At 65.3% G+C, this 56,173-nt stretch carries 56 protein-coding genes (1 of these 56 running past the window's edge); 27 read left to right on the top strand and 29 right to left on the bottom strand.

Features of this window, described 5'->3' with window-relative positions:
• Positions 1–113: 113 nt before the first annotated feature.
• On the top strand, positions 114–719 hold the full coding sequence (locus AB4Y73_RS01395; protein WP_441867610.1) for a hypothetical protein: 606 nt from the start codon (positions 114–116) through the stop codon (positions 717–719).
• A 7-nt stretch (positions 720–726) separates the two neighbouring features.
• Here the strand turns inward: AB4Y73_RS01395 and AB4Y73_RS01390 are convergent, their stop codons facing one another.
• The 4 genes from AB4Y73_RS01390 to AB4Y73_RS01375 form a co-directional block, all read right to left on the bottom strand.
• Entirely contained in the window at positions 727–930 is a 204-nt protein-coding gene (locus AB4Y73_RS01390; protein ID WP_441867608.1) for a hypothetical protein, read from the bottom strand.
• Between the two features lie 253 nt (positions 931–1,183).
• Positions 1,184–2,695 carry an MFS transporter gene (locus AB4Y73_RS01385; protein WP_441867606.1) on the bottom strand — a complete coding sequence of 504 codons (1,512 nt, stop codon included), beginning with the start codon at positions 2,693–2,695 and terminating at the stop codon, positions 1,184–1,186.
• A 3-nt stretch (positions 2,696–2,698) separates the two neighbouring features.
• Positions 2,699–3,931 (bottom strand): amidohydrolase, encoded by a 1,233-nt coding sequence (locus AB4Y73_RS01380; protein ID WP_441867604.1) that lies wholly within the window; start codon positions 3,929–3,931, stop codon positions 2,699–2,701.
• Between the two features lie 113 nt (positions 3,932–4,044).
• Entirely contained in the window at positions 4,045–4,479 is a 435-nt protein-coding gene (locus tag AB4Y73_RS01375) for a DUF1003 domain-containing protein (RefSeq protein ID WP_441867602.1), read from the bottom strand.
• Between the two features lie 26 nt (positions 4,480–4,505).
• Between AB4Y73_RS01375 and AB4Y73_RS01370 the strand changes: the two genes are divergently transcribed.
• Positions 4,506–5,399 carry an SGNH/GDSL hydrolase family protein gene (locus AB4Y73_RS01370; protein WP_441867600.1) on the top strand — a complete coding sequence of 298 codons (894 nt, stop codon included), beginning with the start codon at positions 4,506–4,508 and terminating at the stop codon, positions 5,397–5,399.
• A 51-nt stretch (positions 5,400–5,450) separates the two neighbouring features.
• Here the strand turns inward: AB4Y73_RS01370 and AB4Y73_RS01365 are convergent, their stop codons facing one another.
• Both AB4Y73_RS01365 and AB4Y73_RS01360 read right to left on the bottom strand, forming a co-directional pair.
• A complete protein-coding gene (locus tag AB4Y73_RS01365; RefSeq protein WP_441867598.1) occupies positions 5,451–5,795 on the bottom strand; it encodes a hypothetical protein in 345 nt (114 codons plus the stop codon).
• Positions 5,767–6,315 carry a hypothetical protein gene (locus AB4Y73_RS01360; RefSeq protein WP_441867596.1) on the bottom strand — a complete coding sequence of 183 codons (549 nt, stop codon included), beginning with the start codon at positions 6,313–6,315 and terminating at the stop codon, positions 5,767–5,769. Before AB4Y73_RS01360 ends, AB4Y73_RS01365 begins: the two co-directional genes overlap by 29 nt.
• A gap of 252 nt (positions 6,316–6,567) precedes the next feature.
• Between AB4Y73_RS01360 and AB4Y73_RS01355 the strand changes: the two genes are divergently transcribed.
• Entirely contained in the window at positions 6,568–7,383 is an 816-nt protein-coding gene (locus AB4Y73_RS01355) for an MBL fold metallo-hydrolase (RefSeq protein WP_441867594.1), read from the top strand.
• 31 nt (positions 7,384–7,414) lie between these two features.
• On the opposite strand, the gene AB4Y73_RS01350 is transcribed toward AB4Y73_RS01355, so the two are convergent.
• The 7 genes from AB4Y73_RS01350 to AB4Y73_RS01320 form a co-directional block, all read right to left on the bottom strand.
• On the bottom strand, positions 7,415–8,836 hold the full coding sequence (locus tag AB4Y73_RS01350) for an MFS transporter (protein ID WP_441867592.1): 1,422 nt from the start codon (positions 8,834–8,836) through the stop codon (positions 7,415–7,417).
• Positions 8,829–9,269 (bottom strand): MarR family winged helix-turn-helix transcriptional regulator, encoded by a 441-nt coding sequence (locus AB4Y73_RS01345; RefSeq protein WP_441867590.1) that lies wholly within the window; start codon positions 9,267–9,269, stop codon positions 8,829–8,831. The genes AB4Y73_RS01350 and AB4Y73_RS01345 overlap by 8 nt, the downstream gene beginning before the upstream one ends.
• A gap of 90 nt (positions 9,270–9,359) precedes the next feature.
• The gene (locus AB4Y73_RS01340) at positions 9,360–10,271 is read right to left on the bottom strand and encodes a hypothetical protein (RefSeq protein WP_441867588.1); all 912 of its coding nucleotides are present in this window, start codon (positions 10,269–10,271) and stop codon (positions 9,360–9,362) included.
• Positions 10,272–10,467: 196 nt separating this feature from the next.
• Positions 10,468–11,547, bottom strand: a complete 1,080-nt coding sequence (locus tag AB4Y73_RS01335) for a tartrate dehydrogenase (protein WP_441867586.1) — start codon at positions 11,545–11,547, stop codon at positions 10,468–10,470.
• A 36-nt stretch (positions 11,548–11,583) separates the two neighbouring features.
• Complete coding sequence (locus AB4Y73_RS01330) at positions 11,584–12,531, bottom strand: phosphoglycerate dehydrogenase (RefSeq protein ID WP_441867584.1); 948 nt, start codon at positions 12,529–12,531, stop codon at positions 11,584–11,586.
• 114 nt (positions 12,532–12,645) lie between these two features.
• Entirely contained in the window at positions 12,646–14,022 is a 1,377-nt protein-coding gene (locus AB4Y73_RS01325; protein ID WP_441867582.1) for a cation:dicarboxylate symporter family transporter, read from the bottom strand.
• Positions 14,023–14,112: 90 nt separating this feature from the next.
• Positions 14,113–15,279, bottom strand: a complete 1,167-nt coding sequence (locus AB4Y73_RS01320) for a mandelate racemase/muconate lactonizing enzyme family protein (RefSeq protein WP_441867580.1) — start codon at positions 15,277–15,279, stop codon at positions 14,113–14,115.
• Positions 15,280–15,515: 236 nt separating this feature from the next.
• Between AB4Y73_RS01320 and AB4Y73_RS01315 the strand changes: the two genes are divergently transcribed.
• The 3 genes from AB4Y73_RS01315 (at position 15,516) to AB4Y73_RS01305 (ending at position 19,374) form a co-directional block, all read left to right on the top strand.
• Entirely contained in the window at positions 15,516–16,217 is a 702-nt protein-coding gene (locus AB4Y73_RS01315) for a GntR family transcriptional regulator (protein WP_441867578.1), read from the top strand.
• Positions 16,218–16,729: 512 nt separating this feature from the next.
• Complete coding sequence (locus AB4Y73_RS01310) at positions 16,730–17,473, top strand: polysaccharide deacetylase family protein (protein ID WP_441867576.1); 744 nt, start codon at positions 16,730–16,732, stop codon at positions 17,471–17,473.
• A 635-nt stretch (positions 17,474–18,108) separates the two neighbouring features.
• On the top strand, positions 18,109–19,374 hold the full coding sequence (locus AB4Y73_RS01305; protein ID WP_441867574.1) for a MinD/ParA family ATP-binding protein: 1,266 nt from the start codon (positions 18,109–18,111) through the stop codon (positions 19,372–19,374).
• Positions 19,375–19,588: 214 nt separating this feature from the next.
• Here the strand turns inward: AB4Y73_RS01305 and AB4Y73_RS01300 are convergent, their stop codons facing one another.
• Positions 19,589–19,915 (bottom strand): hypothetical protein, encoded by a 327-nt coding sequence (locus AB4Y73_RS01300; protein WP_441867572.1) that lies wholly within the window; start codon positions 19,913–19,915, stop codon positions 19,589–19,591.
• Positions 19,916–20,313: 398 nt separating this feature from the next.
• Positions 20,314–20,490 carry a CsbD family protein gene (locus AB4Y73_RS01295; RefSeq protein ID WP_275213448.1) on the bottom strand — a complete coding sequence of 59 codons (177 nt, stop codon included), beginning with the start codon at positions 20,488–20,490 and terminating at the stop codon, positions 20,314–20,316.
• 182 nt (positions 20,491–20,672) lie between these two features.
• On the opposite strand from AB4Y73_RS01295, the gene AB4Y73_RS01290 reads away from it, so the two are divergent.
• On the top strand, positions 20,673–21,947 hold the full coding sequence (locus AB4Y73_RS01290; protein WP_441867570.1) for a glycoside hydrolase family 26 protein: 1,275 nt from the start codon (positions 20,673–20,675) through the stop codon (positions 21,945–21,947).
• Positions 21,948–22,043: 96 nt separating this feature from the next.
• Entirely contained in the window at positions 22,044–22,454 is a 411-nt protein-coding gene (locus tag AB4Y73_RS01285; protein ID WP_441867568.1) for a DUF6855 family protein, read from the top strand.
• Positions 22,455–22,502: 48 nt separating this feature from the next.
• On the opposite strand, the gene AB4Y73_RS01280 is transcribed toward AB4Y73_RS01285, so the two are convergent.
• Positions 22,503–23,243, bottom strand: a complete 741-nt coding sequence (locus AB4Y73_RS01280; RefSeq protein ID WP_441867566.1) for an SDR family oxidoreductase — start codon at positions 23,241–23,243, stop codon at positions 22,503–22,505.
• 68 nt (positions 23,244–23,311) lie between these two features.
• Positions 23,312–23,653 (bottom strand): hypothetical protein, encoded by a 342-nt coding sequence (locus AB4Y73_RS01275; RefSeq protein ID WP_441867564.1) that lies wholly within the window; start codon positions 23,651–23,653, stop codon positions 23,312–23,314.
• A 118-nt stretch (positions 23,654–23,771) separates the two neighbouring features.
• Here AB4Y73_RS01275 and AB4Y73_RS01270 point away from each other — a divergent pair, with 118 nt between their 5' ends.
• Positions 23,772–24,989, top strand: a complete 1,218-nt coding sequence (locus AB4Y73_RS01270; protein ID WP_441867562.1) for an MFS transporter — start codon at positions 23,772–23,774, stop codon at positions 24,987–24,989.
• Positions 24,990–25,006: 17 nt separating this feature from the next.
• Here AB4Y73_RS01270 and AB4Y73_RS01265 read toward each other — a convergent pair whose 3' ends face one another.
• A complete protein-coding gene (locus AB4Y73_RS01265) occupies positions 25,007–26,431 on the bottom strand; it encodes a carboxypeptidase-like regulatory domain-containing protein (RefSeq protein WP_441867560.1) in 1,425 nt (474 codons plus the stop codon).
• 104 nt (positions 26,432–26,535) lie between these two features.
• A complete protein-coding gene (locus AB4Y73_RS01260; RefSeq protein WP_441867558.1) occupies positions 26,536–27,036 on the bottom strand; it encodes a hypothetical protein in 501 nt (166 codons plus the stop codon).
• 215 nt (positions 27,037–27,251) lie between these two features.
• Here AB4Y73_RS01260 and AB4Y73_RS01255 point away from each other — a divergent pair, with 215 nt between their 5' ends.
• From AB4Y73_RS01255 to AB4Y73_RS01235, 5 genes are all read left to right on the top strand, one after another.
• Entirely contained in the window at positions 27,252–28,778 is a 1,527-nt protein-coding gene (locus AB4Y73_RS01255) for an efflux RND transporter periplasmic adaptor subunit (RefSeq protein WP_441867556.1), read from the top strand.
• Between the two features lie 6 nt (positions 28,779–28,784).
• Complete coding sequence (locus AB4Y73_RS01250) at positions 28,785–29,513, top strand: ABC transporter ATP-binding protein (RefSeq protein WP_441867554.1); 729 nt, start codon at positions 28,785–28,787, stop codon at positions 29,511–29,513.
• Positions 29,510–30,757: an ABC transporter permease gene (locus AB4Y73_RS01245; protein WP_441867552.1), complete on the top strand. Its 1,248-nt coding sequence runs from the start codon at positions 29,510–29,512 to the stop codon at positions 30,755–30,757. Before AB4Y73_RS01250 ends, AB4Y73_RS01245 begins: the two co-directional genes overlap by 4 nt.
• Positions 30,758–30,817: 60 nt before the next feature.
• Positions 30,818–31,144 (top strand): hypothetical protein, encoded by a 327-nt coding sequence (locus AB4Y73_RS01240; protein WP_441867550.1) that lies wholly within the window; start codon positions 30,818–30,820, stop codon positions 31,142–31,144.
• 204 nt (positions 31,145–31,348) lie between these two features.
• Positions 31,349–32,110: a hypothetical protein gene (locus tag AB4Y73_RS01235; protein ID WP_441867548.1), complete on the top strand. Its 762-nt coding sequence runs from the start codon at positions 31,349–31,351 to the stop codon at positions 32,108–32,110.
• Between the two features lie 8 nt (positions 32,111–32,118).
• Here AB4Y73_RS01235 and AB4Y73_RS01230 read toward each other — a convergent pair whose 3' ends face one another.
• The 4 genes from AB4Y73_RS01230 to AB4Y73_RS01215 all read right to left on the bottom strand — a co-directional run bounded on the left by AB4Y73_RS01230 (position 32,119) and on the right by AB4Y73_RS01215 (position 35,033).
• A complete protein-coding gene (locus AB4Y73_RS01230; protein ID WP_441867546.1) occupies positions 32,119–33,111 on the bottom strand; it encodes a serine hydrolase in 993 nt (330 codons plus the stop codon).
• Between the two features lie 74 nt (positions 33,112–33,185).
• Positions 33,186–34,094: a phosphatase PAP2 family protein gene (locus tag AB4Y73_RS01225; RefSeq protein WP_441867544.1), complete on the bottom strand. Its 909-nt coding sequence runs from the start codon at positions 34,092–34,094 to the stop codon at positions 33,186–33,188.
• Positions 34,095–34,143: 49 nt separating this feature from the next.
• Positions 34,144–34,653: an SRPBCC family protein gene (locus AB4Y73_RS01220; RefSeq protein ID WP_441867542.1), complete on the bottom strand. Its 510-nt coding sequence runs from the start codon at positions 34,651–34,653 to the stop codon at positions 34,144–34,146.
• Positions 34,654–34,667: 14 nt separating this feature from the next.
• Positions 34,668–35,033, bottom strand: coding sequence for an ArsR/SmtB family transcription factor (locus AB4Y73_RS01215; protein WP_441867540.1), 366 nt, complete (start codon positions 35,031–35,033; stop codon positions 34,668–34,670).
• A 106-nt stretch (positions 35,034–35,139) separates the two neighbouring features.
• Here AB4Y73_RS01215 and AB4Y73_RS01210 point away from each other — a divergent pair, with 106 nt between their 5' ends.
• The 6 genes from AB4Y73_RS01210 (at position 35,140) to menD (ending at position 42,969) form a co-directional block, all read left to right on the top strand.
• Complete coding sequence (locus AB4Y73_RS01210; protein ID WP_441867538.1) at positions 35,140–36,156, top strand: magnesium and cobalt transport protein CorA; 1,017 nt, start codon at positions 35,140–35,142, stop codon at positions 36,154–36,156.
• A gap of 356 nt (positions 36,157–36,512) precedes the next feature.
• Positions 36,513–37,199 (top strand): ANTAR domain-containing protein, encoded by a 687-nt coding sequence (locus AB4Y73_RS01205; RefSeq protein ID WP_441867536.1) that lies wholly within the window; start codon positions 36,513–36,515, stop codon positions 37,197–37,199.
• On the top strand, positions 37,196–37,609 hold the full coding sequence (locus AB4Y73_RS01200) for an Hpt domain-containing protein (protein ID WP_441867534.1): 414 nt from the start codon (positions 37,196–37,198) through the stop codon (positions 37,607–37,609). The genes AB4Y73_RS01205 and AB4Y73_RS01200 overlap by 4 nt, the downstream gene beginning before the upstream one ends.
• A 58-nt stretch (positions 37,610–37,667) precedes the next feature.
• The gene (locus AB4Y73_RS01195) at positions 37,668–38,702 is read left to right on the top strand and encodes an o-succinylbenzoate synthase (protein WP_441867532.1); all 1,035 of its coding nucleotides are present in this window, start codon (positions 37,668–37,670) and stop codon (positions 38,700–38,702) included.
• 230 nt (positions 38,703–38,932) lie between these two features.
• On the top strand, positions 38,933–40,999 hold the full coding sequence (locus tag AB4Y73_RS01190; RefSeq protein WP_441867530.1) for a PhoX family protein: 2,067 nt from the start codon (positions 38,933–38,935) through the stop codon (positions 40,997–40,999).
• Positions 41,000–41,277: 278 nt separating this feature from the next.
• Positions 41,278–42,969, top strand: coding sequence for a 2-succinyl-5-enolpyruvyl-6-hydroxy-3-cyclohexene-1-carboxylic-acid synthase (menD, locus tag AB4Y73_RS01185; RefSeq protein ID WP_441867942.1), 1,692 nt, complete (start codon positions 41,278–41,280; stop codon positions 42,967–42,969).
• Positions 42,970–43,092: 123 nt separating this feature from the next.
• Here menD and AB4Y73_RS01180 read toward each other — a convergent pair whose 3' ends face one another.
• From AB4Y73_RS01180 to AB4Y73_RS01165, 4 genes are all read right to left on the bottom strand, one after another.
• On the bottom strand, positions 43,093–43,872 hold the full coding sequence (locus tag AB4Y73_RS01180) for an amino acid ABC transporter ATP-binding protein (RefSeq protein WP_441867528.1): 780 nt from the start codon (positions 43,870–43,872) through the stop codon (positions 43,093–43,095).
• Positions 43,869–44,813 carry an amino acid ABC transporter permease gene (locus AB4Y73_RS01175; protein ID WP_441867526.1) on the bottom strand — a complete coding sequence of 315 codons (945 nt, stop codon included), beginning with the start codon at positions 44,811–44,813 and terminating at the stop codon, positions 43,869–43,871. The genes AB4Y73_RS01180 and AB4Y73_RS01175 overlap by 4 nt, the downstream gene beginning before the upstream one ends.
• 35 nt (positions 44,814–44,848) lie before the next feature.
• A complete protein-coding gene (locus AB4Y73_RS01170; protein WP_441867524.1) occupies positions 44,849–45,802 on the bottom strand; it encodes an ABC transporter substrate-binding protein in 954 nt (317 codons plus the stop codon).
• 176 nt (positions 45,803–45,978) lie between these two features.
• Entirely contained in the window at positions 45,979–47,352 is a 1,374-nt protein-coding gene (locus tag AB4Y73_RS01165) for an isochorismate synthase (RefSeq protein ID WP_441867522.1), read from the bottom strand.
• A gap of 105 nt (positions 47,353–47,457) precedes the next feature.
• Between AB4Y73_RS01165 and AB4Y73_RS01160 the strand changes: the two genes are divergently transcribed.
• The 4 genes from AB4Y73_RS01160 (at position 47,458) to AB4Y73_RS01145 (ending at position 51,974) form a co-directional block, all read left to right on the top strand.
• Positions 47,458–48,234, top strand: a complete 777-nt coding sequence (locus tag AB4Y73_RS01160) for a demethylmenaquinone methyltransferase (RefSeq protein WP_441867520.1) — start codon at positions 47,458–47,460, stop codon at positions 48,232–48,234.
• 5 nt (positions 48,235–48,239) lie between these two features.
• Positions 48,240–49,571, top strand: a complete 1,332-nt coding sequence (locus AB4Y73_RS01155) for a geranylgeranyl reductase family protein (RefSeq protein WP_441867518.1) — start codon at positions 48,240–48,242, stop codon at positions 49,569–49,571.
• Entirely contained in the window at positions 49,568–50,668 is a 1,101-nt protein-coding gene (locus AB4Y73_RS01150) for a polyprenyl synthetase family protein (protein ID WP_441867516.1), read from the top strand. Before AB4Y73_RS01155 ends, AB4Y73_RS01150 begins: the two co-directional genes overlap by 4 nt.
• A gap of 484 nt (positions 50,669–51,152) precedes the next feature.
• Positions 51,153–51,974 carry a DUF559 domain-containing protein gene (locus AB4Y73_RS01145; protein ID WP_441867514.1) on the top strand — a complete coding sequence of 274 codons (822 nt, stop codon included), beginning with the start codon at positions 51,153–51,155 and terminating at the stop codon, positions 51,972–51,974.
• 96 nt (positions 51,975–52,070) lie between these two features.
• On the opposite strand, the gene AB4Y73_RS01140 is transcribed toward AB4Y73_RS01145, so the two are convergent.
• Together AB4Y73_RS01140 and AB4Y73_RS01135 are read right to left on the bottom strand one after the other, a co-directional pair.
• Positions 52,071–52,496, bottom strand: coding sequence for a hypothetical protein (locus tag AB4Y73_RS01140; protein ID WP_441867512.1), 426 nt, complete (start codon positions 52,494–52,496; stop codon positions 52,071–52,073).
• 14 nt (positions 52,497–52,510) lie between these two features.
• Complete coding sequence (locus AB4Y73_RS01135; RefSeq protein WP_441867510.1) at positions 52,511–53,248, bottom strand: trimeric intracellular cation channel family protein; 738 nt, start codon at positions 53,246–53,248, stop codon at positions 52,511–52,513.
• A 59-nt stretch (positions 53,249–53,307) separates the two neighbouring features.
• On the opposite strand from AB4Y73_RS01135, the gene AB4Y73_RS01130 reads away from it, so the two are divergent.
• The 3 genes from AB4Y73_RS01130 to AB4Y73_RS01120 form a co-directional block, all read left to right on the top strand.
• Positions 53,308–54,042, top strand: a complete 735-nt coding sequence (locus AB4Y73_RS01130) for a sirohydrochlorin chelatase (RefSeq protein WP_441867508.1) — start codon at positions 53,308–53,310, stop codon at positions 54,040–54,042.
• A 152-nt stretch (positions 54,043–54,194) separates the two neighbouring features.
• Positions 54,195–55,943, top strand: a complete 1,749-nt coding sequence (locus tag AB4Y73_RS01125; protein ID WP_441867506.1) for a nitrite/sulfite reductase — start codon at positions 54,195–54,197, stop codon at positions 55,941–55,943.
• Positions 55,940–56,173 carry the start of a phosphoadenylyl-sulfate reductase gene (locus tag AB4Y73_RS01120; protein ID WP_441867504.1) on the top strand. It continues 495 nt past the right edge of the window, so only the first 234 of its 729 coding nucleotides appear in the window; the start codon lies at positions 55,940–55,942; its stop codon lies beyond the right edge, outside the window. The genes AB4Y73_RS01125 and AB4Y73_RS01120 overlap by 4 nt, the downstream gene beginning before the upstream one ends.

Here is a 56,173-nt window from a genome sequence, read left to right as displayed (position 1 = left end):
ACCGCAGCACCCCAGGATTCTTACGCGGAGCCGCCAAGATGACGGGCCGCCCCCTGCGGCCGGCCCCAGCACCCCAGCACCCGTCGCCGCAGGAGGCCAATGTGACCCGCCGCGTGAGTAACAGAGCTTTCCTCGTCCCGGGCCTGCTCGCGCTGGTCCTGGCGGCCGGTGCTTGCAGCAGCCCGCCGCCTCCGACGCCCACTCCGTCACCGGACCAGACGGTGGGAACTCAGGTATACGTCACGGCCTACACCTGGCAGGACAACACCCCTGCGGGCTCGCCGATTATCAGCCACCCGGTGCTACACAAGACGGCCGGCGGAACCGGTACCTATGAGGATCCGGTGACCGTCGCCGTCGGACATTCCCTGGCGACGGGACAAGACGTCCTTGACTTTGCGCCGGGAACCCGGATTTACCTGCCGCACGTGCGGCGGTACTTCATCGTGGAGGACACCTGCGGGGACGGGCCCACGCCCCAGGACGGCGCCTGCCACACCGGAGCGGAAGAATTCGGCGATGCGTCGATTTGGCTTGACATGTGGATTGGCGGCGAAGGAGAAAGCGGCAGGTCTGCCCGCCAGTGCACGTTCAAAGTGACGGGCGTGCACCGGGCCGTGTTCGATCCTCCTGACAACTACGTGGTGGCGACCGGGAACGGCGTGATCCACGATGGCAAGTGTGATTCGGGCTACGGCAACGAGCTGGTCACCAAGTGACGTGTCGCTACTTGTCCGCGTCTCCGGGGCGGCGTGACTGCGCCCGGATTTCCGCTTCCTCCTCGTAGGCGCGCAGGTCGTTGGCCTGGTCGGCGGCATCACCGTGCCAGTCCTCGCCGCTGACCTGGTGCTCGAACTCCTGGGTGGGCTGCTCGTCCTCCAGCGCCTCCACCGTCTCGTCGACCTTCTTCTGCCCTGACTCATCGCCCATGATGTCGCCTTGCCTCTCGTCGGTGTTCCTGCTGCGGGCACCGGAACGGTGCTTGAGCCTTCAGCTTAGATCCGGCGGCCGGGTTCTGGGTGACTTGCGTCGGGCGCTAACTGAACTCCTGACAAGTACGACGCCGGCACTCGAGGTGAGTGCCGGCGTCGTACTTGAGTGCGAGAGGGTTCCCCGGAAAGCCACATTAAGTGCGAGAGGGTTCCCCGAAAAGCCACATTAGGTGAGAGAGCGTTGCTGTACTTTAGCTGCCGATCGACGGCGTCGCCGGCACCTCAGTGCGCTTCTCGGACCGCTCGTTGGGGACGGTGAGCATGATGGCGATGATGGCCACCACCACCATCAGCAGGTTGAACAGGATGCCCACGGCACCGCCGAACCGAAGCGCCACGTTCTCCTGGTTGCCGATGAACAGGCCCCAGGACTGGATGGTGGCGGGGTCCATGGCCTGGGCCGCGACGTAGAGTGCCGCCGAGATCGCCACGCCGATCGCGTTGCCCAGTGACGAGGCCATCTTGTAGATGCCCGCGGCTGCCCCGGCTTCGTCGTCGGGCACGTTGGACAGCGCAGCGTCCGTGGACGGCGTCGCGTAGAAGCCCAGGCCGATGCCGAACAGGGTGAAGCCGATGACGGCCAGCACAATGTACTGCCCGATCAGCGTGAACGTCATGGACGTCATGAGGATCCCGACGCCGGCGATCGCGCTGCCCCAGATCATGGGCCGCTTCGGTCCGAAACGCTGCAGCAGCTTCTCACCCACGCGGATGGTGGCCAGGATCGCCACCAGGTAGCCGAGGGTCAGCAGGCCCGACTGCAGGGAGGTCATTCCCGCGGCCACCTGCACCAGTCCCAGGGACACGATCAGGGTCCCGGCCGCGCCGTTCAGCAGGAAGTTGGACAGGGTGGCGCCGGCGAACGTGGCGTTGCCGAACAGCTTCAGGTTCAGGACCGGGTTGCTCCTGCTGGTCTCGATCCCGAAGAACACCAGGGCGCCCACCACGGCCACCACGACCAGCCCGATGCCGGTCAGGCTGAGCCAGCCGATCCGCGGGCCCTGGGAGATGTACACGTTCAGTGCCACCAGCGCGATGATGAGGGTGATCATGCCGCCCCAGTCGAACCGGCCGCCGGCCTTGGCCGCGGACTTGGACTCCGGGGTGCCGCGCAGCAGGACGAGCGCCACGACGGACAGAACGATCGAGATCCAGAAGATGGAGCGCCAGCCCAGGAACGACGTCGCCATCAGGCCGCCGAACAGGGCGCAGAAGCCCGATCCGCCCCAGGAGCCGATGGACCAGAAGGACAGCGCCCGCTGGCGGTCCTTCCCTTCGTAGTAGAACTTCACCAGCGCCATGGTGGAGGGCATGATGCACGCCGCGGACAGCCCCTGGACCACGCGGCCGCCGAGCAGCGCGGCAGCGGTGAGGCCGCCGGCGTTCTCCGGGGTCAGGGCGATCAGGAGCGAGCCGAGGATGCTCAGGTAGATGCCGGCGTACATGATCTTCACACGGCCCAGCCGGTCCGCGAGGCCGCCGGCCACCACAATGAAAATTCCGGAGAACAGGGACGTGATGGACACGGCCAGGTTCCCCAGGGTCCGCTCGATCCCCAGCGACCCCTGGATGCCGGGGATAACGTTCAACAGGGTCTGCGCGAACAGCCAGAAGTTGATGACCGCCAGGACAATGCCGATCAGCCACGCATCGTTCGGCTTCCACTGGGTTTGGGTTTTTGTTGAGGACTGGACAGTACTCATGGCTTACGGCTTTCGGGAGAGGTACGAAAGTGCTGCAACTACCTGGGCCTGCACGCCCAGGGACAGCGTCGGATCCAGCACCGGCGCGAAGAAGGGGGAGTGGTTCCCCGGGACGTCCTGGGAAACAGTCCCGCGTTCGACGGCGGCGCGGTACTTTTCCGGATCATGGCCGCCCAGGAGCCAGAACGTGTATGGAACGCCGAAGGCGTCCGGGATGCGGCTGAAGTCCTCCGACGCGGTCTGCGGGGTGGCCTGGAGCACGGTGCCGGCATCGAAGTGTTGGGTGAAGGCCGCCGTGACCTTGTCGGTTACGGCGGCGTCGTTGCTGGTCAGCGGGAACTGGTCGTAGTACTCAAAGTCCGGCTCCTGCGGCGATCCCGCAGTGACACACTCGCCCCGGACGATCCGCTCGATCGCGGCGAGCACCGCGGACCGGACCTGGTTGTCGTAGGTGCGGATGTTCAGCAGCAGCGTGGCGCGGTCCGGGATGATGTTCGATTTCGTCCCCGCGTTCAGCGCCCCCACGGTGACCACGGCGAAGTCCCCGGGCTTCGTCTCGCGGGCCACAATGGTCTGCAGCCGGAGCACGATCGAGGACGCCAGCACCACCGGATCCACGGCCATGTGCGGCATGGACCCGTGCGCGCCCTTGCCGTAGACCGTGATCTTCAGCGAATCCCCGGCGGACAGGACGGGACCGGCTGTGGTGGCCAGCGTCCCCGCCGCGATGGGCATCACGTGCTGGGCGAGCGCGACGTCGGGGCGCGGCACCTTGGTGACCAGGCCGTCGTCGACCATTGCCTGCGACCCGGCACCGATCTCCTCCGCAGGCTGGAACAGCGCTACGTAGGTTCCGGACCACCCTTCGCGGCCGTCCGCCATCAGCTTGGCGGCGCCGAGCAGGGTGCTGACGTGTACGTCATGCCCGCAGGCGTGCATCACGCCCTCCACCTCCGAGGAGTAGGGGAGCCCCGTGGCCTCGGTGACGGGGAGCGCATCCATGTCGGCGCGGGCCAGGACGGTGGGGCCCTCGCCATTGGTGAGGACGCCCACGACGCCGGTGCCTCCTATGCGCGTGACGTCGTATCCGAAACTGGTGAGTTTCTCCTCGACGAGCCGGGAAGTCTGCTGCTCCTCGAGGCTCAGTTCCGGATGTCGATGGAGGGTGGTGTAGAGGTCCCGGACCAAGCCGAGTTCCGCCTCAAGTCCTGCCAAAACTGTCTCGTAGCCACTCATGCGAATCACTCTCTGAGGAGTCGGGGCGCCCGGGCCGGCCAGGCGCAACTGGCATATTTAGCTTAAACCCGCACGGAACAGCCGGAGGGTGATTTGTTCTGAACAGCGTTCTCTCAGGAGGCTGGCCGGCCCACGACGTTGGCGCTCGTCAGAGCGGTTTTCTTCAACTCCTGCAGTATTTCCAGCTGTTCCCGGTTGATGCTTATGAGAAGTTCGATCTCTTCCTTTGCCCTGATGTTGGTGTCGAAGTCGTGTTGGGCCATGGCCGCGGCGATGGCGTCCTGCCGCTTGGCGGCGATGAGGAGGATGGCACCTTGGAGTCCTGCCAGCATGGAGAGCAGCAGGTTCAGGAGGATGTAAGGATATGGGTCCCATGCCCTGGTAGCCAGGGCCCAGCTGTTGATGGCGGCCCAGATGATCATGAAGCCTATGAAACTTCCGACGAACGGCCAGCTTCCCATCCCGTTCCGCATGACGTCGGCGGCGCGTTGACCTTTGGTCAGGGAAGCTTTGTGTTTCTCGTGCCAGGTGTTCTGTTGATCGGTCATCACTCAGACTAAGCCCGGCCAGTAAGATGTGCCGGGTGAGGCGAAACGGTGGGGGACTTAGGGTAACCAAGCAGGAGTGGATCAAATACGGTGCACTTTTTGTGCTGGCAGTGGTTGCGTTCGGCGTGGCGGCTCTTGCCCTGACGAATCCGCGGGGGCCGAGTGAGTCCGCCCCTGTGCAGGCCAGGCCAGTGGCGGCCCCCACCGCTCCTGCCTCGCCGGCTCCCGCCTTGGCTGCTCCCGCCTTGGCTGCTCCCGCAGCAACCTCTTCGGCTGCTGCTACGGCTACTCCTACTGCCTCTGCAGCTGCCAACCGGCTGCGAATTGAGCTTCCCGCGAAGCCTGTCCTTCTGATTCTTGGCGATTCGTACACCGCAGGGGTGGGTGCAGCCCGGAAGGACCAGGGATGGGCGTATGTTGTTGCCCGCTCTCTCGGGTACCCCACCAACATCGACGGCGAGGGCGGAACCGGTTTCGCGTGGGGCGGCGGTGCGCAGGACGATGGCGGGCGTGAGTTCGAAGTCCGGCTGCGCGAAATCTCCCGGGACCTGCGCTTCGTCCCCAACCTCCTTATTCTTCAGGGCGGCCAGAACGACGCCCAGCTCAACAATCCCGACGAGCTGAAGACCGCCACGGCCCAGACCATCGAAGCCGCCCGCAGGTTCTGGCCGGGCGTCCAGGTGGTGGTCCTTGGACCCTCCGCCCCGCAGCCCCTCGCCGAGGAACTGCGCGGCGCAAACACCGCCGTCCGGGCCGGGGCCGCGGCAGCCAAGGCCCCCTTCATAGACGCCTACGAGGCCGGCTGGTTCACAGGTGCCAACAGCCCGGGGTTCAACGCTGACGGAGCACACCCGAACACCGCCGGCCACGCTTACCTCGCGGAGAAGTTCCTGGCGGCCTGGGCCACCCTGACAAAATGAGCCGCACAGTCCGTGAAGACTGGACGGCGCATCTGTCATGAGTAGGAATGGCTAGGCCGCGTCCACCATGCTCACGCGGCCGGTCAACTCCAGCCAGAGCTCGTACTCGCTGGCCAGGCCGCCGGGGCACGCCAGGGCCAGTTCCATCAGACCGTTGCCGCTGGTTGCGCGCGCGGCCATCCGGTAGACGACGTCGGCATTGTTGTTGTTCTTGAAGCGGAGTTCTGCCTGCTGCAGTTCGATGTCCTTGCTGCCGTCGCGCAGGTTCACGTAGGTTGACCGGGTGTCGTCGACGACGTCCACCGGCGTGCCCACCGACTTCCGCACACCCTCGATTTCAGACGCCATGACCTGCGCCGTTGCGGCCTCATCGCCGATACCGCCGATGGGGTTCATGGTGGCCTGATACGTGGTGAACGTGCACTGCAGGTTGGAGTTCCGGTAGTTGACCATGCCCTCCTTTGACTAGTTCGGTGGTCCAGCCCTGGGGCTCCCGGACGGACCATACCGGCGCGCTGCTGAAATCGGACGCGTCAAAGAGGTAGACGGCGCCGCCCTCAGCGCCGCCCTCGGTGGCGCCCGTGTCAGCCAGCTCCCCGGCGCCGGCAGACTCTGCCGGCGCCGCAGATTCGGTGGCTTTGAGGTCCGGGAGCGCATCCGGCCGGTTGTTGCTCGGCAGGCCGTTGAACGCCATCACGCCGGCCACAACGATCACGGCAACCACCCCCACGCCGCCCGCAACCCAGCCCCACACGGGCATGCCCTTCTTCGGCGGGGCCTGCAAGAAAATGGTGCCGGGGTTGTGCTGCCGGCCGGCCGCCGGCGGGATGGGCGGGTACGGACTGCCGTCCGGCTGCGGCCACTGCGGCTCTTTGTGCGGCTGCTCCGGCCATCCGGGCTGCTGGTTGTTGGTCACGTGGTCCCCCAATATTCGGCGCGAGAAGTGCAGCTACCAGCATGCCGGTCGTCCTCCGCAGGCCGCGATGGGGAGCGCTGCCCATCGCGGCCGGAAGGGCGCAGGCGCGTGCTCGATAAGTGGACGCCCGCACCCGGCTGAGCGCCGCCGTCGGGCCTTCCGCGCCTGCCGAGCCTCCCTGAAACTCAATGGCTCGTGGGTAGAATCGAGGCCAGAAGAACGCAACGTGCATTCCGGAGGTACGGAGTAACAATGTCAGAATGGCTCGAAGTCGGCGCGGATACGTACGTGCTGGTCACCGAAGGTTCACTGCTGAATACCGGCCTGGTGGTCGGTTCGGAACGGGCCATGGTGGTGGATACCGGCTGCGGGCCGCGGCAGGGACGCGAGATCCTGGATGCGGTGCGCGAGAAGACGGACCTGCCGCTCGTCGTCGTCAATACCCACGCGCACTATGACCATTTCTTCGGTAACGCCGTGTTCGCCTCCGACGGCGTCACCGAGTTCTGGGCGCACGAAAACTGTGCCCACGAGATCGACAGCCACGGGGACCTGCAGCGCCGCTTCGTGGGAACGCTGGAGCCGGAGATGTCCACCGGTGAAGGCGAAAACGTGGAGCTGGTGGTGCCCAACGCGATCGTCCGGGACCAGCCGGTGCTGGTGGACCTCGGCGGGGTCACCGTCACCCTCTTCCACCTGGGCCGCGGCCATACCGACGGCGACCTCCTCGTCGGCACGCCCACCACCCTGTTCGCGGGCGACCTCGTGGAACAGGGCGCGCACCCCTCCTTTGAGGACTCCTACCCGGAGGAATGGGCTGACTCCCTGCGGCACATCTCAGCCCTGCGCCACCGTTACGAATTCCTCATCCCCGGCCACGGCGAACCCTGCACCGACCAGTTCGTCAAGACCATGGCCAACACCATGACCACCGCTGTGCGCCAGGCCCAGCTGTCCATCCGCGAGGCGCCTTCCGATGCCACGAAGGCCATCCCCGTGCTGCCTTACGGCCCGGAACAGTCGCGCTGGTTCATCAAGAGGCTGCAGGAGACCCGGCCGCTGCACTAACAGCAACACGGGGTCAGTTTCCGCCCGATAATTAGGGATTATTGGGCACGGAGTGACCCCGCGTTGGAAGCTTGGGCCGGGCGCGGGTGATCAGCGCATGGATGAGCAGGGCCACGAACACCGCCGCGCAAAGTAGCGCGCCGATCTCGAGTGTGGCGCTGATGCCGCGTCCACTGGGGTGAAGATCCGGGGCCATGTTGGCCGCGAGCACCGCGCCGGAGACGGCCGTGCCGAAGGAGCTGCCCACGGTCCGCAGGACCTGATTGAAGCTCACGGAACTGCCCAGCTCCTCGCTGGCCACGCTGCGTGCGATCAACGCCGGCATGGCGGCATAGCTCGCACCCATGCCCAGGCCCAGGGCCAGCATCCCGGCCAGGAGTTCCCACAGCTGGGTGTGTGCAATCCAGAGCAGCATTCCGGCGGCGGCCATGATGCCGGCGCCGATGGGCAGCAGGGTGGCGAGCTTGACCCGGTGCGCCAGCCGTCGCACCAGCCGGTTGGCGCTGAAGCTTCCCACCGACAGCGGGAACATCACGAAGCCGGCCCACAGTACGGGCAGCGCCACGCCGTAACCGGTGGCGGCGGGAGCCTGGGCGATGAGGCTGGAAATGGAAAGGCCGATGTACATGGCGGCGCCCAGTCCAATGGCGGTGCTGTTGGCCAGCAGCACGTCCCCGTTCCGGAGGACCCGCAGGTTGATCAGCGGGTTCGGGCTGCGCAGTTCGGCCCGGACCCAGGCCGCGAGAAGGGCGGCGGCCACGGTGAAGGCGGCGACGGTCAGCGGTGAAGCCCATCCCCAGTTGGGCCCTTCGCTGATGCCCAGGAGCAGGAGACCCAGGCCGAGGCCCAGCAGGACCGCGCCCGTGTAATCGAACGGCACCCGCGGGGCGTTTTCATCAGGTCCAGCCGGCACTACGCGGAAGACGACGATGATGGCCGTGACCACAAACAGGGCGGCAAACCAGAACGCGAACCGGAAGTCGAACGTTCCGGCGATGATGCCCGTCAACGGGTAGCCGATCCCCAGGCCTGTTGCCACGGTCACCGACAGGCTCGATATGGCGAACCGGACTTTGTCGGTGCCGACGTAGCGGCGGGCCAAGGCGATGGTCACCGGCACGATCCCGTACGTCAGGCCTTGAAGGGAACGGCCCACGAGGAACACCGTGAAGTTTGGCGCCAGCGCGGCGATGATCGACCCGAGGAGGATGATCAGGAGGGCCCACAGCAGCAGCTTCTTCTTGTGCGGCCCGTCGCTGAGCCGGCCCATCACCGGAGTGGCCACCGCGCCCACCAGCAGGTTGATGGTGAGCATCCACTGTGCCGTGCCCACGGACACGTCCATCTCGCGGGAGATGGTGGGCACCAGCAGCATGCCCAGGGAGCTCACAATGGCGGTGGAGAGCGCGGCGTAGACCAGTGCGGGGACCAGTGCCGATTCCTTGTTAGTCATTGGACGGCTCCGCTCCGAGCTTCCGAATAGCGGGAATGGCCGCCGCCAGGGCTTTCCGCTCGTCGGGACTCAGCCGATCCGAAACCGCCCTGCCAAGCCAGCCTTGCCCGGCCGAAGATTCCCCGGCCAGCTTCTGCCTGCCCTCGGGCGTGATCTCAATCCAGGCCCGGCGCCTGTCCTCGGCATCGGTCGCGCGCCCCACAAAGCCCAGCCCTTCCAGCTCACGCACGGCGAGCGAAATGGCCTGGGGGCTGACATGGACGATGCCGGCGAGTTCCGTCGTCGTCGCCTTTCCGTGCTCCGCAAGGTGACGAAGCACCCCGATCTTGCCGGGGGAGATGGTGCGTTCGGCGTTGAGCTGCCGGAGGAGGGGGTGCAGGGCTTCGAAGAGGGAGTGCGTGAGCACCTGGTCCATCGCTACGGCGTCGGTCATCCGTCAATTCTACAAGCAGATTGATCAAGTTGCTTGAGCATTTTCGGGTGGGCTTGCTCACTCCGGTGATTGCGGGAGGCCGCGGGCTGGCTAAACGGTGCCCTCCCGGAAGGAGGCGATCATCGCCTCGATCTTTTTGTGCTCGTCGGACGTAGCATAGGCCTGCGCTTCGGCGAGCGTGGTGAAGCTGCGGTTGGCGACGAAGAGAACGGTGCGGTAGGTGACGCCGTTGGTGGCCACCACCCCCGTTTCCACCAGGCCCAGCCCGTACATCAGCCGCGGCACCAGGGCGGCAGGCGGCGGCCCCGAATCCATGCTGAGGGACGTGACCACCTGGACGTTGTCCGCCCATTGGTTCTCCACCCGGTCCTCCGGGAACTCCGTCAGGTCCACCGCCATGGACCGCACCACGAACTCACCGGACTTCGAGAGCGGCACCACCCCGGGCACATCACCGAGGTGAACGGCGGGACGTTCCACGCACGGGCACTCCGCACCCCACGCCACCAGGATGGTCAGGGAAGCCAGAACCGTCCCGTCCGGGGCCAGCACCGACACCGGGCCGGAACCGGGCGGGCCTCCCGTCGCGGAGTCCTGCACCGTCCAGTCAGGCGGGTGGTCAAAGGTGTACTTCGCGTCCTCGGAAGTCCCCGAAAAGCTGGAAAGCGCGACGGCGGTGCTGCCGCCGTCGGGCGTTGCCCCGGGCGTTGCCCCGGGCGTTGGGCCCGGCGTTGACCCGGATGTTGGACCGGATGTTGGGTCCGGCGGGGAGGTGGGGACGGCCGTTGGAGCGGGCACAGAATCCGGGGAGGACGACGGACCGGCAGGGGTGGAATCGGAAGGAATCACGGGCGCCGGGGCCGGCGCCGCGGAGGCCGAACCGGAGTCCTGTGTCGCGCCCGTGGGTGCCGGCGCGGGAAGGCCGCTGCACGAGGTGAGGGCGAACACCACGGACAGCGCGGCGGGGAGGAGCATCAGACGCGACGGATGGTGCCTGTTCAAGGGGGCCTCCTTGGAGCGCACACAGCGCTATTCCTGATGGTAAGGGCGCCGGCCCGGCTCCGGGGGATCGAGCAGGTTGCAATTGCGGGACGTTTTGCGGTCGCTCTGATAAGCCGGCACCAATGGACTTGCTGGCGGAGCATCATCCGGGGTGCGTGGGCGGGTGCGTACCGGCTGCCGGGGCGGCTTGATGGCGTCATGGTGCGGCCAGGGCCGATGCCACTGCTGTGCCGAGTTCTTCGGTGGTGGCGTTACCGCCCATGTCCGGTGTGAGGGCTCCTTGCCCGCGGGCGAGCACGGTTTCCATGGCGGTGGTGATGGCGGTCGCGGCCTCGGGTTCTCCCAGGTGGTCGAGCATCATGGCCGCGCACCAGATCTGCCCGATGGGGTTCGCGATGCCTTTGCCGGCAATGTCCGGGGCGGAACCGTGGACGGGCTCGAAGAGGCTGGGGAATTTGCGTTCGGGGTTGATGTTGCCGCTGGGGGCGATGCCGATAGTGCCGGTGCAAGCGGGGCCCAGGTCGGAGAGAATGTCGCCGAAGAGGTTGCTGGCGACCACGACGTCGAACCAGTCCGGGTGCATGACAAAGTTAGCGGCCAGTATGTCGATGTGGTATTTGTCCACGGTGACGTCACTGAAGTGCTCGGCCATTTCCTGGACGCGTTCGTGCCAGTAGGGCATGGTGATGGAGATGCCGTTGCTCTTCGTGGCAGAGGTCAGGTGTCTCTTGGGCCGGCTTTGCGCCAGGTCGAAGGCGTACTTGAGGATCCGGTCCACGCCGGTGCGGGTCATGACGGTTTCCTGGACCACGGTTTCGCGGTCGGTGCCTTCAAAGATTTTCCCGCCGATGCTGGAGTATTCGCCTTCGGTGTTTTCGCGCACGACGTAGAAGTCGACATCGCCCGGGACCCTGCCGGTCAGGGGGCTGGGCACACCGGGCAGAAGTTTGACCGGACGGAGGCTGACGTACTGGTCGAAGTGGCGGCGGAACTGCAGGAGACTGCCCCACAGCGAAACGTGGTCGGGAACGACGTCGGGCCACCCGACAGCGCCGAAGAAGATGGAATCGAACTGCCTAAGTTCCTCGAACCATCCGTCCGGCAGCATTTTCCCGTGCCGGGTGTAGTAGTCAGCCGAGGCGTAGTCGAAGTGTTCGTATATGAGGTTAAGGCCGAAGGCTGCGGCTGCGGCGTCCAAAACACGCAGCCCCTCCGGCACAACCTCGGTGCCGATTCCGTCGCCGGGAATGACTGCGATGCGGTGGGCTTTCGACATCAGGATCCTTCTTCGTCGTAGTTGGTTGTTCGTTGGTCAGCGGTCCACGGGGTGAGCCGGTTCGCGGTTTTCGAGGACGTCAATGACGGCGCGTGCGGCTGCCAGGCCGGCCCGTATCCGGGCTTCGGCCGTCTGACCGGCGAGGTGGGAGGTGATGAGCAGGTTGTCCAGGCCCCGAAGGGGGCTGTCGACTGGCAGGGGTTCGTTCTCGAGCACGTCCAGCGCGGCGCCGGCGATGGTGCCGTCGGAAAGTGCCTTTGCCAGGGCCTGTTCGTCCACGAGTGAGCCGCGGGCGGTGTTGATGAGGACGGCGCTGGGTTTCATCGCTTGCAGCCGGAGCGCGTCGATGAGTTTGCCGGGACTCTTCCCTGCGCGGGTGTGCAGGGAGAGGTAGTCGGCGCGTCGGATGACGGTGTCGAGATCGGTGAACTGGACCGCGGTGTCAGCGGGGTCGGGGTGGGCGGTGCTGACCAGGACGGTCATGCCGAGGGCAACACCCAGGGATGCGGTGGCGCGTCCGCTGGGGCCGTGGCCGATGATGCCCAGGATGGAGCCGCGGAGTTCGTGGCCGGCCTCCCGGGGCCAGTGGCCTTGACGGACGGCGGTGGTGACTTCCAAGAGGCGGCGTGAGGCCATGATGATCAGTCCGATGGTCAGTTCGGCGACCGAATGGTGGTTTGTCCCGGGTGCGTTGCAGACCCTGATTCCTTGTGCGGCCGCGGCCTGTAGGTCGATGGAGTCGTACCCCACGCCGCTGCGCGCGATGACCTGCAGGGAGCCTGCGCTGGCGAGCATGTTTGCCGTGACCGGTTCGCTGGCGAGGATCACTCCGGAGACGCCGTCGAACAACCTGCGGCGTTCCTCAAGGGTCCGCGGCCCCCGGGAGGGCGAGTAGACCGGTTCGAGGCCGTGTTCCCGCAGGAGCTGGTCAACGGTATCTCCCGGATGGAGGTAGTCGGTGGTGATCAGGATGCGGGCGGCCATGTGCGGGTACGTTCCCCTTATCTGGTGCGGATGCGCTGCCGTCAGCGGCTTATGAGTTTTGCAGTTCACGGGGGAGGGGCCGCCGCGGTGTGCGGCGGCCCCTCCGGTGCGGTGTTAGTGGACGTCGACCTTGTCCGCTTCCACAACGGTCGGTGCTTTTGCTTCGATTTCGTTCTTCTTCTGGCTGTGGGCGTGCAGGGCCTGGCGGGCTTGTTCCGGGTCGTAATCCTTTTCCCATTTGCCGACGACGACGGCGGCCATCACGTTGCCCAGGACGTTGATGAACACCCGGCCTTCGTTCAGGAGCCGGTCGATGCCGACAATGAGGGCGAGAGCCGCCAGGGGGATTCCACCGACCGAGCTCAGGGTGCTGGCCAGGACGATGAACGCGCCGCCTGCGATTCCCGCGGTGCCCTTGCTGGTGAGCATCATGACGCCGACCATAACGAGCTGCTGTTCCCATGAGAGGTCCATGCCGACGGCCTGGGCCAGGAACACTGAGGCCATGGTCAGGTAGACGGCGGATCCGTCGAGGTTAAAGGAGAACCCGGACGGGATCACGATGCCCACGGTGGACTTGCCGACTCCCATGGCTTCGAGCTTCTTGATCAGCTGAGGGAGGACCGCTTCGCTCGAGCAGGTGCTCAGGGCGATCAGCAGCTCGGCCTTGAAGTACCGCATCACCGTGAAGATGTTCAGTCCGCAGGTACGGGCGATGATGCCCAGGACCACGAGGACGTAGAGGATACAGGTCGCGGTGAACAGCAGGACGAGGTAGCCCAGTTGCTGCAGGCTTTGGGTGCCGTAGTTGGCCACCACAGCCGCCAGTGCACCGAACGTGCCGATCGGAGCAAGACGCATGACCCACGTGACGATCTTGAAGATCACCGTGGACAGGGCCTGGATGCCCTTGGTGAGGAACGCGCCGGCTTCGCCGGAAACGTTCATGGCGGCACCGAACACGATGGAGACCATGAGCGCGGCGATGATGGTGTGGCCGGTCAGGGCCCCGAACAGCGATTCCGGGATGATGTTGCTGACGAATTCGAGACCGTCGAAGCCCTTGTTGGCAGCTGCGGGAACTTTACTGGAGTCCAGCTGTGATGGATCGATGTTCATGCCCTCGCCGGGGCGGAAAACGTTGGCGACGACCAGGCCGATCAGCATGGATACCAGCGACAGGGCCAGGAAGTAGCCCAGAGCCTTAACCCCGATGCGGCCTGCCTTACGCAGGCTGTCCATCGAAGCGATGCCAAGGGACACGACGCAGAACACCACTGGAATGACGATCATCTTCACCAGGGCGATGAACCAATCGCTGAGGGGGGTGAGTTGTTTGCCGACGGAGGGCAGGAGCAGGCCGACGGCGATGCCCAGGACGGCGCCCAGGACGACTTGGAACCAGAGTTCGCGAATAAGCCGGCCGAACCGGGATCGCTGCTTGGGCGGGTGGGCGGAACGTTGCGGGTTCTGCATGGTGTGGGACGACATCTTGGGTGCTCCTTTGCACGTCAGACAGGTAATGGGGAGGTGCAGCCCCGGGCCGTGATGCTGCCCGGGGCCAGGGCACTACCGGATCAGTTAGTTGTGCAGTGCGCGCAGGACCTTGTAGAACTCGGCCTTTCCTTCGAGTCCGATGCCTGGCAGATCGCCGGGGGCCACGCGGCTGTTGACGATGACGGCGTCGTCGGTGAAGCCGCCGGTGGGCTGGAATTCGCCCGGATAGGATTCGTTGCCGCCGAGCTTGAGTGCTGCTGCGATGTGCAGGGAGAACTGGTGTCCGCCGTGGGGGATGCAGCGGCGTGAGGACCAGCCGTGCTGGGCCAGCATGTCCTGGATTCGGCGGTATTCGGTCAGGCCGTAACTCAGGGCCGGGTCGACCTGGATGAAGTCGCGGTCCGGGCGCATCCCGCCGTAGCGGATCAGGTTACGGGCGTCCTGGAGGGAGAAGAGGTTCTCTCCGGTGGCGATCGGGTTTTTGTAGTGCTCGGAGAGGGTGGCGTTGAGCGCGTAGTCCAGCGGGTCCCCGACTTCCTCGTACCAGAACAGCCCGTACTGGTCGATGGCTTTGCCGTACGCCAGCGCGGTCTCCAGGTCGAACTTGCCGTTGACGTCCACCATTAGGCGGGAAGCGTCGCCGTCGAGGACCTCGATCACGGCTTCGATGCGGCGAAGGTCTTCAGCGAGGTCGGCGCCGCCGATCTTCATTTTGACCACGTTGTAGCCCTTGGCGAGGAAGCCGCGCATTTCGTTCTGCAGGTCCTCGAGGCTCTTGCCGGGTGCGTAGTAGCCGCCGGCGGCATAAACGAAGACGTCCTTGTCCGGGTTGCCGTCACCGTAATGGTCCGAGATCCACCGGTAGAGCGGCACGCCGGCGATCTTGGCGGCGAGGTCGTGCAGGGCCATATCGGCCACGCCGACGGCGACCGAGCGTTCACCGTGGCCACCTGGCTTTTCGTTGGACATCATCAGGTCCCAAGCCTTCTCCGGCGACAGCTGGCCGTCCTCGTCAAGGAGGTCTTCGGAGGGGGCATCCATGATGCGCGGAAGGACGCGATCCTTCAGGATGCCGGTCGCGTTGTAGCGGCCGTTGGAGTTGAATCCGTAGCCGACCAGGGGCTTGCCGTCGACGAATACGTCGCTGACAAGGGCGATGATCGTGCAGTCCATCTTAGTGAAGTCAATGAAGGCATTCCGGATCGAGGAACTGATGGGAATGGTGCCGACGTGGGCGGAAACGATTTTCATCCTGATGTATCTCCTGCTTGGGTATCTTATTTCTTATAAGACTGAATCAAAGGCAGACCCTAGAGCTGGCTATGGGAGCTTGGCTTCGTGAGCAAATATCTTATAAGACCGTGATTAGAGGCTAGCCCAGGCGTGATGCGAAGCACAAGCGGTAGATCGAATTTCTTATAAGATGTTTGGAGATCTATGCTGTAAACGACGGGGCCACAAGCCCGACGAGGGATCCGGAGCAGCAGATGAGCACCACGAACGTCTTTTCCAGCAAGGGCAGCCTGGCGTACAACGAGCTCCGCCAACTGATCCTGTCCGGGGGCCTTGCCCCGGGCTCGCGCATCTCCCAGTACGAGCTGGCCGACAACATGCAGATGAGCATCACACCCCTGCGCGAAGCGATCCGCCGGCTCTCAAGCGAGGGCCTGATCATTATGGACACTCATAGGGATTCAAGGGTGGCCACCATGAGCGCCTCCGAAGCACGCGAACTCCTTGAAGTCCGCCTCTCACTGGAACCATCGGCAACAGAACTGGCAGCCTCCCGCCGGACTGACGCTGATATTGCAGCAATGCGCTCAGCTGCGGAGAAGCTGCTGCCTGTCACGCGGGTCTGGGGCGAGGACGCTATCACGGTGCACCGGGAATTCCACCGGGCCGTCTACGCCGCCTCGCACAATAACGTCATGATCAAGCTCCTGGATGACCTGTGGGACAAGTCTGACCGCTACCGCCGCATCGGCCTCGAACTCCCCTCCGGGGATGAGCCCCGAACTATCGATCTGAACCAGCATCACCAGATACTCGAGCTCATCGTTGCCGGCGACGGCGCCGCAGCGGCAGAGCTCGCCCGGACACACATCGCCAACAGCCTCACAGCCTCGGTGACCGGAGCTCTGGAAGAACGTGAGAACGTCCAGCCAGTATCCCTGGACCAAACCGCTTAGTACCCTCAACTTCCCATCTGGCAGACAGGAACCGGCCGCTGCGAATCACCGTGCCAGCCTCCCGCTGGCCATCACCGCCAACACCGCGATGCACCATGTAGCTGGTCAGCGTGAGCTGGACGACGGATGCGGGGCGTTGCGAAGAACTCGCCCTTCCGCGGCATCGACGCCAGATACATGTCCGTGGCCATAGAGAGGTTCAGTCGGGACCGGAAGCTGTCGTGGGGGAGATGGGAGTCCATGGAAATCCTTCGGCGGCGGGTTGCTGCAGTTACTAATCGGCGCAGCGTGCCTGCCGATTCTATTTACAGCCGCCCGCAGGGTATCGACAAACCCTTCCATCGGGAGGAAGCTGGGCCTACCCCCGGAGCGCTGCCTATAGCGCTATTTAACGGGTTCTTAGAAAAAGCGCCGCCACGATAAGAAGCCCTGAATTGGAGGCGGGGCGGGAGTCCGGACGGCCGGCAATGAGGGACACACTCATGAGAAAACTGCTTGTTTTACTGACTGGAATGGTTCTGATCCTCACACTCGGCGGCTTCGCCCGGGCTGACGGATTCGATCGCGGACTGGTGACCGTCACCTTCGATGACGGCTGGACCAGCCAACACACAAACGCCCTGCCGATCCTGGACAAATACGGGATTCCGGCCACCATGTACATCATCTCCGGATCCATCAACGATCAGCCCGCGTATATGACGCAGGCGCAAATTCAGGACTTTGCGAACCGGGGGCATGACATCGAATCCCACTCGGTGACGCATCCGCACCTCCGGGACCTTTCGCCTGCGCAGCTCAAGACCGAGCTGACTCAAAGTCAGGCCACGCTGCGGCAGCTGTTCGGTCCAAACGCTGCTACTGATTTCGCCTCGCCCTACGCCGAATACAATGACGCCGTGGTGGCTGCGATCAAACAGGTCTACAAAACTCACCGCGCCTACGACGACGACGGCACCGATAACTCCGGCTACAACACACGCGCGAACTACAACCCCTACAACCTGAGGGTGAAGTTCGTGGAATCCACTACCAGCACGGCCACCGTCCAGGGCTGGATCAATACCGCTAAGGCAGACAACGCCTGGTTGATCCTTGCCTACCATGAGGTCGGCGAGAACATCGGCGGCGGCACCTACACCACAGACACTGCCGTCCTCGACGCCGAGATGCAGGCCGTCAAGAATAGCGGCCTGGGCATTGTCACGGTCGCCCAAGGCGCCGCGGAGGTTGCTGCGCAGGCGGCCGGAAACTAGGAACCTGCAGGGTTCCGATTCAGAACACAAGAGTGAGAGTCAAAGCGGCCTCCAAAGCTCAGTACCCTTTGTATGACTTGTCAACGGCTGTGACTTACGGCTAGCCTGACCTCTGATCGCATGGGGGATCACTGCTAACCGACGGAGGCCGCATTGGCTCTCACTGACTATGCCCTGGCGCTCTGCGCCCTCTTGGGAACTTTGCTGATTCCTTTCTGTGCGATGTACCAAGTGCTCCGCCTCAAGCGGCGTGCTTTACGGGTGACCGCCACCGCCACGAGGAGTGACCGCAGCTAGCCATGCCCTATGTTGATATCAACCCGCACAAAGGCCGTCCCAAGTGGCAGGGCTACGCCGTTCTCGCCGTGCTTCTGGTCCTGACTACCGGAGTGGTGCTCGCCGCCCTGGACATGGCCTGAGCCTGCCTTAGTGCCCCAGCGCCTAGACTGGTTGACTGAACAGTCCGTATAGTGCCGCAGAACCTTGAGCCGAAGTCCTGGGGGACAGACATGCCCGATCCGGCGGATCACAACGCACGTGCCATTGCAGAGGATGCAGGGCAGCCACAACCGCCCCGACGACGCCGCGACCTCCGCCGCGCCGACGGAGCGCTTTCGGATGCCCAGACAGGAACCATGCCAGCCGTAACTCCCGAGCCTTCCACCACGCCCGACGGCGCCACTCCGGTACCGCGCCGCAGCTCCTGGGCGGAGGCCGCAGCCGCCGCCGACCAGGCAAAACCGGCGGCGCACGTTCCGGCACCAACCCGCCGGCCCGCCAAGCCGCCGATCACCGCGCTGCCGCAGACTGCGCAGCCGGCCGAGCAGGACTCCCTCACCACCGCGGTGGCGTACGACGGCGACACTGCCGCGCCGCCGTCGTCGTACGGTTCCGAGTCAGACGTGCCGGACGAAACGCCCGCGTTCCGCCGCGTCCGCCCCACGGCGGCCGATGTGATCGCGGACACCCCCATGCCTGACTTCATCAGCTCCCCGGGCCTGTTCGTGAAAGAGCAGAAACCCCGGCCGGTGGGCGGTTTCCGCGGTGCCGTCTACGCGATGACGGGCGGGGCCTGGAACCTAGGGCCCAGTGCCAAGCAGCGCGACGAGGACGAGCTGGCCCGGCGCATTTCCCGGCAGCTGCAGGGCAGCTACAACACGGCCGTGCTGAGCCTGAAGGGCGGCATCGGCAAGACCTCCACCACGGTGGGTGTGGGCCTGACCCTGGCCGAGTTCCGCGGCGATGCGCCCTGCGCCATCGACGCCAACCCGGACTCCGGCGACCTGGTGGAGCGTGCCCTGGGCGAGGGGATTTACCAGCAGGCCAGCCCGCGCACCATCACGGACCTGCTGAACAATATTGACTCCATTGACTCCCTCACCGCCCTGGCCCGGTACATGCACCACGCCGGGCGGCTGCACCTGATCGCGGGGGAGCAGGACCCGGAGGTTTCCGATTCGCTGACGGCCGCCGAGTACCTGCGGATCCGCAAGCTGATCTCCAACTACTACTCCGTGGCCCTGACCGACTGCGGCACCGGCGTGACCCACAACGCGATGAGCGGGATCCTGCAGTCGGCGGACAACCTGGTGATCGCGGCCGGGTACGCGGTTTCTGGCGCGAAGCGGGCCCGCAGTACCCTGCACTGGCTGGCGAGCCACGGGTACGAGGACCTGGCACGGAACGCAATTGTGATCATCACGGACAAGGACGAGGTCTCCTCCCGTGTGGACAAGGACGCCATCGAAGAACACCTCGCCGGGATCTGCCGCCAGCTGATCGCCGTCCCGCACGACCGCGGCGTGGCCGACGGCGACCTGGTCACCCTGGACGTGCTGAAGCCGGAGACCCGGCGGGCGTACAAGGAGATCGCGGCGGCCATCGTGGACGGGTACCGCTAGGCTCCGTCCCCTCCCAACTAGGTAGCAGTAGATGTCGTTATGAGCCCTCATAACGACATCTACTGCTACTTACATGTGGGGGCGTGAGAGCGCAGCTACCCGTCTATTCGGATACAGCTGCACTCTCAGGTTCGTGGAAAATTAGAAAGCGAAAAGTCTGCGGCTGGCATTCTGGCCCGATTGCTGGGCGCTGCGAATGCCTTGCCTGGATGCTTTAGGCGGCGACCAGATCGCGCCGTGCAGGTGTCTGCGTCCGGCGCGGGGCCAGGACACTGATGGTGCAAGGTGCCTGCTGCGGATCAATCCTGGCCGGCAGATGCTGGGTGTCGGAAGCCGTATGAAGCATTTCCAGTGCTTCGTCATCGACCCACGCATGGGTGACGTCCAGCTTCAGGTCCAGACCATCCCTTAAGGAATTGGCCCGCTTAACTACTACGTAAAGTGCGTTCACGCTGTGGACGGTGATATGCCCCTTTGCAATCACCAGAGCCGTTTTGTGGTCGAGATCTATTCGTACAACGATGTTGAGCTTGGAGTTCAAGTTGGAAAGCCTTTCCCCGGCATTGGCTGCGACGCTGCAGCTTTTTGCTATGGCCCGTTTGCTTGAGCCTTGTCCAGAGTAAGGGGCGTATGTGACCCACGCAACAGTTACGGATTTATTACACCGATTAGGGTAGGGATGCGTCTGAATCGTGATGCGACACGCCGGATATCTTGCGCGGATCCTGAGCGTCGGACGTTAGCGTCAGCGGACCAGCCAGATGAAAGGTGCGTCAACGATGACCATTTTTGAATACGTCTCAGGTCTCAGCATTATCCTCGGCTCCCTGGTGGGCACCATGGGGCTCGTGGCAGGTGTCATGCACTTCAGGCGGAGCCACTAGGCACGCGGAAGGGCGCCGCCCCCTGATGGAGCGGCGCCCTTCCTGTCCAGCAAAATCAGTCTTTTTTGAAAGCGTCTTTGACTTTCTCGCCGGCCTGCTTCAGGTCCGACTTGCTCTGGTCGACCTTCCCTTCAGCTTCCAGGCTTTCGTCGCCAGTAGCCTTACCTGCGGCTTCCTTGCCCTTGCCGCCCAGCTTCTCGGCGGCGTTTCCGATCTTGTCATCCAAACCCATGGTGTCTCTCCCTACGGTCGGCTTCTGCCCGCTGTCTGCTGGCAGGTCACATTTTCATCCTAGCCACAGCGGGGATCCGGTCCTAGACCTGAAATGGCCCAGCGCAAGAGGCGACCGCCCGCGGCCAAGACCACTCGCCGTATGATGGGAACCAAAGCCGCAGGTCAGGAAGGTCTCCACGCATGCCAGAAGAGTCTCCCGGGCGTGCCCGCTCTGATTCCCGTCGACGCTTCAAGGCCCTGGCCGGGCCTGTCCTGATCTGTCTGGCTGCTGCCGGAATCGGGGCGGCGGGGATCGTGAACGGGCTCGCCGCGAAGGATCAGCAAGCCCAAAGCGCCACCAACCAGCAGGCCCAAAGCACGCCCCCTTCGCCGCCCGCCTGCGAGGTGCTGAACCGGACCGCTCTTGTTCCGGCGTCGGGCGCTTTGTTTGGCGTCAATCTGGACTTGAATGCCAAACCATTGGGCAACTACGCCGCCGACCTGGGGCATAAGCCCGCGGTCAGTGTGTCGTTCGCCGGCTTCCCGTACTCCTCCCAGGAACGCGACCACCTCCAACAGGCGGTGGAGCAGATCCGTGCGGACGGGCAGATGATGCTGCTCACCCTGGAACCGATGAACGGGCTGGGCGCCGTCACCAGCGAGGCCGCTTCTGCGCTGGCGGACGATCTGGCTGCCTATAACCGGGATGGCGTGCCGGTGATAGTTCGATTCGCCCACGAAATGAACGGCTCCTGGTACCCGTGGTCGCAGCAGCCCTCGGCGTACGTGGACGCGTTCACCCGCGTGGCGGACGCTGTGCACACCCGGGCTCCTGGGTCTGCCATGATGTGGGCACCCAATTACGGCGGCGGATATCCCTTCGCGGGCGGCCAGTTCGAGGCCAAGCCCGGCACGGCCGATTTCGTCCTGTTGGACACGGACCACGACGGCGCCCTCACCATGGCCGACGATTCTTACGCCCCGTACTACCCAGGGGACGCGGCGGCGGACTGGGTGGGAATGTCGCTGTACCACTGGGGTGACCGCTACCCCTGGGGCGAGAACGAACTCCCGGAACCGGGGAAGTTCGCCAATCAGCTCACGGGCAACTACATGGGTGCCAACGGCGATGACAGCCTCCTCCCCGATTTCTACCAGGTTTACGGTGAAGGCCACGGAAAGCCGGTGGCCATTCCGGAAACCGCCGCCCTGTTCGCGCCCGGGGCAGGCGGCCCCGATGAACTAGCCATCAAGCGCGCTTGGTGGGAGCAGCTGTTTGCTGCAGACGTTCCGGCCAAATTCCCGCATCTGAAGATGATCAACTGGTTCGAATGGGACAAGCAGGAGGTGGAAGTGAAGGGCCGGGTGGACTGGACCGTCACCAACACGCCCGCGGTCCGGGACGCCTTCACCGCCGCCCTGCCCGCGTGGTTCGCTTACGGTCCGGAGAGCTCTTGTACTCCCGGCCCCTCGTAATGCGCACCAGATCCCGGCTGCCTGTTGCGGCACCGCCGTTTGCCATATTCTGAAAGTCTCAGCCCGCCGTCGGGCACTTCCGGAAAAGGGGACATCGTGGCCGAAGGAACAAAGTCAGACCCCTGGTCGCTGGTGACAGCCCCGGGATCCTCCGAATACACCATGTACCGGGACCTCGACGCCGACCCGCCCGCATTGGTCTGCCAGGTGGGTTCAACCACCCTGAAGTACCTTGCGCAGGCCGTTGAGGATCTCCACACGTGGCTCCTGGAGCAGGGGGACTGGGTGCCGCTCGGAGCCGCCGACGAGAATAAGCCGGCCCCCGAGGGAACCGTTGAAGCTTGGGGCCGGGACCCGTCCAATCCCGTGGCCGGCTGGTATGGCCTGCGCAAAGGCTACCGCGGGCGCTTTGGCATGTACCTGCCGCCGCTTCTGGAAGCCCTTGGCCTCGCCGAACTCACCCACGAGAAGCGGAACAACCAGGTGCGGGCCATCCCGAAAGACTAGGACGAAGCGCCGCCGGCCGCAGCCGGCGTTCGCGCGGGCGGCCGGTTCCTAGCGCGCGTTTAACCACTCGCTGAACGTTTGGCGCCCGACGGCGGAACCCGCCACCGGGAGGAGGTCGCCGTTCCGCATCGCGCGCCAGAGCGGCCCCGGCGCGGTGAACTCAATGACGAGCTTCTTCTGCCCCTGCTTCCGCGCACAGGCACGGACCAGGTCCGCCAGGTATTTCCGTTCAGGGCCCCCAAGGTCTGCGACCCGTCCCTGCGGCCCCGCCTCCGCGGCGTTAACAAGCGCTTCCGCCACCTCACGTGCTGCCACAGGCTGTGTGGCCATCCGCGGCACCAGCGCCACCGGGCCCACCGAACTGCGCTGGAGCATTTGCGCTGCGAACTCATGAAACTGGGTGGCACGCAGGATGGTCCAGGGAAGCTCGCTGTGGCTGACCAAATTCTCCTGGGCCAGCTTCCCGGCGTAGTAGCCTGCGGAGGCCTTGTCCGCGCCCACGATGGAGAGCGCCACGTGGTGCCGAACCCCGGCTGCCGTGCCCGTCCTCAACATGTTGCCGGTAACGGCCGTGAAAAAGTCCACGGACTTCTTCCCGTTCAGGGTCTGAGTGTTGGCCACGTCAATCACGGTATCCACACCCCCAAGCGCTTCGGCCAGGCCGCTGCCGCTCACCAGGTCCACGCCTTCGGCGCGGGAGAGGCTGACTACGCGGTGGCCGCGGCCCCGGGCGATGGTGACCACATGGCGTCCAACTGTTCCGGTTCCGCCGGCAACTGCGATGTTCATGCTCCGAATCCTAGGGCACCGGGCACAGCGAAGAGTCCGACATGAACGGGGGCGCTGTTTCGCAGGCCTTAACTGCCCGCGGAAATCCGGCCTGCCAGGTCCGCCGCCGGCGAGAGGGCCCAGCCCTCGGTTTCAGGTTCGAAGCTGACCACTACCGAGGCGTCAGCCTGCTGTGCCTCGTCGAGCGCGAAGAGCAGTGCGTCTTCCAGGTGCCGAGCGTAATCCTGCCGTTCGGTGGACGAGCCGGGCAGCCCGCCGTCGTCAATGATTACGTGGGCCTTACCGTCCACAATGACTTTCAGTGCGTAACCCTGGTCGTCGTGGAGGGACCCCCGGGTGGAGGCGATTTCCGTAACCTTATCGGCCCGGACCAGGCTGTTGCTGATGGTGCGGATCCACACCTCACCCATGGGACCTCCTTGGCTGTGAGGGGCGCGCAACAGCACCCCACAAGGCAAACGTTAGTCCTCATGGGGCCGCTTGTGACCCCCTGAAGTGCGCGGATTTTTCTCGCCTAAGATAAATCTGATGACTTCACCCGGAACCCCGCAGCCCTTCAACTTCCGAAGCATCGCCATCCCCGCGTTTGGGCCTGCGCTACTGTTCTGCATCGGCGAAGGTGCGGTGCTTCCGGTGGTAGTCCTCTCCGCGCGGGACCTCGGTGCATCCGTGGCGGTTTCCGCACTGATCGTCACGCTGATCGGGCTGGGTTCGTGGTTCTTCAACCTGCCTGCATCCCTTATTACGCTCAAGTTCGGCGAACGCTGGTCGATCGTCGGCGCCGCCGCGGCGGGTGCCCTCGCGCTCGCGGCCGCCGCGGTATCCTCCGTGATCCCCAACGGACTCCTCCTGCTCGCGGTGGCGATGACCGTCGTCGGGATGGCCGCGAGTGTCTTCAGCCTGGCGCGGCAGAAATACCTCACCGAGGCCGTGCCCATTCAGTTCCGGGCGCGGGCACTGTCGACGCTGGGCGGGGTCAGCCGGATCGGCGTCTTCGCGGGGCCGTTCATTGGTGCCGGGGTGATGCAGTTCGCGGGGATCGCCGGGGCCTACTGGGTGGGTGTGGTGGGAATGGCTGCGGCCGCCGTTCTCGCGGTCACCATTCCGGATTTGGTGGTGCCGCCAGCGCCCGACGGCGGCCACAGGACTCCGGAGCCGACGCTGCGGAATGTGGCCGTCTCGCATCGGGGAGTGTTCCTGACACTGGGGGTGGGGATCCTGCTGCTCAGCGCGCTGCGCGCTTCGCGCCAGGTGGTGATCCCGCTGTGGGCAGAGCATCTGGGGATGGACCCGGCGCAGGCATCGGTGATCTACGGGCTGTCCGGGGCGATCGACATGCTGGTGTTCTACCCCGCCGGCAAGGTGATGGACGGGCGCGGCCGGCTGTTTGTGGCCATCCCGTCCACCATCATCATGGGGATTGCCATGCTGCTGATTCCTTTGACTGCCTCGTTTACCGGGCTGCTGTTGGCCTCCCTGCTAATCGGCTTTGGGAACGGCATCAGCTCCGGGCTCATCATGACGCTCGGCGCCGACTTTTCGCCCGACCGCGGCCGGGGCCAGTTCCTGGGCCTGTGGCGGTTCATCGCCGACGCCGGGTCAACCGGCGGCCCTGTTTTGCTGTCCGGAGTGACTGCTGTGGCCACGTTGGGGGCGGGGGTTTCAGCCACCGGGCTTTTGGGTTTTGCGGCGGCTGGTGTGTTCGCGGTGGTGCTACCGCGGCTGAGGCACCGGCGGAATTACTGAGGCGCGGCCAACCTTACTTATACGCTGAACGAGTTGCTGCTGATTTGGAAACCAGTGCTGGTGGCCGTGAGTATGCAGCCGGTCCTCTTGCCATTGATCCTAAGCCCGGTGAACGCAGCCGAACCTCCCACTGCGTCGTGTCCCGGATTCGGGATGTCGATGGGGCACGATGAACCACCCGTGGACGTCAGTATGACGTTTGCCGTGCTGGCGGTTTGGTTGTCGAATTCGTCAAGAATGAGGACGCTGGCGTCGAACGGGGTACTCCTGGGTACGGGGTCCGGCAGGTTGAGCTTGAGTTTCTTGGCCGGCGCTGCAGAGGTCACTACTGAAATGGCTTGCGACTCCGTCACCCCATTCGCGCTGAAGTGGAGCGATGTAGATCCCGTTTTCCGGTCACCGTAGTAGAACGACACCGATGCGGATCCGGCCGGAATGCTTAGCACAGCGGGTCCCGAACCGCCCGCCGCGGCGGCGAAATAGCCGGTGCCGACGGGGGTGGTTTGAAGGGCTAGAGCGGGCTGACCTGCGGACGCCGGGTTTCCGAAGGCGTCGCGGCGTTCCACGGTGATGGGCCCTATGTTGGCAGTGGCCGAGGCGATGCCGGTGACTGAGACGGGAGATGTGACGACGAGCTGCGTAGCCGAGGCCGCAGTGACGGTGAAGCTGATGCTGACGGCGCCTTCGTACCCGGGGCTGGAAGCCGCCAACGTGTATCCAGTGCCTGCCTTCTTGATGTTCAGGTCGGTGAAGGTGGCAGTACCCGTCCCGTCGGTGTTGACGGTCAGTGTTCCGCCGAGCGTGCCTCCGGCAGGGTTGGTGCCGATGCTGATGGTTACGGGCACACCCGCCGTCGGAAGGGGAGTTCCCAGGTCTTTGGTCTGGAGCTGGACGCGGAGCGCAGTCATCGCCGCGCCGGCTGTGACACTGCCAGGAGGACCGGAAGTAAACGCGACCTTATTGCTGAGGTTGGATACGACGGTCACGGCAGCGCTCGCAGCGCTGACAGCGGTCCATGAGCGGTAGACCGCTGTGACCACATACGTATATGAGCCTGCAGCGACGCTGGTGTCGGAGCAGGATGAAGCCGCGATGAGGGCTGCGGGTCCCGAGCCGCAAGCCGGCATGGGCGCGCCATTCGACATACGCGTGACGTAGTAGCCTGTGGGTGCCAGTGCGCCAGCGGAGGCAGTCCAGCCCACGGAAACAGTGGAAAGGGCCGCGGAAGCGGCAGCATTCGTGGGCGGGGCCAGTGTGCCGACGGACGTCGTCGTGCTTCCCTTGCCCGTGGCGCCCCAATATCCAAAGGCGGGCGCTGACCCGAAAACAGTTCCCAGCATCAGGACGATGCCTACGATTGCGGCAAATACACTACGACGAAACAACACCAGCTCCCGTCGAGGCCCGTTAGGACCTTCGAGGGAGCTGGTGTTGCGGAACATGGGAACCTTCCAGGCATCTGCCTCAGAGCGGGCGAACTGACGTCAGGTCACCAGCGGGCGATGAAACTGACCGTTTGGGCGAGGATTTCCAGGCCTGACCCTCTTCAGCTGGCGGCGAAATGCAGCGGCACTGTGGCGTTTTTGCAAGCATCCTGGTTGACGCCGGTGCGGTTGTTCATCTGGAGTGTCACCGTGCCGGTCACGGACCCGCTGGCAGCGATGTCGGTGGCGGCAAAAGCAGTGTTGTTTACGGTGAATCCACCAACAGTGAAGTCCGCGGCGGTGCACGTGAGCGGGGCGGTCCCTGCGGTCCACGCCGAGCCGTCGGCATTGGCGACCGTGACTACGACGCTCTTGAGATTCTGAACGCCGGTGCCCGGATTGGTAACCGTCAGTTCAATAGTCTGGGCGGGGGCACCAGGCGAGAGTGGGGTTCCGGTGGCTGCCTGATTAGTGATGGTGAATGCTGTCGAGGTGCCGGCAGCAGTGGTCGCGTCATGTGTTCCGGCGGCCGACCAGTAGGCGAAAGCGGCGCCGCCGCCGATTGCCAGCATCGCGGTAGTGGTGATGATGATGCGCCTTTTACGTCCGGTTGTCTTGCCCATGTGAGACCCCTAAGAATGTGTGCGATATCCGCAAAACTTGCGAGCCCCAGCGGCTCCGTTAGGAATACTCTCGCGGAGCAGGCTCAACTTACAGCGGGGTAATTCGTCAAGAATTTCGCAAGGTTGGCTTGACATTTCCGCAGGCGAGCGTCACGTGGGGTAAATCGTCAGGTAGCACCCGGGATGCTTGCAGCAAGTGACCATAGTGTTCGGGCATGCTCACAAAGCCTCAACTCCTCAACACCGGCATCGGAGTGGCCGTGGCCGGCATTGCCGCCGGTGCTTTCTTCGTGCTGAACGGCGTTCCGCAAACGCCCTCTGACACCACAGCCCGCACCGTCGCGGTCAGCACGGCGGACCTCACTGCTGTTTCCACCGCGAGCGGTAACGTTTCGCCGGCAAGCACCACCGTCATCAACGCGCAGAACTGCACTGGGCCAATTGCCACGGTCTCCGCAGTGACGGGTCAGCAAGTCACAGCAGGGCAGGTGTTGGTCACCATTGATCCCACCAACGCCCAGAACGCCCTGGCTGTTGCCCAGGCCCAACTGGATTCCGCCGTGGCGCAGGCCAACCAACAGCAGGCTGCAGCCAGCAACCAGGTTGCTGCGGCAAACCAAAGCCTGGCCAATGCCCAACAGACGGCCAACCTGGATGCAAGCCAGCAGGCGAGTGCGGTGGCCGCGGCGCAAACCGCCGTGAACAATGACAATGCAACGGTCGCGTCTGCTCAGACTGCGGCCAGCGCCCAGCCAGCCAGCCAACAGGCCCAGGCCGCCCTCAACGCGGCGCAGGCCCAACTGGCGAAGGACAACCAGGCACTCACGCAGGCAGTCAACCAGCAAGCCAGCTCAGCCCTCAAGGACAAAGAACAGCTCGCCTCCGCCGCGACTGCCCTCAACTCCGCGCAGAGCGGCGGTGGCCCGACATCGAATACCACCTCCGCCCAGATCGCCGTCGACACGGCAACCAAGAACTTGGCGTCCTGCTCCCTCGCGGCCCCGGTTACAGGCACGGTCACCGCCGTCAACGCGGTAGTCGGTGGCAATGCCGGCAGCAGCGCCGCCTCTTCCGGCTCCAGCTCGGGCTCCGCAGGAGCATCCGGAGCGTCCGGCACCTCGGGCAGCGCGTCCAAGGACACCGCGAGCACATCGTCCTCCGGACTCATCACCATCAGCGACACCGCGCATCTGCAGGTCATCGCCAACTTCGCCGAATCGGACATTGCCGCCATGAAGACCGGTGAGGCCGCGACCTTCACGTTCCCGGCACTAAAGGCCGACCCCTCTGCGGCACCCGTAACCGGCACCATCACGGCGATCGCCCAGAATGCCACCACCACCAACAACGTGGTCAGCTACCCAGTGACTATCTCGATCAGTAATCCCCCGGCTGACCTCCGGCTCGGCCAGAGCGCAAACATCTCCGTGACCACCGCGACAGCCAAGAACGCCCTGACGGTGCCCACGCTGGCAATTACCACCACCGGAACCAAGCAAATTGTCAACGTCCTCAAGGACGGCACGGCGACGCCGGTGGCCATCACCACCGGGATCGCGGACAACGGACGCACCCAGGTGCTTACCGGCCTCAGCACAGGCGATCAGATTGAACTCCCGGCCATCTCCTCCACCTTGGACACCACCGGCACAACGGGACGAACCGGGGCAGGGGGCTTCGGCGGTACGGGCGGGCTCGGCGGAGCCGGAGGCACCAGTGGCGCGCGCGGAAATGGCGGGTAGGCAGCCGTGAATGACACCGTCATCGAACTGGACTCCGTAAGCAAGATCTATGGCAAAGGGGAAGCCGAAGTACGGGCCCTGGATTCCGTCAGCATCGCCATTGACCGCGGCGACTTCGTGGCCATCATCGGGGCGTCGGGCTCCGGAAAGTCCACCATGATGAACATCATCGGCTGCCTCGATGGTGCCACCGCGGGCACTTATCACCTGGACGGCATTGATACCGGGACCCTGGACGAATTCCAGCTGGCGCAGATCCGCAACCGGAAAATCGGCTTCGTCTTCCAGAACTTCAACCTGATTCCGCGCACCCGTGCCGTGGACAACGTTTCCATGCCGCTCGCGTACGCAAAAGTGCACCGCAAGGAACGTCGAGAGCGGGCCTTGGAGGTGCTCGGTTCAGTGGGCCTGGCGGAACGGGCCGACCATAAGCCTTCCCAGCTCTCCGGTGGGCAGCAGCAGCGTGTCGCCATCGCCCGTGCCCTCGTGACCAACCCGGTGCTGTTGCTGGCGGACGAACCAACGGGAGCCTTGGACACCAAGTCCTCGCACGAGATTCTTGACCTGTTCGAGTCTTTGCACGCCAACGGACGGACCATCGTGATGATCACTCACGAAGCCGACGTCGCGGCGCGGGCAAACCGCGTAGTGCGGTTCCAGGACGGGCACATCATTGAGGACCGCCGGATCCGCGATGTCCATGCCCACCCGGCAGCGACGGCGGTACCGGCATGATGATCGCCGAATCCGTACGCTTCGCCCTGACGGGGGTGATGGCCAACAAGATGCGCTCCATACTGACAACACTGGGCATCCTGATCGGCATCGCATCGGTCATCATCCTGCTGGCCGTGGGCGCCGGAACCTCAAACGCCATCAAGGCCCAGATCGGCAAACTGGGAACCAACGTGCTCACCGTGAGCCGCCAGACGACGGCGGGCGCGCGCGCCGCAGGCGGCGGACAGGCCGTCACCGGTCCTCGTTCCCGCGGCACCAACCTGACCCTCCCGGACATGGACGCGCTGACTGATCCCGTCATGGCCACCGACGTCGCAGCGACGGCTCCCGTGGTCACGGCACAGAACGTCACGGGCACGTACCAGGACGCAACCCACGCCGTCGCGACGTTCGTGGGGACCACGCCGTCGTACTTTGCCATTGCGAACGACACATTGGCGGCGGGCTCCTACTTCAGCGACGGTGACGCCAGCAGCGGCAGCGCAGTGGCCGTGATCGGCAATACCGTCGCACAGGATCTGGTGGGCAGCACAGTGACCTCTGCCGTGGGGCGGACAATAGCCCTCAACGGCCAGAACTTCGTGGTCTCCGGGGTCTTGGCCCAGAAGGGGTCCTCGGGCCTCAACGACCCGGATGACATTGTGGTGATCCCCTACGGTGCCGCCCAGGACAAGTTCACCGGATACTCGCCCTCCCTCGCCTCCATCAGCGTCCAGGCAAAGTCAGCGGACGTGATGAACCAGGCCCAGAACGAGGTCCAAATGATCCTCGACGCCAGGCACAACGTCACCTCTGCCAACCGTGACTATCAGGTGCGGAACCAGGCCCAGATCCTCACGACGGCCACCACAACCACGGCCACACTGACCGTCCTCTTGGGCGCCGTGGCCGGCATTTCGCTCCTGGTAGGCGGGATCGGCGTCATGAACATCATGCTCGTCACTGTCACCGAACGTACCCGCGAAATCGGCATCCGCAAGGCGATCGGAGCCTCGCGGGGCAGCATCGTGAGCCAGTTCCTGATCGAATCGCTGATCATTTCGCTGATCGGCGGAGTGCTCGGCATTGCCGCGGGCTACATCGGCAGCGCCTTCCCCGTGCTGGGAACCCAGCCCGAGGTCCAGTGGTGGACCGTATGGCTCTCGTTCCTGGTTTCCGCAGCCATCGGCCTTATTTTCGGCATCTACCCGGCCAACAAGGCGGCGAAACTACGGCCCATCGACGCCCTGCGGTACGAATAGCCAAAACAGTTCTACTTCCCAGCAATCAAACGAAAATACATCCAAACAGGAGATCCACACATGTCTTATTCAGTCCCCGAGACCAGTCCGATGAACCAGCCCGAGCCCCCACAGCCCTACGCTCAGGCGCCGGAGCCGTTCGTGCCCAAGAAGCGCTTCCAGATGGGACGCCTCACACAGATCCTCCTTGCCGTGCTGCTGGTTGCGGTGGGTTTCTTCGGAGGCGTGGGCGTCACCAAACTCATGGACGCCGGGCAGACCCGTCCGGCCCGGGGCCAGTTCCAGAATTCAAACGGCGGCCAGGGCCGGAACCGCCCGAACGGGGCCCCCACCAACGGGGCATCGCCGAGCGCTATTCCCTCGGCGCCCACCACAGCGGCGCCGTAATCACCCGCCTAGTACCGGCCCCGTTATAGTTCGCAGGGAAGCGGAGGCGCAGTCATGAGATACGTACGAATTTTTGTCGTAGCCTGCCTTTTGTTCGGGTGGCAGGCCGGTCCGGCGCGTGCAGACGATAACTCTCCGGGCGTTCCACCGCCGGTTGCCTCGGCCACTGGAATTGACATCTCCTGGCCGCAGTGCGGGACGGAAATGCCCGAACCTCCGGGCTTCGCTGTCGTCGGGGTGAACGGCGGCGTTCCGGACACGACCAATCCCTGCCTGGCCGCACAGCTGGCCTGGGCTGCCGGCACCGGCGGTGCGTCGGGCGGTAGCCCTGTCCCGGTATACGTCAACACCGCAAACCCGGGCGCCGCTGGATCCTGGTGGTGGCCCGCATCAAACGCCTACGGCGGAAACCAGGTCACCAACCCCTACGGGATGTGCACCGGCACTGCCACTGCGGCCTGCGCCTACATCTACGGCTATGCCCTGGCCTTTGAGGACGCAAATCATCGCGGCGTCCCGGACCCGGCACACCGTCTGTGGTGGCTGGACGTGGAAACCTTAAACAGTTGGTCATCCGACACCAAGGCCAACACCGCCGTTCTGGAGGGAATGACGGCCTATTTGGAAAGCATCGGCGGACAGGTGGGGATCTACTCCACCGGCTACCAGTTCGGTGAAATTGCCGGCGTCATTGATTCGGGCAGCAACCTGAACAAACTCAATGAGTGGATAGCCGGAGCAGACTCCGCTGCCTCCGCGCAGGCTAACTGCGCGGCTGATCCGCTCACACCCGGCGGGACCGTCATGCAGACCCAGTTCACCACAGAATCCTTCGACTACAACGTCACCTGCCTTCCGCCCACGCAGCCCACGCCTGCGCAGACCACCTCCGGCGCCGACCACAGGGCAGGTTCTGGTCCTGCGTCCCGTGCCCCCTTGAATCCCATGGACCTGGGCGACGAATAGGCAGCGGGTCATGAGCCCTGGAAAAGGGCGTCCGCCACGGCCCCTGTCACCTGGCGGATGATGTCGGTGCGTTCGGGGACGCTGCCCATGTCGTCGCCCTTGGTGTAGACGACAAGGGCGTAGGCGTGTCCGTCCTTGTCAAGGATGCCGGCATCGTGCAGTTCCCCGCCCAGCTCCCCGTACTTGTGGTACACGGTGACGCCGGCGGGAACGGCGGCCGGGATGAGCGTCTCATCGTTGGTGTCCTGCATGGTGGACAACAGGTGCGCGGTGTCCGCGGCATTGAGCAGGCTCCCGGAGTAGAGTCCCGCGAGGATGCGGGCCATGTCCGCCGGGGCGAGTGTGTTGATTTCGGGGTTGTACTGCACGCCCAAGGAATTCGCGTAGTCCGTCAGCTCCTGGTGGCCGACGGCGTTCATGATCAGCGTCCAGGAGTCGTTGTCGCTCTGCTGGATCATTGCCTGTAGCTGGAAGGACGCGGGATAGGCTCCCAGGGGATCGTCCAGGGAGGCCGTGCCGGTTTCAACAAGGTGGTAATACGCTTCCGCTGCCAGGACCTTGGCGGTGCTGGCGGCCTCAAAGGGGTTCTCGACGCCGTACTGATGGACCCGTTGGCCGTTGGCTCCGGCCGACACGTCCATGAGCGCCACCCCGATCTGGTACTCCGGGTGCGCGTCAATGATGCCGTTGATCTGGGCGTCCAGTACCTGATCAATAACGCCGGTTGCCCCCGCGGCACCCGGTGCGGGGGAGCCAGCCTGCGGGGCTGGAGCTGCCTTCCGCCCCGGAGCGGGCTTCTTCGTCGGGCTGCCCGAGCGGACGGTGGACGTCGAACGGGCCTGCGCTGCCGAGTGGACGCCGACAGGCAGTGCCACGGCCAGGAGAGCCGCGCACGCTGCCATTATGAGCGCGCGGCGGCGCCGAAACGCCCGGGAGCGGACGCGGGTGCCGCCGGCGCGGGGGGACTGTCTCCGATAGAGCCGGGACTTGCGTTCTTCCATGATGGGAAGGTTAGCCGTGGAACCTATGCCGGAGCTTTGAACCACCTGTTACCGGGCCACCGCGCCGCCGGGGCTCAGCGCCTTGGCGCGTCCCGGCGTCGTGCGGCGTAAGCGAAAAGTGACGTGGTGGCCACCGTGGCCAGGTACCCTGCGATGACAATGAGCGCGATGCCGGCCCAGAAGTAGTTGGTGGTGCTGCCCTCCTGCAGCGGGCCGGGCGCGATCTTGGCCAGCGAATACACCGCCACCGCCGCCGACGCCAGCCCAATTATCACCGGCAGCTTGAGCCAGATCCGCGCCGAGCCCACATGCCCGCCGAAGCCGTCCCACACATTCCACGTTCCGCCCAGCCTGAGGATCAGCCAGCCGGCGGGGATCATGAAAGCGCCCACCAAGAGGAAGGCTGCCACGACGTCTGCCGGCCGGTGCCATTGGTTGATGAGCGTGGAGGCGCCGGAGGCTATCGCGAACGTTCCGCCCGCAAAACCGACGAACGGACGCCACCGCGGCGAAGACATGAGGAACACCGCCGCCGCAGCCGACGCCGCCAGCGTGGTGTGCCCGGACGGCAGGGAGTTCAGTTCCAGCGTCACCACACCAGTGTCCGGCCGCGGCGGCAAAACATCCTTGAGGACCTGCGTGGCAATGTTAGCGCCGATGCATGCGGTCAGGGCAATCCCCGCAGCAGACCACCGCCGCCGGATCACCGCGACGAACAGAACCACGAGGGCGGCCATCACCAGCGAAATGGTGGGCAGCCAGTCCAGGAACTGGGTGGACGCCTTGCCTGCGGGTCCGTGGATGTCCACGGCCTCAACCAGCGCGGACTCGTCGATGAACTGGCCCGTGGTGGTCTGGACGAAGTAGTAGTACGTGGCGATCAGACCCGCAACGCAGGCGAGCGTGGCGACGAAGAACATAAAGCCAGAGCCCGGGGCAGGGCGTGCGGGAGTGCTGATGCGCGCGGGCTTCGACAGGGTCATAAGTTAAGGGTGTCACAGAAATCTGTGAGCAACCCACCGAGCCAACGTGTCAGCCGGGGGCCTGGGCCAGCTCCTCGATGATTTCGAACTGCTCGCGCACGCCGCCTTCCATGCCGGACTGCGCAATCATGTCCCGGACTTCCCTGCTGCCCGCATCGGTGCGGATGCTGACCAAGGTAGCGCCGCCGTCGTGCGCGTCCTCGAACGTAACGGTGTTGAGGACGGCGCCGTCCTCGCTGTCCGGCTGGGCCCCGGCCTGCTCCATCACCTCGGTGTGGACGATCCGTTCGTTCGGAACGATCTCGCGGTACATCCCATGGAAGGCCACCTCAAATTCGCCGTGCGCCACCATGACGTACCGCCATGCCCCGCCCACCCGGAAGTCCATGTCGGCCACCGTCATCTCGCCGCGCCGGCCCGGCCACCACTTCTTCACGAGCCCGGGCGTGGTCCAGGCCCGGTACACGAGGTGCCGGGGTGCGTTGACGGTGCGGGTGATCAGGATTTCCGTGTCGCTGGGGAACGTCACGTCCATGGTGCCGCTGCTTGCCTGTGCCATTGCCGTACTCCTTCTCAGTGCTCTTCCTGCTTGAAATCTTCGTCTTTGAGATCATCGTCTTTGAGGTCTTCCAGCACATCCTCCAGGAGGTCGAAGCGCTCTTCCCAGAAGTGCTGGTAGCTTGCCACCCAGTCGTGGATGGGTTTCAGGGCCTGCGGATTCAGCCGGTAGAGCCGTTGCCGGCCTTCGTCGCGCACGTCCACCGCGCCCACTTCCCGCAGTACGCGCAGGTGCCGGGAGACATGCGGCTGGGCCAGTCCCAGGAGGTCCACCAGCTCGCCGACCGGGCGCTCGCCGTGGGCGAGGGCGTCCAGGATTTCCCGACGGCGGGGTTCTGCCACCGCGTTGAACGCGTCCGCCGTTGTTGCTGCCCGTGCCATGGTGCCATTGTATATCCATATTGATATGTATTGGAAGGCCTCTTGGGTTCCCGGCGCGGAAGGTCTAACGTCACCCACAGGGAGACTGTCCAAAGGAGGCGCGGCCGTGACCATTATCGACAACGCGGTGTACGTGAACGGTGTTCGTACCGCTGACCCTGAAGATCTCGACGAGACGTACTTCCTGCTCAGGCAGCGCGAGGGGATGGCATGGATCGGACTCTACCGGCCCGACGCCGACGAACTCCGCTCGGTGGCGGAGGAATTCGACCTCAGCCACCTGGCCGTTGAAGACGCGCTCGCCGGACACCAGCGCGCCAAACTGGAGCACTACGGCGAAGACCTCTTCCTGGTGCTCCGGCCCGCCCGCTACCTTGACGACGTCGAAAAGGTGGACTTCGGCGAGATCCACGTCTTTGTGGGCGCCGACTACGTGATCACCGTCCGGCACGCGGAGTCCCCGGACCTGGCCAGGGTCCGACGCCGGATGGAAGGCATGCCCGAATTCCTCGCCCTCGGCCCGGACGCCGTTCTTTACGGCATCCTGGACCAGGTGGTGGACGAGTACGAGCCGGTCGCGGCCGGCCTGGAGAACGACATCGACGAGATCGAGGACGATCTTTTCGGCGCCGATCCCGACGTCTCACGCCGGATCTACGAGCTCTCCCGGCAGGTGATCACGTTCCAGCGTGCCACCAGCCCGCTCGCGGGAATCCTGCAGGCCCTCATGGCGGGCACCCCGGGACGGGACAAAGAGCCGGAACTTCAGGACCACTACCGGGACGTGCTGGACCACATTATCCGGCTCAACGAACGCGTGGCCGCTTTCCGCGCCCTGCTGCAGAATGCGCTCGCCGTGAACGCCGCCCTCGTGGCCCAGCGCCAGAACGACGAGATGAAGAACCTCACCGAGTCCAGTTACCGGCAGAACGAGGAGGTCAAACGCATTTCCTCGTGGGCGGCCATCCTGTTCGCCCCCACACTGGTGGCTTCCATTTACGGCATGAACTTCCGGGTCATGCCGGAGCTCGACTGGCCGTTCGGCTACCCCTATGCGTTGGGCCTGATGCTTGCCATGGGACTGGTCCTGTACCTGACCTTCAAGCACAACAAATGGATCTAATTGCGTGCGGCCGAGCGAGGCCCAGTTCCCTGACTTGCCGCTTGCTTCTTGGGAGCTGAGTGGCACCTAGTGTTGCCGCCTGAGAAGTCGAGTACTGACTACTCGTGCTTACCTACCCCGTGCCGCCTAGCGTTTGTTCAGGGTCCTCCGGGACGTTAAGGCTGAGCGGCTATGGGGGTTACGTCATGAGTTTCGAGCTTCGCGTACGCCGGGCGCGTCACCAGGCTGGGGCCGGTGACGGAGCCAGTGGTACAGCGCCGTACCGGGGGAAGTCGCCGGTCCCGCATACGTTAGAATCGCCGGCTGCTACTGAGCCGCATACTTTTCCGGCGCCGCTTACTGCAGCGGGGGTCTTATTGGACTTTCGCGCTGACAGCGAAGAGGACTCCCTCGGCCTACTCGCTCGGGCCGCCGCTGATGCCCTCTCAGAACGGGCCGGAGGTGCGCTGGACTGCGCAGTGTCCGTGGTGCGTCCTCGTCGGACGCCCCTCACGGCCGCGACCAGCGAGGCAGCTTCCGCTCTTGCGCGGTGGGACCTGGACAGTGACGGGCCGATCACGCAGGCAATGACCGGACGGTTGGCAGTCATCCTCAACGACTTCTCCAGGGATCAGCGGTGGCCCGCGTACAGGGGGTCGCTCCGGCACGCGGGGTACCGGTCGGTGGTGTCAGCGCCCCTGCAGCTCGACTCCGGATACAACGCAGCGCTCACCCTTTTCACGGAGCAAGCCAGCGTGTTCGCCCCCGCTGTACTGGCCGACGTCGTGATGTTCAGCAAACTTGCAGGACGCAGTTACGTCATGGCGTCCGCAGTCCGGTCGGCGCTGGCGGCGGCTACCCACTTGCGGACCGCCATGGAGGGCCGGACACCCATTGATGTCGCGTGCGGGGTGATCATGGGCCAGAACCGCTGCTCCTACGAGGAAGCTTTCAATATCATCGCCAAGGCATCCAGCAACCGGAACGTCAAGGTCCGCGCGCTCGCGGAATCCCTCCTTGAGGATCTGCCAGGCGGAGCGCCGGACACGCACTTCAAGACATGACGCAGGACGAGGTCAACGCCCTGCCTTTGTTGGATCCGGCCGCGTTGGGCAGGCTGCGTGACGAACTTGATGACGACGAAGGGGTGTGGAAGGTCTTCGTGCGGAATTTCATCGCACAACTGCCTCAGCGCACCGAAAAACTGCGCCTGGCCCTGACCACCGGAGACTTGCCGGGTTCCCTGGACGCGGTCCTGAGCCTGAAGACTTCAAGCCAGATGGTGGGAGCCGAACGGCTCGCGGAACTTGCCATGGGGCTGGAGCGGTCGGTGCGAACCGAGACCCGCGACGCGGCGTCGGGCAACGCGCTGCCCCGGCTGGCAGCGGCCCACCTCAAAACGATCATGAAGTGCGGCCGGCAGACTTCGGACCTCCTGCAGCGGTACCTGGATTCCGCGCCGGGCCGGAAATAGCCTCGTCGGCCTCGGCTCCCGCACTGAACGTTGTCCAGGGCGCTTGTACAGTGAACCCATGCCTTCCTCGGTCCCGCCCGCTCTGCCGTCGTCTCTGCCGTCCTCCCTCCCGTCCCTCGAGGGACTGCTGGCCTCCGCGCATGTGGTGAGCCTGCCGATGCGCGTAAAGTTCCGCGGCATCATGGAACGCGAAACCCTGCTGCTGCGGGGCCCCGTTGGCTGGGCGGAGTTCTGCCCGTTCCCCGAATATGACGACGCCGAGGCCTCCCGCTGGCTGGCCGCCGCCATCGAAGCCGGCTGGCAGGGATTCCCCGCTCCCGTCCGGTCGGTCATCCCTGTAAACGCCACCGTCCCGGCCGTCCCTGCCGAGCAAGTGCCCGAAGTTTTGGCCCGGTTCGGCCGGGTTGACGCCGTCAAGATCAAGGTGGCCGAACGCGGACAGACCCTCGACGACGACGCCGCCCGGGTGGGTGCAGTGCGGGCTTTACTGCCGGAAGCAGCCATCCGGGTGGACGCGAACGGGGGCTGGGACGTGCCTTCTGCCGTCCGGGCGCTGACCCGGCTCGCCGACGTCGGACTTGAATACGCGGAGCAGCCGGTGCCTTCCATCGAGGGGCTGGCGGAGGTGCGGCGCCGGTTGCGGGACTCCGGGACGCCCGTGCTGATCGCCGCCGACGAAAGTGTGCGCAAGGAATCCGACCCCCTGCGCGTGGCGCGCGCCGGCGCTGCCGACCTGCTGGTTGTTAAGGTTGCACCGCTCGGGGGAGTGCGGCGCGCGCTCGACCTTGTGGCTCAGGCCGGGCTGCCCGCCGTCGTGAGTTCCGCTCTGGACACGTCCGTGGGCATCCGCGCCGGGCTGGCGTTGGCGGCTTCGTTGCCGGAGTTGCCCTACGCGTGCGGGCTGGGGACAGTGTCACTGTTCACCTCCGACATCACTTTGGACCCGCTGGTAGCTGACGACGGCGCCATCCGCCTCCGCGCCGTCGAAGCCGACCCCGGGCTGCTTTCGCGGTATGCCGCTTCCGCCGAACGCCGCGACTGGTGGCTGGCCCGGCTCCGCCGCGTCCACGCGACCCTCGCCGCCGCCTCCTGACCCTCCCACTGCCGCCGCCTCCCGCCTCCCGCCTCCCGCCGCCAGGACGCTCTCTCATTTAACGCAGGTTTTCGGGAAACGCTCTATCACTTAACGCGGGTTTTCTGGAAACGCTCTCGCAGTTTCTGCAGGTCACCGGCGGTTAACCGGAACTTCATCTGGCTGACGACTTGGGGTCGGAACCGGCTGACAGGGTGGGCGGGACCCGATCGTCTTTTTGGAGGCAAACCTTGTCTGAAACGACAAACCGCAAGTTCAACCTGCTGCCCATGCTTGGCCACACGAAGGGTAAGCGCAGTGCTGTCACCTGTGCCCTGAAGTGCGACAACGCCTGCGCCGGCGATGTCTGCAACACCAGCTCGAACAGCTACTTCCGCGACATTGCGTCCGCCACTATGTCCCGCCGCGCCGCCCTTGGCTTCGGCGCCGCCGGTGCCCTCGCCGTCGTACTCGGCAACGCCGTTGCCTCAGCGGAACCGGCCGTTGCCGGTGGCCCCGGGCTGGCGCCCGCCGCAAAGGAAGGCTTCAGCAAGTCGAAGCTGAAGTTCACGCCGATCGCTCCCGTGGACAAACTGGTGGACGCCGTTACTGTCCCTGAAGGTTTCACCTGGCAGCCCGTGATTCGCTGGGGTGACCCCATCTTCAACGGCGCACCGGACTTTGACATCAACAACCAGACGGCCGCCGCACAGGAAAAGCAGTTCGGCTACAACAACGACTACTCGGACATTATTGAGATCCCGGACACCAAGGGCCGCCGCGCCGTTCTGTTCGCCAACCACGAGTACACCAACGAGGGAATCATGTTCCCCCCCACGATGCCGGCTGCGCAGATGCGCGCTGTGGGACAGGCCGCGCACGGACTGTCCGTCGTCGAGTTGGAACGCAAGAACACCACCAAACCGTGGACCTACGTCAAGGGCGCGCAGCTGAACCGCCGATTCCTGAACAGCACGGTCTACGAACTGACCGGCCCGGTTGCGGATTCGTCGCTGGTGAAGACGGCTGATGACAAGTCAGGCCGCTTCATCAAGGGCACCCTGGGCAACTGTTCCGGCGGAACCACCCCGTGGGGCACCATCCTCTCCGGCGAAGAAAACTTCAACGGCTACTTCGTCGCCCCCGGCACCTCTGAGTACGACAAGCGCTACGGCCTCACCAGCAAGGCAACCGCCCGCCAGTGGGAAATTGACGATCCCCGCTTCGACACCCGCAAGCCGGGCTACGAAAACGAAGCCAACCGCTTCGGCTACATCGTCGAAGTCGACCCCTTCGATCCCACCTCCACCCCGAAGAAGCACTCCGCGCTGGGCCGCTTTAAGCACGAGGGCGCCAACGTGATCATTGCCGAGAACGGCAAGGTTGTGGCCTACTCCGGCGACGACGAGCGCTTCGACTACCTCTACAAATTTGTCTCACGGGACTTCTACAAAGAGGGCGACCGCAAGCACAACATGACGCTGCTCTCCGCCGGCGACCTGTATGTAGCGAAGTTCACGGGCAACTCTGCTGACTTCAAGGCCAGCGAGGTTCCGGCGGACGGCTCGTTCGATGGCACGGGTCAGTGGCTGCCCCTTGTGGTCAACGGCGAGTCCAAGGTGGACAAAATGAGCGTCGAGGAAGTTCTGGTCTACACCCGCATCGCGGCCGACAAAGTGGGCCCCACCAAGATGGACCGCTGCGAGGACGTACAGCCGAGCCTGCACACCGGCAAGGTCTACGTCGCGTGCACCAACAACAGCAAGCGCGGCATCGAGGGCAACGTCTTCGCCGACGAGGCCAACCCCCGCAACAAGAACAAGGACGGCCACATCGTCGAAATCACCGAGGTCGGGGGCCAGGACTCCACGACGTTCACCTGGAACCTGCTCATCGTCTGTGGAGATCCCGCCGTCGACAAGTCCACCTACTTCTCGGGGTTCCCGGCGGACAAGGTCTCGCCCATCTCCTGCCCGGACAACCTCGCGTTCGACTCCGTAGGCAACCTGTGGATTTCCACCGACGGCGCCCCCTCCGGCATCGGCAAGGCCGACGGACTCTTCAAGGTCACCCTCGAAGGCACCGAGCGCGGCAATGTGGAGCAGTTCCTCGCCGTACCGCGTGAAGCCGAAACTTGCGGCCCGATCGTGCACGACGAAGAGCGGACCGTCTTCGTTTCCGTGCAGCACCCGGGCGAAGAGGGTTCGTTCGCGGCGCAGCGCTCCTTCTTCCCGGACTACGTTGCGGAAGGTGCGACGCCGGCACGCGGGCAGGTGCGCGCACCCCGCCCGTCCGTGATCCAGGTGTTCGCCGGCTAGCCTTCCCGCGACCCTCCCGGTGGGACGCTCTCTCACTTAATGCGGGTTTTCCACCAACGCTCTATCACCTCCTGTTGCCCCGGCGGCGGGAAGTGATAGAGCGTTTGGTTTAAAGCGACATTAAGTGAGAGAGCGTCCGGGGGTGGCAGACTGGTTCGGTGACTTCGCTGAACGACCCCGCCCCTTCCTCGCCGGACCCTGCATCCGCCCCGGGCGCCGCCTCCTCGCCGGCCCCTGCTTCTTCGCCTGCCCCGGGCGCCGCGGCTGCGGCCGAACCTTTGTTGACTTCGCTCGAGGCGGCGCGGATCGCCGTCGAGGCCCTGGTCGACGGCGGTGTGGAGTATGTGGTGGTCTCGCCGGGGTCGCGCTCGGCTCCGATGGCGTATGCGCTGGCAGAGGCCTCCGCGGCGGGACGGGTGGAGCTGCTGGTCCGGATCGACGAGCGGTCAGCCGGCTTCACGGCCCTGGGCCTCGCCTTGTCCACCGGCTCCCCGGCGGCCGTCCTCACCACGTCCGGCACCGCCGTCGGGAACCTCATGCCGGCCGTGATGGAGGCCAACCATGCGGCGGTCCCGCTGGTGGTGCTGTCCGCGGACCGGCCCGTGGAGCTGCTGGGCACTGGTGCCAACCAAACCACCATCCAGCTGGATCTGTTCGGCGAGCACGTCCGGTTCGCGGCCGATGTTCCCGCCGGCAGCAGCCCGCTCCGAGCCGTGGAGACGGCGCTCTCCGCCGCCACCGGCGCGTTCTCCGACCTCGCTCCCGGTCCCGTCCAGCTGAACCTGGGCTTCCGCGACCCGCTGGTACCGGCGCCGGGGGAGCAGCTTCCGACGGCGGCTGGCCGGCAGAAATTCCGCATCGCCACCGAGCCGCTCACCATGAACCTGCCGCCGGCCGCTTCTTCGCTCAGCGAACGCCGCACCGTGGTGCTGGCAGGGCACGACGCCGGGCCTGTCGCCGAAGCGTTCGCCCGCGCCCACGGCCTTCCCTTGCTGGCCGAGCCGTCCTCCAACGCCCGCTTCGGGCCGAACGCGGTGGGCCCGTACCGGCTGCTGCTGCAGCACTTCGGACCGGGATCGGCGCAGCCGATTGAGCGCGTCGTCCTCTTTGGCCGGCCCACCCTTTCCCGGCCGGTTTCTGCGCTTCTTGCCCGGGCCGACGTCCCTTCCGCCCTCTACCAGCCGGTTCCCGTGGCCTGGTACGAGCCCGGCCGGCGCACGGAACTGCCGCTGGAAAGCCTGGCGGACCTTGCCGAGTTTGCCGGCCGCGGCCCGTCCGACTGGCTGGATACCTGGCTGCTGGCTGGGTCCGCCGCGCAGCACGCCCTCGACGGAGTCCTGGCCGCAGAACACGCCGCTCTCGGCCCGGCGGTGGGCGCGCTCGTGTGGGGGAATGCCCGCGGCCAGTTGGTGCTGGGCTCGTCGAACGGCATCCGCGACGTGGATCTCGCTGGTCTTCCCGCCGCGGAGCCGGCGGCCACCGTCTACGCCAACCGTGGCCTGGCCGGGATCGACGGCACCGTCTCCACCGCCACCGGAATCGCGCTCGGCGGCCGGCAGGAAACCACGCTGCTGCTCGGCGACGTCACGTTTTTGCATGACGCCGGCGGCCTGCTCCTGGGCCCGGGCGAAGCTGTGCCGGACCTGAGGATCGTGGTGCTGAACGACGCCGGCGGGGCTATTTTCGACCTGCTCGAGCACGGCGCGGTGCGGGAAGCGGGAGGCTACACGGACGCCGTCGAACGCCTGTTCAGCACCCCGCACGCAGTGGACCTTTCGGCACTCGCCGCAGCATACGGCGTCGGGCACTGCGCGGTAAGTACGACGGCGGGCCTCGCCGAAGCGCTTGCCGCGCCGATCCAGGGCCGCAGCATCGTCGAAGTCCGCACGGACCGGGTAGGCCTACGGGACCTGCACGCCCACATCAGGGCTGCCGTGTCTGCCGCCGTCACAGGTGTCCTCGGCGGCTGAGCCCGCCCCACTTAAAGCAACGCCAGGTTAACGCAACGCGGGGTCACTTTCCGCCCTTCCCCGGCGGGATATTGGGCGTGAAGTGACCCCGCGTTGGTTTGGGGCGTGGCTGCCTGGTTGGGATTAGAGGACCCGGCTCAGGAACTCCTGGGTACGGGGGTGCTGCGGGTTGGCCAGGAGCTCGCGGGGATCGCCCGACTCAACCACCACGCCTCCGTCCATGAACGTCAGGCGGTCGCCCACCTCGCGGGCGAAACCGATCTCATGGGTCACCACGATCATGGTGATGCCCGTCTTGGCGAGGTCCTTCATGACATTCAGGACGTCTCCCACAAGTTCGGGATCCAACGCGGACGTGGGCTCGTCGAAGAGCATCAGCTTCGGGTCCATGGCCAGCGCACGGGCGATCGCCACGCGCTGCTGCTGGCCACCGGAAAGCTGCGCAGGGTAGTGGTCCGCGCGGTCCGCCATGCCCACCCGGTCCAGCAGTTCCAAGGCCCGCTTCCGTGCGGATTCCCGGGACTGGCCCTTGACGTGCATGGGCGCTTCCATGATGTTGTACAGGGCAGTCTTATGCGGGAAGAGATTGAACCGTTGGAACACCATGCCGATGTCCCGGCGTTGGGCCGCGATTTCCTTGGTCCTCAGGTCATGGAGCCGGCCGTGGACTTCGCGGTAGCCAATCAGGCTGCCGCCCACGGAAATCCGCCCGGCGCTGATGGTCTCCAGCAGGTTCACGCAGCGCAGCATCGTGGACTTTCCGGAACCCGACGGACCGATGACCACGGACACCTCGCCGTGGTTGACGGTCAGGTCGATGCCGCGCAGCACATGGTGATGGCCGAAGTACTTGTGCAGGCCTTCGATTTTTACGAGTGGCGTTGCTGTTGCAGTTGTCGTCATATGGATTCTCCTCCGCCGGACAGCTTGGGTGCACCCATGCCAGCTGCTGCAGCCTTGGCCGCCTCCATGTTCACTGGCGCGGGGGAAAGATTGTCCACGCCCTTGCCGTAGTACGCCTCAATGAAATGCTGGCCCACCATCAGCAAGCTAGTGATCACCAGGTACCAGATGCCCGCAACGATGAGCAGGGGAACCGGCAGGTAAGTCCGGTTGGCCAGCGTATTAGTGGCGAACGTGAGGTCCAGCGTGAACGGCACAGCCAGGACCAGGGACGTGGTCTTGAGCATGCCGATGGTCTCGTTGCCCGTGGGCGGAACAATGACCCGCATGGCCTGCGGCAGGATGATCCGCCACATGATCTTGGCCTTGCCCATGCCCAGGGCCTCGGCGGCTTCCATCTGGCCCCGGTCAACGGACTTCAAGCCTGCCCGGAAGATTTCGGCCAGGTACGCGGACTCATTCAGGCCAAGGCCCAGGATGGCCGCCGCAAGTGCGGTGATGACCGTGCTGGTGTCCACGCTGAACAGCTCGGGCCCGAACGGGACACCGGCGCTGATCTTCGGGTACAGGACGGAAACCAGGCCCCAGAAGATGAGCTGGGTGTACACAGGCGTGCCCCGGAAGAACCAGACCCACACCCAGCTGGACCAGCGGAACACCGGGTTGTCCGACTGGCGCATGAAGGCCAGCAGGATCGCGAGGACAATTGCCAGGATCATGGAGGCGACAGTCAGCAGCAGGGTCCAACCGACGCCCTGGACCACGTTGACGTCCAGGATGTAAGTGCCCACCGTGTCCCAGTGGAAGTTGGGGTTGGTGACCAGGCTCTGGAGGACCAGGACCAGGACGCCGATGATCACGACGGCGCTGATCCACCGGCCGGGGTGCCGTACCGGTACCGCTTTATTTAGTACCGGTGATTCTTCAGGTGGATGTTGCATGCTTGGGCCCGTTTTTTGGTCGGTTACCGGTTCGCTCAAGACGTGGCCGGGTTGACTTCTGACTTGGTGATGGCGCCGTCAGCGTTACCCCAGCCCTCGAGGATCTTCTTGTAGGAGCCGTCCGCGATCAGCTTGGTGACCGTCTTCTGGATCACGTCGGCCAGGGCCTTATCCGACTTCACCACGGCGATGCCCTGGGGAGCGGCGTCGTAGACGTCGCCGAGCTTTTCCAGCTGGCCGTTCGTCTGAGCGAGGGCGTAGCCGATGATGGGGGAGTCGGCGGCCATGGCATCGATGCTGCCATTGACCAGCCGGGTGGTGACGTCGGTCTGGTTCTTCAGCGTGACGACGTTGATGGCCGGTTTGCCGGCGTCCGTGCATTTCTTGGTGCGTCCGGACAGGTCCGGATCTTCCTGGACTGTGCCGGTCTGGACGCCGATGTTCTTGCCGCAGACGTCATCGAGGGAGAACTTCTTCGGATTGCCCTTCTGGACGGCCCATGCGGTGCCGGCGTTGAAGTAGCTGACGAAGTTTACTGCCGCGAGGCGCTCCGGGTTGATCGTGAAGGAGGAGATACCAAGATCGTACTTCGGGCCGAGCGCGGGCAGGATGCCGGTGAATTCAGCCGTCTGGACCTGGACCTTGAGCCCCAACGTGGCGCCGATCGCCTTGGCGATGTCGACGTCGTACCCTACCGGGGTCTGACCGTCCGAGCCAAGGAACTCGGCCGGTGCGTAGCTGGTGTCCGATCCGATGGTCAGGGTGCCCTTGGACTTGATGGCCTCCGGCAGCTGGGCAGCCAGCGAGTCATCCTTCTTGATGGTGCTCGGGTCGAAGCTGGCCTTTGCGCTCCCCGACTCGGTAGACCCGCCGCCGGGTGCGGCGTTCTGCGACGCGTTGGTGCAGCCGGTAAGCGCGAGCGCGCCGATGGCGAGAACGGTAGCAGCCTTGAGCGTGGAGCTGCCCAGGAGCGAACGGGAAATGTGCATGTGTCTTTTACCTTTTGTTGCGGACGGAATGCATACCTAAAGCGCCTCATAGTGTATCGCGCGCCGAGAGATGTGCGTCACAGATAACTTTGTTTCACTATTGGATAACTAATGCGGAGTGTTATGCAAGAGTCTAGGGCGCGGCGCCGTCTGGAATCCCGGACGCCCCGCCCCAGCTAGTTCGAGATACCGAGCGACTCCAGCATTGGCCGGAACTTCGCCCACGTCTCGGCCAGTTCGGCCTCGGGCAGGGAGCCGTCAACGATTCCACAACCGGCATATAACCGGACGGTATGCGGATCCTCGATGACCGCGCCGCGCAGTGCGATGCCCCATTCGCCGTTGCCGGCCGCGTCGAGCCAGCCCACCGGACCGGCATAGGGCCCGCGGTCCAAGTGCTCGAGCTTGCGGATCAGGGCGCCCGCGACTCGTGTGGGGGTGCCGCAAACGGCGGCCGTCGGATGCAGCGCGTTGATCAGCGCAAGGCACGTGGGCACGTGGCCCTCCACCTCGGCAAGCTCCGCCTTCACGTCCGACGCCAGGTGCCACACATTGGGCAGCTCCAGGATGAAGGGTTCGTCGTGGGCGTTCATGGCCTCGGAAAACGGCGCCAGCTGCGAGGTCAGGGACTGGATGGCGATTTCGTGCTCGTGCCGCTGCTTCTCCGACCCGGCCAGCACGCGCTCGGCATAGTCCATGGGGATCCCGTCCTCGCCATGTGCGTCCCGTCGGTCCAGCGTGCCCGCCAAAACGCGCGCCTGGGCGGTGCGGCCCTCCACCTGAATCAGCATCTCGGGCGTCGCGCCCACCAGTCCGTCCACCCCGTACGTCCAGCATTCGCGGTACCGGACGGCAAGTTCGCGCAGCACCTTCGCAGCGTTCACGCCCGACGGAACCGTGGCCACGATATCCCGCGCCAGCACGAGCTTCTCCAGCGCCCCGGTGCGGATTTCCTCCACCCCGGCAGTCACCGCGGCCATCCAGTCTTCCTCGCTCAGCGACCCCGTATGGAGCGTCGCTCCACCGTCCTGCTGGAAGGGAAGTACGACGCCGTCACTGGCCTCGGCGGGGACCCCACCGGGGGTGCCGCCTGCCACGGCGGGCGCAGCACCCGTGCTGCCAGCGCTCAGCCAGCGGTCCAGTGCGGTGAGGGCGCCCTCTTTGGTGAGTTCGCCGTCGTCGAACGTGAGCTGGGTGAGCCAGTACTGGCCGTCCCGCACGCCCACCACGATCTCCGGCACTATCAGGCGCGATTCGTGGGCGGATTTTTTGGAGAAGGCGAAGGAGCCGAAGGCCACGGGCCCGGTGCCGGGCAGGGCAACCGAGTCTGTGATGTCTGCTTCGAGGACGAGGTGGCGCCACCAGATGTCGGCCTCAAGGAACCGTTCCGGCCCGGTTGCGGTGAAACGACTGATCTCACCAAAGCCCACCAGGCCGGCTTCGCGGCGGGTCCAGCAAAGGACGTCGTCCCGGACCAGGAACTGCGGAAGCCCGCCGGCAGACGCGTTGCCATCCAGGGGGACCGTGAGGGTGCGGAACGTGCTCGTCATGATGAGACAACAGTACTCTGCACGCTACTCGGCGGTACTTTCAGCCCACAGCCCAAGATTTGCGCACAGTTAGGGGGCCTGCAGAACATTTGAGACAATGACGGAGTGAACCGAGCATCCTTGGATAAGCGTCCGGACGAAGTAGCCACGATGTTTGACGACGTCGCACCTAAATACGACGTCGTCAACGATGTTCTGTCGATGGGACAGACGCGCCGCTGGCGCAAGATTGTGGTGGATGCCGTGGACGTGCGTCCCGGCCAGCGTGTGCTCGACCTGGCAGCCGGAACCGGCACGTCCAGCGAGCCATATGCCGATGCTGGCATAGATGTGGTTGCGTGTGATTTCTCCCTGGGCATGCTCAAGGTGGGCAAACGCCGCCGCCCGGACATCAACTTCGTTGCCGGTGACGCCACCAACCTGCCTTTCGCGGACAACAGCTTCGACGCGAGCACCATCTCGTTCGGCCTGCGCAACGTCAACGAGCCCAAGAAGGCGCTCGCCGAAATGCTTCGCGTCACCAAGCCCGGCGGCAAGCTGGTCATCGCCGAGTTCTCGGCGCCCGTCGTTCCGCTCTGGCGAACGATGTACACCGAATACCTCATGCGTGCCCTCCCCGCCATCGCAGTGAAGGTCGCCTCGAACCCAGACGCGTATGTTTACCTCGCCGAATCCATCCGCGCCTGGCCGGACCAGGACCACCTGGCCGCGTGGCTGCAGGAATCGGGTTGGGAAAAGGTCACCTACCGCAATCTGACCGGCGGGATCGTGGCCGTCCACCGGGCAACCAAGCCACTCGAATCAACTCCTGACGGCAGCGCTGCCGCCATTGCCGCGCACAAGGGCCCCGTGGCCAAGCTCCGCCGCAACATCACCCGCTGATACCTGTGAACATACTGATTGTCGGCGCCGGGCCGGCCGGATCCACCGCTGCCTACTATCTTGCCAAGGCGGGCCTCAGTGTGACCGTCCTGGAGAAGACCAGCTTCCCGCGCGAGAAGATCTGCGGCGACGGCCTCACCCCCCGCGCGGTCCGCGAAATTCAGAAGCTCGGCCTGCCGCACCCGGAATCTGATGGCTGGCGCCGAAACAAAGGCCTGCGGCTCATTGCCGGCGGCCGGACTATCGAACTGCCGTGGCCCGAGGTATCCGACTTTCCCCAGTACGGCCTGATCCGCACCCGCCTGGGCTTCGACGAGGAACTGGCCCGGCACGCGCAGGCCGCAGGCGCCCTCGTGTTGGAGCGCCACAGCGTCGCTGAAGCCCTGCGCTCGGAAGACGGCCGCGTGACCGGTGTCCGCGCAGCGCTCCTGGACGAGTCCGGTCGTAAGACGGGGGAGACGCGCGACTTCAGTGCCGACGTCGTACTTGCCGCGGACGGAAACTCCACGCGAACCGCGGTGTCCCTCGGAATCCAGAAGCGCGATGACCGCCCCCTCGGCGTAGCGGTGCGAACCTACTTCGCCAGTCCGCGCCACGACGACGACTGGATGGAAGGCTGGCTGGAACTCCCCGGCCGCGACGGGAAACTGCTCCCCGGCTACGGCTGGGTGTTCGGCGTCGGCGACGGCACCTCCAACGTAGGCCTCGGCATCCTGAACTCCTCCAAGGAATTCGGCAAGCTGGACTACAAGCAGGTCCTGCGCGAATGGACCGCCGCGATGCCTGCCGAGTGGGGTTTCACGCCCGAGAATCAAGTGGGCGAAATCCGCGGCGCCGCCCTGCCCATGGGCTTCAACCGCACGCCGCACTACTCGCCCGGCCTCCTGCTCCTGGGCGATGCCGGGGGCATGGTGTCCCCGTTCAACGGCGAGGGCATTTCCTATGCCATGGAGTCGGCGCGGTTCGCGGCCGAGTTCATCATTGACGCCTCCGCGCGCTCCGTTTCGGCGGGACCAACGTACGACGCCGACGCGCACCTTGCAGGCTACGCGGACTATGTGCGGGGCCAGTGGGGATCGCACTTTACCCTGGGCCGCGCGTTTGCCGCGCTGATCGGAAAGCCCGCCGTCATGAAGCTCGCGCTGCGGACCGGGATGCCGATTCCTGTGCTGATGCGCTTTGTGGTGCGGCTGCTCGCCAACCTGACCGATCCGGCGGCGAAGGGCTTTGAGGACAGGGTCATCCGCGTCCTGGAATCGCTGGTCCCGGCCACGTCCAACACCCTTTCGGCTACGAACCAGCGGTATCCGCAACAAAAAGTTAGGGTTAACCAGTGACCAACTCTGCAGACCACAGCTGGACGCATGCCGGGCACGGCCTGCGTGACTCCGAACCCAGCCTCAATACCACCGCCATCGCCACGGCACTTCAGCTGCCAGCAGGCTTCGCTGCGATCGCGGAGGACGCCGAACTGGGTCCCGCCATCACCACCAACCTGGCCCGGGTGGAGAAGAAGCTGCGCGAAGCCATCGCCAACTCCGATCCCCTTGCTGACGCAACGTCGCGCCACCTGGTGGAGGCCGGCGGCAAGCGTGTGCGGCCGCTGCTGACCCTGCTGTCCGCCCACCTCGGTGACGCCTCCCTTCCTGCTGTGGTGCAGGCGGCGGTGGTGGTTGAGCTGACCCACCTGGCCACGCTTTACCACGACGACGTCATGGACTCCGCCCCGTTCCGCCGCGGCGCCCCCACGGCCCACGAAGTCTGGGGCAACTCCGTAGCGGTCCTCACCGGCGACCTCATCTTTGCCCGCGCCTCCATCCTGGTGTCCGAGCTCGGGGGGCGTGCGCTGGGCATCCAGGCCCGGACGTTCGAGCGCCTGTGCCTGGGCCAGCTGCACGAAACCGTCGGCCCGCGCCCGGACGAGGACCCGGTGGAGCACTACCTGTCCGTCATCGCGGACAAGACCGGCTCCCTGGTTGCGGCGTCCGGACAGTTCGGTGCCATTTTCTCCGGCGCCGACCCCACCTACGAGGACGTCCTGGTGGAGTACGGCGAGAAGGTTGGCGTGGCCTTCCAGCTTGCCGACGATGTCATCGACGTCACCGGGGTGAAGGTCAAATCCGGCAAGTCGCCGGGGACCGACCTCCGCGAAGGCGTCCCCACGCTGCCCGTACTGTTCCTGCGCCGCGACGCCGCGGCAGGCGACCAGTCCGCCGTCGACCTTTTGAAGCTCATTGACGGGGACCTGACGTCCGACTCTGCTTTGGCGGCTGCCGTTGCAGGCCTGCGCGAGCACCCCGTCACGGCCGAGTCCTGGGTGGTTGCCCGGCGCTGGGCCGACGAAGCAATCGCCGCGCTTGCGCCGTTGCCCGAGGGCGTTGTGAAGGACTCGCTCTCCAACTTCGCGCTGGCCGTGGTGGACCGCGCCAGCTGATTCTGCTGTTAATTGAAGCGGGGCCCTGCCGGGATTGACCTTGGTGGGGCTCCGCTTTTTGCTGCCCGCGGTGCGGTCCGGTGCGGGGCGGTGGGGCTGCCGGCTTAAATGCAATAGCCCCGGTTCTCAGCAACGTTACGAGTCATACGCTGCGTCGAACCGGGGCTATATCTCCGTTCGCATCAGACCCGCCGGAGGCGTTTAGCGGATCCGTGAATAGCTTATGACAGGTCTGTCACAGAATGCAAGCCCGCTGTTACTGCGCATGTCACAGGCTTTTCCGGTTTCCTTGGTGGGGCCAGGCTCCCTCGGGGGCCGGCTGAATCTCCCCAATCTTCGGGCGGGGAAGGCCGTCTCGGCCCGGCGCGTCGGGGCGCCGCGCCGGGCCGGCCCCGCAATCCCGGGGAGATTCAGCGGGTGAGGTTGTGCACATAAGCCAAGTTGGCACTGCCGGCAGGGTGCCTGGTCGGGCTCTGCTGGGAGCATGGATGTCAATTCTTATCTCAAGTACGCCGGTTCTGTCGCCAGGACAGCCACCCTGCGCCGGGCTGGCTACACCGACAGGAGTATCCGTGTGGCAATTCAGGCCGGCCGGATGACACGGCTCCGGCATGGTGTGGTGGCGCTGCCGGGGGCCAATCCTGACATGGTGGCCGCGGTGCTCGCCAACGGGCTCCTCAGCTGCGCCTCCGCCAGCGTCCACCACCGGCTGTGGCGGCTGCACGAGCCCCCTGCCCTTCACCTGCTGTGCCGGCACGGCGCAGCCAAGGACGTGGTGGTGCATCGCGAATCTGTGGTGCCGCACGATGCTCCATGGCCCGTCGCCGGCCTGACGGACGTGCTTCTCCACGGCCTGCGGTGTATGCCGGCGGTGGAGGCGGCCATCATGGTGGAAAGTGCCTTGCGGCAGGGGAGGACCACGTTGGATTATCTCCGCGGCCACTTGCCGGGCAACAGGAACGGCACGGCCCGCCGGGTCCTGGACCTGGTGGACGGAACGGCCGATTCACCAATCGAGATTGTGGCCCGCGTTCTCTTCCAACGCGAAGGCATACACGTCCAGACCCAGGTGGACCTGCCCGGGATTGGAATTGTGGACTTCCTGCTGGAGGGCTTCCTCATCGTGGAGCTCGACGGCGCAACCCACTTGGAGCCCAAGCAGGTCAAGAAGGACCGCCTGCGGAACAACGCCAGCACCCTGGATGGCTACGCTGTGCTTCGTTACGGCTACGCGCAGGTGGTCTACAACCCGCAGAAGATGCTGGCTGAAGTCTGGCAGGTGCTTCGCGGCCGTGTGGTGCGCTGAAATTCCCCGGCTTTGCCGGCCAACCACTGCGACATACCCGCCATCAGAGCCGACACGCCGGTGCAGCCAGCCAAAGCTGGGGAATCCCAGCGGCTGCTAGTCCTCTTCGTCGTTGAAGGCCCACTCGAACATGTCGAAGACGAACTCGGAGAAGGTGCCTTCCTCGCTCTTCCACTGGGCGCGGGCGTTGTTGCGCCGGTACACAATGGGGTCCGGGACGCTGAGATCGCCCACGCGGAAGCCCCACGTGAACTGTTCCTCTTCATCCTCGAGGAACATCAGGAAGCCTTCGTCATCAACTTCCAGCTCTTCGGGGTCCCAGAAGTAGTGGTAGGCCTCCATGAGGTCCTCGCAGCCGCCAACGGCCTGGTAGAACTCGCGCAGGACCAGCGGAACCTGGAACTGGTGTTCTGCGAGGGCCGCCTCCAGTTCCTCCACGGACAGGCCATCCTCTTCCTGCCATTCATCCTCGAGATACTTCGGAACAAGCGCGCGGAACTTCTCGAGGAACATGTCAGTCATGCTCCCAATCCTAGCTAATCGCCGCGGCCCGAATTGCCGCCGCCCCCTCCGCCGCCGGAGCCGGCATCGCCCACGCCGGAGCCGGCACCGTCCCCGGAACCAGCTTCGCCTTCCGCACGCCGGTGCCAACCGTGGACCGCCAGCGGGGCCTGCCAGGAACGGCGCCACGCCAGGACCCGGAACGTGAACACCACCGCAGCAATGGCCGCGGCAGTGAGGACGTTAAAGGCCCCGGCAACCCACAGCACGGCGGTCAGCGCCGCCCCTAGAAACGCGGGCAAGGCGTAGATGTCCTTGGGATTGAAGAGCTCCGGAACTTCATTGGCCGTGACATCGCGCAGCAGGCCGCCGCCCACCGCGGTCATCACGCCCAGCAACGCCCCGGCCACCGGATTCATGCCGGCATCGAGGGCCTTGACGGTGCCGGTCATGCAGAACAGTGCGAGCCCGCCGGCATCGAACAGGATCAGCAGGGACGTGTACCGCTCGACGCTTGTGTAGAGCGAGTACACCAGGACCGTGGCCAGCACGGGAGGAAACAAGTATGCCGGGTTAACGAATGCCGCAGGCGGCCCGCCAGCGAGGATGAGGTCCCGGATGATTCCGCCACCCAGGCCCACGAGGGAAGCTAGGAGCAGCGAACCCACAATGTCGATGTTTTTCCGCGCCGCCAGGAGCGAGCCGGAGACTGCGAAGAAGAAGACGCCCAGCAGGTCCAGCCACACGGGGGCGGCGTCAAAGGCGAATGTCATACGGCGGTCCCGGGTTGTGAATGGGCGGACAGTGCGGCTCCAACGTTACGCTAGCGGCTATGAACACACCCATCATGGTCGCCTGTGCCCACGGGACCTCGAGCCCGCAAGGAGCCGCGGAGGTCAACGCCCTGCGCGCCGCGATCGCCGCCCTCCGGCCGGGCCTTGACGTGCGGGAAGCCTACGTGGACGTCCAGCAGCCGGACCTAGTGGACGTGGTGGCCGGGCTCCCCGAAGGTGCCGGGGCCGTCGTCGTACCCTTGTTGCTCAGCGTCGGTTACCACGTGAAGGTGGACATCGCGCGGGCCGTCAAGAGCCGGCCGGGGACGCTGGCCGCCGCGCCGCTCGGACCGGATCCCCGGCTGGCCGCTCTGCTGGACCAGCGTCTCCGCGAGGCCGGCGTCACGGACCGCGACTCGATTGTCCTCGCCGCAGCAGGGTCCTCCAACCCCAACGCCGCGGTCAGTGTGGAAGAACTCGCGGACCAGCTCCGGGAATTGCGGGGAAACCGGATCGAGGCCGCCTACGGTGCCTCAGCCAAGCCGTCAGTGCCCGACGCCGTCGCCATGCTTCGTGAGGAAGCTAAAGGAGGTGCCGGGGCGGGGGAGTCCGCGGGCGGCGTTGACCTCGGCGGACGCGTGGTGATTGCCTCGTACCTCCTCGCGCCCGGCTTCTTCCACGACCAGCTGGCCAAGGCGGGCGCGGATCTTGTGACTGAACCACTGCTGCCGTCGGAAGTGCTCGCCGAGATTGCGCTGGAAAGGTTGGACGCCGCCGTCGCACGCGGTCAGTAGCCCCCGGAACCCCGACAAAAATTCCGGGCGGCAAATCACAGGAGACCCGGTTCTTCAAGGCTCCACGGCGGTTCGTGACGAAATGTTTCCCTAGGTGACTCAGCGTTTCCCGACCCTTTGTGACGCAATTCGGGGCACCCTACAGTCGATGCATGACTGATACAGCTCTAGCCGGAGCGTCCGCGGCCCCCGCTGCCGCCAAGCGCCCCGCACGCACCTCCACCCGCCCCGCTGCAAAGCCGCACGGGCAGTGGAAAGTGGACGGCAAAACCCCGCTGAACGCCAACGAAACCTGGAAGCAGGAAGACGACGGCCTCAACGTCCGCGAGCGTATCGAGACCATCTACGCCCGGGACGGCTTCGACGCGATCCCCAGCCAGGACCTGCACGGCCGTTTCCGCTGGTGGGGCCTGTACACCCAGCGCAAGCCCGGGATCGACGGCGGCAAGACCGCAACCCTCGAACCGCACGAGCTCGAAGACAAGTACTTTATGCTCCGGGTGAGGATCGACGGCGGCGCGCTCACCACCGAGCAGCTGCGCGTCATCGGCCAGATTTCCGTGGACTTCGCCCGGGACTCGGCCGACCTCACCGACCGCCAGAACATCCAGCTGCACTGGATCCGCGTGGAGGACATCCCCGAGATCTGGAACCGGCTCGAGGGTGTTGGCCTGTCCACCACCGAGGCCTGCGGCGACGTTCCCCGCGTCATCCTGGGCTCGCCGGTGGCCGGCATCGCCAAGGACGAAATCATCGACCCCACGCCGCTGATTGCCGAGCTGGGGGAGCGGTTCATCGGCAACCCGCTGCTGTCCAACCTGCCACGCAAATACAAGACCGCCATCACCGGCCACCCCAGCCAGGACGTGGTCCACGAGATCAACGACTTCGGCCTGGTGGGCATGGTCCACCCCGAGCTGGGCGTCGGCTATGACCTGTGGGTAGGCGGCGCGCTGTCCACCAACCCCATGCTGGCCAAGCGCCTCGGCGCCTTTGTCCGGCCCGAAGAGGCCGCCGACGTGTGGCTCGGCGTCACCAGCATTTTCCGGGACTACGGTTACCGCCGCATGCGCACCAAGGCCCGCCTGAAGTTCCTGCTGGCCGACTGGGGCCCGGAGAAGTTCCGCCAGATCCTCGAGGACGAATACCTGGGCTACAAGCTCGCCGACGGTCCCGCCGCGCCCAAGCCCACCACCCCGGGCGACCACATCGGCGTGCACGAACAGAAGGACGGCAAGTTCTTCATCGGCGCCACCCCGCTGGCCGGCCGGCTCTCCGGCTCGCAGCTGGTCAAGCTCGCAGACACGCTCGAGGCCGCCGGGTCCTACCGCCTGCGCACCACCCCGCACCAGAAGCTCGTGGTGCTGGACGTTGTGAAGGACCAGGTTGAGCCGCTGGTGGCCGAGCTGGACGCCCTGGGCCTGTCCGCCCGCCCGTCCGTGTTCCGCCGCGGCACCATCGCCTGCACCGGCATCGAATACTGCAAGCTGGCCATCGTGGAAACCAAGGTCACCGCCGCCACCGCCGTCGCCGACCTGGAACGCCGCCTGGCTGACCTCGCAACCTCCGGCGAACTGCCGCACGCACTGTCCCTCCACATCAACGGCTGCCCCAACTCCTGCGCCCGCATCCAGACCGCGGACATCGGCCTCAAGGGCATGATGCTGCCAACGCCCGACGGCGATCCCTCCCCGGGATTCCAGGTTCACCTCGGTGGCGGGCTGGCTTCCTCCGACCGCGAAGAGGCCGGGCTGGGACGCACCGTCCGCGGCCTCAAGGTGTACGTCGAGGACCTGCCCGACTATGTGGAGCGCGTGGTGCGCACCTTTGTTGCCCAGCGCGCCGAAGGCCAGACCTTCGCCGAGTGGGCCCATGCAGCAGACGAGGAGGCCCTGCAGTGAGTAAGCACGCAGCGCCCGTACCGGCCATCCGCCCCAAGGACGAACTCAAGGCCCTCGCCGAAGCCGGCGCCGCCGAGCTCGGCTGGGACGCCCCCGCCCGCGACGTGATCGCCTGGGTGGAGCGGAACTTCGACCTGCCCGCGGTCGCCGTCGCCTGCTCCATGGCCGACGCCGTCCTCCCGGCGCTGGTCGCGGACCAGCTGCCCGGCGTCGATGTCCTCTTCCTGGAG

It is taken from the genome of Pseudarthrobacter sp. TAF60_1, from assembly GCF_052113505.1.
Classification (GTDB): Bacteria; Actinomycetota; Actinomycetes; order Actinomycetales; family Micrococcaceae; genus Arthrobacter.
This window is presented reverse-complemented; position numbering and strand designations above follow the sequence as displayed.

Bases quoted from the DNA above. Each gene is read 5' to 3' on its own strand.
- AB4Y73_RS01240 (WP_441867550.1), top strand. From the start codon at position 30,818: ATGTCTTATTCAGTCCCCGAGACCAGTCCGATGAACCAGCCCGAGCCC.
- AB4Y73_RS01380 (WP_441867604.1), bottom strand. From the start codon at position 3,931: ATGAGTGGCTACGAGACAGTTTTGGCAGGACTTGAGGCGGAACTCGGC.
- AB4Y73_RS01225 (WP_441867544.1), bottom strand. From the start codon at position 34,094: ATGACCCTGTCGAAGCCCGCGCGCATCAGCACTCCCGCACGCCCTGCC.
- AB4Y73_RS01175 (WP_441867526.1), bottom strand. From the start codon at position 44,813: ATGCAACATCCACCTGAAGAATCACCGGTACTAAATAAAGCGGTACCG.
- AB4Y73_RS01275 (WP_441867564.1), bottom strand. From the start codon at position 23,653: ATGGGTGAGGTGTGGATCCGCACCATCAGCAACAGCCTGGTCCGGGCC.
- AB4Y73_RS01195 (WP_441867532.1), top strand. From the start codon at position 37,668: ATGCCTTCCTCGGTCCCGCCCGCTCTGCCGTCGTCTCTGCCGTCCTCC.
- AB4Y73_RS01385 (WP_441867606.1), bottom strand. From the start codon at position 2,695: ATGAGTACTGTCCAGTCCTCAACAAAAACCCAAACCCAGTGGAAGCCG.
- AB4Y73_RS01135 (WP_441867510.1), bottom strand. From the start codon at position 53,248: ATGACATTCGCCTTTGACGCCGCCCCCGTGTGGCTGGACCTGCTGGGC.
- AB4Y73_RS01325 (WP_441867582.1), bottom strand. From the start codon at position 14,022: ATGTCGTCCCACACCATGCAGAACCCGCAACGTTCCGCCCACCCGCCC.
- AB4Y73_RS01215 (WP_441867540.1), bottom strand. From the start codon at position 35,033: ATGGCACGGGCAGCAACAACGGCGGACGCGTTCAACGCGGTGGCAGAA.
- AB4Y73_RS01290 (WP_441867570.1), top strand. From the start codon at position 20,673: ATGCCAGAAGAGTCTCCCGGGCGTGCCCGCTCTGATTCCCGTCGACGC.
- AB4Y73_RS01145 (WP_441867514.1), top strand. From the start codon at position 51,153: ATGGATGTCAATTCTTATCTCAAGTACGCCGGTTCTGTCGCCAGGACA.
- AB4Y73_RS01140 (WP_441867512.1), bottom strand. From the start codon at position 52,496: ATGACTGACATGTTCCTCGAGAAGTTCCGCGCGCTTGTTCCGAAGTAT.
- AB4Y73_RS01260 (WP_441867558.1), bottom strand. From the start codon at position 27,036: ATGGGCAAGACAACCGGACGTAAAAGGCGCATCATCATCACCACTACC.
- AB4Y73_RS01365 (WP_441867598.1), bottom strand. From the start codon at position 5,795: ATGAACCCCATCGGCGGTATCGGCGATGAGGCCGCAACGGCGCAGGTC.
- AB4Y73_RS01355 (WP_441867594.1), top strand. From the start codon at position 6,568: ATGTCAGAATGGCTCGAAGTCGGCGCGGATACGTACGTGCTGGTCACC.
- AB4Y73_RS01315 (WP_441867578.1), top strand. From the start codon at position 15,516: ATGAGCACCACGAACGTCTTTTCCAGCAAGGGCAGCCTGGCGTACAAC.
- AB4Y73_RS01370 (WP_441867600.1), top strand. From the start codon at position 4,506: ATGTGCCGGGTGAGGCGAAACGGTGGGGGACTTAGGGTAACCAAGCAG.
- AB4Y73_RS01170 (WP_441867524.1), bottom strand. From the start codon at position 45,802: ATGCACATTTCCCGTTCGCTCCTGGGCAGCTCCACGCTCAAGGCTGCT.
- AB4Y73_RS01245 (WP_441867552.1), top strand. From the start codon at position 29,510: ATGATGATCGCCGAATCCGTACGCTTCGCCCTGACGGGGGTGATGGCC.
- AB4Y73_RS01220 (WP_441867542.1), bottom strand. From the start codon at position 34,653: ATGGCACAGGCAAGCAGCGGCACCATGGACGTGACGTTCCCCAGCGAC.
- AB4Y73_RS01280 (WP_441867566.1), bottom strand. From the start codon at position 23,243: ATGAACATCGCAGTTGCCGGCGGAACCGGAACAGTTGGACGCCATGTG.
- AB4Y73_RS01310 (WP_441867576.1), top strand. From the start codon at position 16,730: ATGGTTCTGATCCTCACACTCGGCGGCTTCGCCCGGGCTGACGGATTC.
- AB4Y73_RS01255 (WP_441867556.1), top strand. From the start codon at position 27,252: ATGCTCACAAAGCCTCAACTCCTCAACACCGGCATCGGAGTGGCCGTG.
- AB4Y73_RS01165 (WP_441867522.1), bottom strand. From the start codon at position 47,352: ATGACGAGCACGTTCCGCACCCTCACGGTCCCCCTGGATGGCAACGCG.
- AB4Y73_RS01335 (WP_441867586.1), bottom strand. From the start codon at position 11,547: ATGTCGAAAGCCCACCGCATCGCAGTCATTCCCGGCGACGGAATCGGC.
- AB4Y73_RS01230 (WP_441867546.1), bottom strand. From the start codon at position 33,111: ATGGAAGAACGCAAGTCCCGGCTCTATCGGAGACAGTCCCCCCGCGCC.
- AB4Y73_RS01390 (WP_441867608.1), bottom strand. From the start codon at position 930: ATGGGCGATGAGTCAGGGCAGAAGAAGGTCGACGAGACGGTGGAGGCG.
- AB4Y73_RS01320 (WP_441867580.1), bottom strand. From the start codon at position 15,279: ATGAAAATCGTTTCCGCCCACGTCGGCACCATTCCCATCAGTTCCTCG.
- AB4Y73_RS01180 (WP_441867528.1), bottom strand. From the start codon at position 43,872: ATGACGACAACTGCAACAGCAACGCCACTCGTAAAAATCGAAGGCCTG.
- AB4Y73_RS01345 (WP_441867590.1), bottom strand. From the start codon at position 9,269: ATGACCGACGCCGTAGCGATGGACCAGGTGCTCACGCACTCCCTCTTC.
- AB4Y73_RS01200 (WP_441867534.1), top strand. From the start codon at position 37,196: ATGACGCAGGACGAGGTCAACGCCCTGCCTTTGTTGGATCCGGCCGCG.
- AB4Y73_RS01125 (WP_441867506.1), top strand. From the start codon at position 54,195: ATGACTGATACAGCTCTAGCCGGAGCGTCCGCGGCCCCCGCTGCCGCC.
- AB4Y73_RS01330 (WP_441867584.1), bottom strand. From the start codon at position 12,531: ATGGCCGCCCGCATCCTGATCACCACCGACTACCTCCATCCGGGAGAT.
- AB4Y73_RS01270 (WP_441867562.1), top strand. From the start codon at position 23,772: ATGACTTCACCCGGAACCCCGCAGCCCTTCAACTTCCGAAGCATCGCC.
- AB4Y73_RS01265 (WP_441867560.1), bottom strand. From the start codon at position 26,431: ATGTTCCGCAACACCAGCTCCCTCGAAGGTCCTAACGGGCCTCGACGG.
- AB4Y73_RS01375 (WP_441867602.1), bottom strand. From the start codon at position 4,479: ATGACCGATCAACAGAACACCTGGCACGAGAAACACAAAGCTTCCCTG.
- AB4Y73_RS01350 (WP_441867592.1), bottom strand. From the start codon at position 8,836: ATGACTAACAAGGAATCGGCACTGGTCCCCGCACTGGTCTACGCCGCG.
- AB4Y73_RS01235 (WP_441867548.1), top strand. From the start codon at position 31,349: ATGCCCGAACCTCCGGGCTTCGCTGTCGTCGGGGTGAACGGCGGCGTT.
- AB4Y73_RS01130 (WP_441867508.1), top strand. From the start codon at position 53,308: ATGAACACACCCATCATGGTCGCCTGTGCCCACGGGACCTCGAGCCCG.
- AB4Y73_RS01295 (WP_275213448.1), bottom strand. From the start codon at position 20,490: ATGGGTTTGGATGACAAGATCGGAAACGCCGCCGAGAAGCTGGGCGGC.
- AB4Y73_RS01305 (WP_441867574.1), top strand. From the start codon at position 18,109: ATGCCAGCCGTAACTCCCGAGCCTTCCACCACGCCCGACGGCGCCACT.